This is a genomic window from Pseudomonas sp. TSO6 (assembly GCF_056098905.1).
Window position 1 is genome coordinate 113,122 of sequence record NZ_JBLZWV010000015.1, and the last position, 40,378, is coordinate 153,499.

Consider the following 40,378-nt stretch of genomic DNA (forward strand, 5'->3'; position numbering starts at 1 on the left):
GCTCAGGGCCTCCTGTAGTGCCGTGATCACTGCCCGTGAGGTCACGGTTGCGCCGGCCAGTTGGTCAAAGTCGCCTTGGTCCCGCTTCAGCGCCCAGTGGTCGCCCAACTGGCGGTTGGCAAACTGCCCCAGCCAGTGCACCTGCGGGTCTCCCAGGCGTGCGCCCAACCCCGGGCTTTCCTGTTGCTCAACCACTTGGCTACCGATCAGCCGGCCGTCTGCGGCGATGGCGATGCTCAGCACGATCGGCCCGGCATAACCTTGGGCCTGGGTGATCAGGATGATTGCAGTGGGCTCGCCGGCTCGGGTGGCCCGGTAAGCTGCCAGGATCCGGGTGTTTGGCCGCTGGGCGGCGGGCCTTGGCAGGGGGGTGTCCAGTGGCTGGTTGTCGTAACTGCCTTCAGGCAGCACTGCCAGCCGCTGGCGACTTTGCAGTTGCTGCTCGGCGCTGGCAATGGCAGTACCGGTCCAATGTCGCCATGTCAGCGTGGCAGACACAGCCAGTGCCCCGGTCAGCAGCAGCAGGCCTGCGTCACGCGCCAGGCGGTTCATCGGGTGGCCTGCTGGCGCTGCAGGGCCAGGCGCTCGAGGCTCGGTGCCATGAGGTTCATCAGCAAGATGGCGAATGCCGTGCCATCCGGGTAGCTGCCCCAGGTGCGAATCAGGTAGATCAGCAGCCCGGCTCCCAGGCCGAAGCACAACCTGGCCCACTCATTCTTGGGGCCGGAGACGGGCTCGGTGGCAATAAAGAACGCCGCCAGCATGGTGGACCCGGAGAACAGGTGCAGCAAGGGTGAGCCGTTGGAATCCGACCCCGAACCGTTCCAGCCCAACAGGCTGAACACGAATAGCCCTGCCAGCAGGCCCGCAGGCGCATGCCAGCTGATCACCTTGCGCTGCAGCAGGAACAGGCCGCCAAGCAGGAACGCCAGGTTGGCCCATTCGCTGCCCCTGCCGCCAATACTGCCGAAGCCCGGATGACTGGCGAACAGCTCGTCAATGGTCAGGCTGCGATTGTGGCGCAGGCCGTCGAGCAGCGTAGGCCGAGCCCAGGCATCAATGTGCTGACCACCTGTAAACACCTGCTGCAGGCTTTCCAGCAGGCCAGGTGCAGGCCCTGGCCAATGGTTCATCTGCAACGGGAAGCTCAGCAATACGAAGGCATAACCGACCATGGCCGGGTTGAACAGGTTGCGCCCGACACCGCCAAACGCTTGCTTGCCGATGCCGATGGCAACGCTGGTGGCGACCACAGGTAACCACCAAGGGGCGAGGGTGGGTAGGGCGCACGCCAGCAAGACGGCTGTCACCAGTGCGCTGCCATCGCTCAGCGCCGGCTTCGGCGGTTGCCCGCGCATTGCCAGCAGCAGGGTTTCGCACAGTATGGCGGCACTGGCGCAGAGCAACAGGTTCACCAGCAAACCCCAGCCGTGCAGCCACAGCAGTGTCAGCAGGCCAGGTATGCAGGCCAGCAAGACCAGGCCCATGCTGGTGCGTAGTCGCGGGTCGGGGCTGGTGTTCATTGTGCAAACAACCCATTGAAACCGGAAAATGCCATGGCCATTACCCCGGCACCGATCAATTCGATAGGCAGGCCGCGCAGCACGCCGGGGATATCGGCATGGGCACTGCGCTGGCGCAGGTCAGTGAACAAGACCAGCGCCAGCCAGAAGCCACCACCGGCCAGCAAGGCTTGCAGCAGAGTGGCGGGCCACGTGCTGTCGTCGCTGGCCTGCTGTAGCGCCAGCCCAAGCGCTACGGCATTGCTCAAGAGCAGGGCTGGCAACCCCGTCACGGGCCAGGTCGGGCGCCATTTGGCCAGCAGCCATGGCACACCCCAGGCAAGCAATGCCAGCCAGGGCAATAGCACGAACAGGGCAAGGTCGTGGATGTGCAACGGGGCAAGCACCCCTCGCATCAGCAACTGGGCACCGATAACGCCCAGTGCAATGCACAGCGCGCAGGCCAGGCCGTGCACATGCAAGTGCAGCCTGGGGGCTGCCGGTTGTAGCAGGCACAGGTGATTGACCAGCGCGGCGCTGATCAGGACCAGGATGTAGTCGCTCATGAGATGACGATAGCCGGGAATCAGGGGGATTGTCCGGCAAGCAAGGCGCAGAAGGAACTGCCCCGGCACGAGGGCCGGGGCAGGGGCGTTACTTGATGCGCTGGCCTGGCTTGGCGCCGCTGTCCGGGCTCAGCAGGTAGATTTCTTCACCGCCAGGGCCGGCGGCCATGACCATGCCCTCGGACACGCCAAAGCGCATCTTCCGTGGCTTGAGGTTGGCAACCATCATGGTCAGGCGGCCTTCCAGCTTGGACGGGTCGGGGTAAGCCGACTTGATGCCGGAGAACACGTTGCGGCGCTCGTCACCGATATCCAGGGTCAGTTGCAGCAGCTTGTCGGCGCCCGCTACGGCTTCGGCCTTGACGATCAGTGCCACGCGCAGGTCAACGGCAGCAAAGGTGTCGAACTCGATTTCTGCCGAAAGCGGGTCCTTGGTCAGCTCGCCATTGCCGGTCGGGGCCTTGGCTTCGGCGGCCAGGAGGTCTTCCTTGCTGGCTGCGACCATGGCTTCGACCTTGGCCGGTTCGATGCGGCTCATCAGTGCCTTGAACGGGTTCAGCTGGTGGTTTTCCAGGCGCGACAGGTGGTCGTTCCAGGCCAGCGGGGCAACGTTGAGGAAGGCCTCGGCGTCGGCGGCCAGCACGGGCAGCACGGGCTTGAGGAAGATCACCAGCTGACGGAACAGGTTGATGCCCTGGGCGCAGATGGCCTGCACTTCATCCTGCTTGCCTTCCTGCTTGGCCAGCGACCACGGTGCCTTGTCGGCGATCCAGGCGTTGGCGCGGTCGGCCAGCGCCATGATCTCGCGCATGGCGCGGCCGAAGTCGCGGCCTTCGTAGGCTTCGGCAATCGACGGGGCAGCGGCCAGGAAGGCCTCGGTCAGCTCCGGTGCGGCATCGCCGGCCACCATCACGCCTTCATTGCCTTTGTGGATGAACCCGGCGCAGCGGCTGGCGATGTTGACTACCTTGCCCACCAGGTCGGAGTTCACTTTCTGCACGAAGTCTTCCAGGTTCAGGTCCAGATCGTCGACGCCACGGCCCAGCTTGGCCGCGTAGTAGTAACGCAGGTATTCTGGCTGCAGGTGGTCAAGGTAGGTGCGGGCCTTGATGAAGGTGCCGCGCGACTTGGACATCTTGGCGCCGTTGACGGTCAGGTAGCCGTGCACGTTGACCGCAGTCGGCTTGCGGAAGCCGGCGCCTTCGAGCATGGCGGGCCAGAACAGGGCGTGGAAGTTGACGATGTCCTTGCCGATGAAGTGGTACAGCTCGGCCTTGGAGTCTTCCTTCCAGAAGGCGTCGAAGTCCAGCTCTGGGCGGCGTGCGCACAGGTTCTTGAAGCTGGCCATGTAGCCGATTGGCGCGTCCAGCCACACGTAGAAATACTTGCCCGGTTCGCCCGGGATCTCGAAGCCGAAGTACGGAGCGTCACGGGAGATATCCCACTCCTGCAGGCCGGAATCCAGCCATTCGGCCAGCTTGTTGGCCACCGCGTCCTGCAGCGTGCCGCTGCGGGTCCACTGCTGCAGCATGGCCTGGAAATCGGGCAGTTTGAAGAAGAAGTGCTGCGAATCACGCAGTACCGGGGTGGCACCTGAAATCGCCGACTTGGGGTTCTTCAGCTCGGTAGGCGCGTAGGTGGCGCCGCATTTTTCGCAGTTGTCGCCGTACTGGTCTTCGGCCGAGCACTTGGGGCAGGTACCCTTGATGAAGCGGTCGGCCAGGAACATGCCCTTTTCCGGGTCGAAATACTGGGTCACCGAACGGGTGGCGATGTGCCCGGCTTCACGCAGGCGCGTGTAGATCATGCTCGACAGTTCGCGGTTTTCTTCGCTGTGGGTGGAGTGGAAGTTGTCGAACTCCACCAGGAAGTCGGCGAAGTCGCCGCTGTGCTCGGCCTGGACGTTGGCGATCAGCTGTTCCGGCGTGATGCCTTCCTTTTCGGCACGCAGCATGATGGCCGAGCCGTGGGCGTCGTCGGCGCAGACGTAGATGCACTGGTTGCCGCGCATTTTCTGGAAGCGGACCCACATGTCTGTCTGGATGTACTCGAGCATATGGCCAAGATGGATGGATCCATTGGCATAGGGCAGGGCGCTGGTGACGAGAATCTGACGTGGCTCGGACATGGTGGCTCGGCTACTTATCTGGCTACGGGGTAAAAATGAGGATGATCGGCCACTATAAAGGGCTGGCGAAGATATTTCACCCCGCATGCGCATCTGCTGACGATTGACGGGTTAGGATAGGCGCCTGTTCTACATCAAGTTTGCCAATGGGAGTCTCCATGAGTGCCGTCACCCGTGCCGCCGTCGAAGGCGTGCTTCGCCAGTACACCGACCCCTACCTGAACCAGGACCCGGTCAGCGCCGGTTGTGTGCGCGCCATTGATATCCAGGGCGGGCAGGTCAGCGTGCAATTGCAGTTGGGGTATGCCGCCGGGCTGTTCAAGAGCGGCTGGGCCCAGGTGCTGCAGACCGCCATCGGCAACCTCGAGGGCGTCAGCAGCGCCCAGGTGTCGATCGATTGCCAGGTGGCCGCGCACAAGGCCCAGGCCCAGGTACCGGCCATGGCCAACGTCAAGAACATCATCGCCGTGGCCTCGGGCAAGGGTGGGGTGGGCAAGTCGACCACCGCGGCCAACCTGGCCTTGGCCCTGGCCCGCGAAGGCGCGCGCGTGGGTATTCTCGATGCCGACATCTACGGCCCAAGCCAGGGCGTGATGTTCGGTATTGCTGAAGGCACCCGCCCACAGATCCGTGACCAGAAGTGGTTTGTGCCGATCAAGGCCCATGGTGTGGAAGTCATGTCCATGGCGTTCCTCACCGACGACAACACGCCGATGGTCTGGCGTGGCCCGATGGTTTCCGGTGCGCTGCTGCAACTGGTGACCCAAACCGCCTGGGACGACCTGGATTACCTGGTGATCGACATGCCGCCGGGCACCGGCGATATCCAGCTGACTCTGGCGCAGAAAGTGCCGGTGGCCGGCTCTGTGATCGTCACCACCCCGCAGGACCTGGCGTTGCTGGATGCCAAGAAGGGCGTGGAGATGTTCCGCAAGGTCAACATCCCGGTGCTCGGCGTGGTCGAGAACATGGCCGTGCATATCTGTTCGAACTGTGGCCATGCCGAGCACCTGTTCGGCGAAGGCGGTGGTGAGAAGCTGGCGAGCCAGTATGGCGTCGACCTGCTGGCCTCGTTGCCGCTGTCGATGCTGATCCGCGAGCAGGCCGACAGCGGCAAGCCCACGGCGATTGCCGAGCCGGAAAGCCAGATTGCCATGGTCTATCAGGAACTGGCCCGCCAGGTGGGTGCACGGATCGTACTGCAGGAAGCAGCGGCACCGGCGATGCCGAGCATTACCATCAGCGAAGACTGATCTGTGAGACCGAGTCGCCTTCTTCGCGGGTAAACCCGCTCCAACAGGTATGGCGCAGCCTTCAAATGCCGCGCGGACCTGTGGGAGCGGGTTTACCCGCGAAGAAGGCGACTCGGTCTTTCAGTCAGGCATAAAAAAACCCGCCAGAAGGCGGGTTTTTTTGAAAGCTAGGAAGCTAAATCGCTTAGGCGATTTGAACTTCTTCAGCCTGCATGCCTTTCTGGCCGCGGGTAGCGACGAAAGTAACAGCCTGGCCTTCTTTCAGGGTTTTGAAGCCGTCAGCTTGGATGGCTTTGAAGTGCACGAACAGGTCGTCGCCCGACTGAGGGGTGATGAAGCCGTAGCCTTTTTCATCGTTGAACCACTTAACGGTACCGTTTTGACGGTTGGACATTTTTCTGTCTCCTTGGACAATTTAAGAACGGTCAGGAAAAACCCTGCCCGGGACTGAGCGCAAAGAGAGCAGAAAATTCAGCGATGGGCCGATCAGGATCGTGCATCAAACTAGAGATTCTCGGTGTCACGTGCAGCACAGTGGCGTCACCTTACCCCACTTTCCGCAACCTGCCAATGGTCTGAAGGTGCTTTAGGCAAATTCGGATCGACGGTGGCTGCAGCCTCCGCTTGGCGCGGGATGCGGCATAGAACTTTAACCTGGGCGCCGGGACCGGTAAGATGCGGATCACGATTTTTACCACGCAACTCTTCAGGACACCCCCGCCATGAGCATCAAATCGGACAAGTGGATTCGCCGCATGGCGCAGGAACACGGCATGATCGAACCGTTCGTCGAGCGCCAGGTGCGCGGCGAACAGGACAGCCGGGTCATTTCCTTCGGTGTCTCCAGCTACGGCTACGACGTGCGTTGCGCCGACGAATTCAAGGTTTTCACCAACATCAACTCGGCCACCGTCGACCCCAAGAACTTCGATGCCGGCAGCTTCGTCGATATCAAAAGCGACGTGTGCATCATCCCGCCGAACTCCTTCGCCCTGGCCCGCACCGTCGAGTACTTCCGCATTCCGCGTGACGTGCTGACCATCTGCCTGGGCAAGAGCACCTATGCCCGTTGCGGCATCATCGTCAATGTCACCCCGCTCGAGCCCGAGTGGGAAGGCCATGTGACGCTGGAGTTCTCTAACACCACCACGCTGCCGGCAAAAATTTACGCCAACGAAGGCGTGGCGCAGATGCTGTTCCTGCAGTCTGACGAAGAGTGCGAAGTGTCCTACAAGGACCGTGGCGGCAAATACCAGGGCCAGCGCGGCGTTACCCTGCCACGTACCTGAGCCGACAAACGCGGGGAATTCCCCGTGCCTTTGGCACTCCAACGCAGTAATGCCGGTGCGCATGATGTGCATCGGCCTTCGTCAGGAGCCGCCAATGAAACTCCATCCCGCAATCAGTGCCAAGCTGGCAGGCCTGCAGCCTAACCACATCGGGTTGTTGCCCTGGTCACTGCTGGCGCACCCGCTGCCGATGCAGGCGGGGGGCGTGCCCCATCAGCCTGATCCCGATACGCCACAGCCACCGGAACCGGGTGAAACGCAACCCATGGAGCCGGGTGAGCCGACGTTGCCGGACGAGCCGCCGCCAGCGCCTGTAGCCTGAGCACCGTTACAGCGCCCAGACCCGCCCTGCGCCGGCCAGGTATATCCGGCCGGTTGCGCCGGGTGCGATTGTCCAGCCGCCGGTGAATTCTCCGAATGCCGGTAGCAGGCTGACGCCTTCATCGATCAGGAAACATGGCAATCGCACGCGCTGGCGGGCCTTCCCGCGCAGGACGAATGCCGGGTGTACATGGCCTGCCAGCACCGGGTGCATCGTGTGGGGCCGGGGCTCGTGCTGTAGCGCAAACGGCTCCAGTATCCAGGGTTCATCCTTTACTTCAATGCGCAGCGAAGCGGGTGGATCGCCAGCGTTGCGATCATGGTTGCCGCGTATCAGCACGATATGCAGGTGCTCATGCCGCTCCCGCCACACCTGAAGCCTGGCCAGCGTTGCGGGGGCGCGGGCGGTGCGCGCATGGAGAAAGTCGCCCAGGACGATGAGTTGCTCGCAGTCGTGTGCTGCCAGCAGGGCGTCTAGCCGGGCGAGGGTGGCTGCGGTGGTGCCGCGCGGTACTGGTTGATGCAGGGCGCGATAGCTGGCGGCCTTGCCGATGTGCAGGTCGGCAACCAGCAAGGCCCGGCGAGCAGGCCAGTAGATGGCCTTGTCGGCAAGCAGCCAAAGCGTCTGACCGCAGTGCTCGATAGGCTGATGGGTCATTCTGGCCCGCCTGCCGCGCGTTCAAGTTCAGCGACCATCCGCGCAATGCGGTCCGCCAGTTTTTCGGTGCTCAGGGTCTCGCGCATGCCCTCCACCAGCAAGGCAAACGCCAACGGCCCTGGCCGTTTCAACATACGCAAATCCAGTTGCAGGCCGTTCATTTTCAGCAAATGCCGATGCAGCCGTTCGATTTCCAGCTCCTCGCTCAGCACCTCATCCCGCGCCTGACCCAGCAGCAGATTCCCGGCGTCATGCTTGCGGAAAACCTCGTAGAACAGCCCACTGGACGCCTGGATCTGTCGGGTGCTTTTCTGCGCCGCCGGGTACCCGCCAAACACCAGTCCGGCTATCTGGGCGATCTCACGAAAGCGCCGCAACGCCATTTCTCCCGCATTCAGGCTGGCCAGCACATCTTCCAGCAGTTGCCCGGTTGCAAGCGCCGGAGGTAAGTGCGCCGCCCAGTCCACGTTACCGGGGCTGAGCAGTTCGAACCCGTAATCGTTGACAGCAATGGACACCGACAGCGGCTGCACGTGGCTTACCCGCCAGGCGATCAGGTTGGCCAGGCCCAGGTTGGCCATGCGCCCGGCAAACGGGTACAGGAACAAGTGCCAGCCCTGGCGGGATTTGAACGTCTCGGCCAGCAGTGTGCCGGTGGTGGGCAACGCCGACCATTGGGCCTGTAGCGCCAGCAGCGGGCGCACCGCACGCATCTCAGGGCCGTCGAAGCGTTCATGGGCTGCGGCATCGAGCTGTTCGATCAACGCGTCGGCCAGTTCGCTTGACAGCGGCATGCGCCCGCCATTCCAGCGTGCCACCGCAGCCTTGCGCGCAGTGCTGCGACGCACATAGGCCGTCATGTTTTCCACGCGCACCAGTTCCAGCACGCGCCCGGCAAATACCAGCGTATCGCCGGGCCTCAGGCGGGAAATGAATGCCTCTTCAACACTGCCCAATGTCTTGCCCCCGCCGCCCTTGGACCAATATTTAAGTTGCAGGTTGGCATCGCTGACGATGGTGCCGATGCTCATGCGATGGCGCCGCGCCAGGCGTTCGCTGGCGACCCGGTAAATGCCATCGGCCTGGCGTTCGACGCGCTGGTAGTCCGGGTAGGCGCTGAGTGAGCCGCCGCCGTGGCAGACGAAGTCCAGGGCCCATTGCCACTGGCTGTCGCGCAATGCGGCGAACGCCCAGGTGCTGCGCACTTCGGCCAGTAGCTGTTCGGCGTCAAAGCCACTGCCCAGGGCCATGCTGACCAAATGCTGCACCAGCACGTCCATGCACAGCCGTGGCGAGACGCGCGCTTCGATGTGCCCGGCCGCAAGTGCCTGGCGCGCCGCTGCGGCTTCCACCAGTTCAAGGCTGTGAGTGGGCACCAGGGTTATCCGCGAACGCCGCCCCGGTGCATGGCCGGAGCGGCCAGCCCGCTGCATCAGGCGGGCAATGCCCTTGGCCGAGCCGATTTGCAGCACCCGCTCCACCGGCAGGAAGTCCACGCCCAGGTCCAGGCTGGACGTACAGACCACTGCCTTCAGGCTGCCTTGCTTGAGGCTGCGCTCGACCCAGTCTCGGGTTTCCCGGGCCAGCGAGGCATGGTGCAAGGCAATCAGCCCGGCCCAGTCGGGGCGGGCTTCAAGCAGGGCCTGGTACCAGAGTTCGGCCTGGGCGCGCGTGTTGGTAAACACCAGGCAACTGGCACTGGTGTCGATCTCATGACTGACCTGTTCGAGCATCTTCAGGCCCATGTGCCCGGCCCAGGGGAAGCGTTCGATCGCCGCCGGCAGCAGGGTATCGACCTGTAGCGCCTTGTCCTGGCGGCCCTGTACCAGCAGGCCGCCTTGGGGCAGCAATACGTCCAGCGCGTGTTGCAGGTTGCCAAGCGTGGCAGAGAGGCCCCAGGTGGGCAGCGCGGGGTGCCACTGGCGCAGGTGGGCCAGTGCCAGTTGCAGTTGTACACCGCGCTTGTTGCCCAGCAGTTCGTGCCATTCATCCACCACCACCAGGCGCAGCGTGGCGAAATCTTCGCGGGCCTGTGCCCGGGTCAGCAGCAAGGTCAGGCTTTCGGGGGTGGTGACCAGCACGCTGGGCAGGCGCCGTGCTTGCCGAGCGCGTTCGGCGCTGCCGGTGTCGCCGCTGCGCACGCCTACGCGCCAGGGCAGTTCAAGCTCATCGAGCGGCGTTTGCAAGGCGCGCGCAGTGTCGGCGGCCAAGGCCCGCATGGGCGTGACCCACACCACCTGCAAGGGCACAGGTTGGCTGCCTTGGGGCTGGGGCTTGAAAGCGCGAAGCGCGGCGAGCCACACGGCGTAGGTTTTGCCGGCGCCGGTGCTGGCGTGCAGCAGGCCAGACTCACCACGCTCGACAGCTGCCCACACGCGTCGCTGGAAAGCGAACGGCTTCCACCCTCGTTTGGCGAACCAGGCATTGGCAAGGTCGGTGGCGGCGGGCATGAGGCAGTGGTCCGTCGAAGGGTGTGCTTCTACAGACCATCCGCCAGGGGCAATGGTTTTACCGAATCAGTTGCCCAGCAGATAGCCGCTGCGGCACACCTGCTCGCCGGCCACATGGGCGATGACCATGCCAGCCGTTGCCATGCGCCGCACGCTGCGGGCGTACAACAGGCCCGGCTGGCTGTTACGCACTGCGGTCACCCGGTCGCTGAGCGGGTCGATGATTTCTGCGATCAACTGGCCGGCTTCCAGGTGCTGCCCGGGTTTGGCGTGATACACCAGCAAGCCGCCGAGTGGCGTCGACACCGGCTCCACAGCGGCCAGCGGCGTGGCGGGGTGGAGCAAGGCCGGCAAGGAGGGGCTGGCGCCTTCGATTACACCCGCGTGGGTCAGGAAGTTGATTATCGCCTGGCAATCCTTGCTGGCCAGGTCATGGCAGACATCCGCCTGGCCGCGCAACTCGACGGTCACCGAGCAGCAGCCCAGCGGAATCGGGAAGCGCTTGCCGAAGCGTTGCTGCAACTGCCACCAGACCAGGCTGAAGCATTCGTCGAACGACTGCCCGCCCGAGTCGGTGGCCAGCAGGCTGGCCTGGGCACCCAGGTAGCGGGCCAGCGGCTCGATCTGCGGCCAGGCGTCTGGTGTGGTGTACAGGTGCTCGACCGCCTCGAAATCGCAGTGCAGGTCCAGCACCATGTCGGCGTCGCAGGCCAGCCGCTGCAGGATCAGGCGCTGGGCCTGCAGGGGTGTGCGGGCCGGGTGTGCATCCAGCCCACGGCGCAGGTATTCGCGGATAAGTGCGATGTTGTGGGCCGGGTCCTGGGTCAGGTGTTCTTCGATCTGGTCGCCGATGCTGTCCGACAGGTCGACGAAATTGCGGTTGAAGTTCTCGCCGCTTTGCAGTTCGAAGCGCCCCAGTGGCGCATCCAGCAGCACTTGCTCCAGGCCGACCGGGTTGGCCACCGGTACCAGGATGATTTCACGTTGCAGGCGGCCTTGTTGTTCAAGTTCCGCCAGGCGGCGTTTGAGGTGCCAGGCCACCAGCATGCCCGGTAGCTCGTCGGCGTGCAGCGAGGCCTGTATATAAACCTTGCCACCACCGCGGGGGCCGAAGTGAAAGCTGTGCAGTTGGCGGGTAATGCCCGGAACGGGTGAGAGCAGGTCGTGTGTTGAATGGTGCATGGTGGTCCTGGATGCGTGGCGAATACGGTCTGCGACACGGGTCGGCACAAAGATAGAAGCATAGTTTTTGGCCTTGCGCCTCCCTCGCTTTCGCTCCAGTCACCGCGCAGGCTTCTTCGCGGGCAAGCCCGCTCCTACAGGTACTGTGCAGGATCCGGGTCTGGCGCGGTAACCTGTGGAAGCGGGCATGCCCGCGAAGAGGCCCTCCGGGGGCCGAAACTGCCTCAGGCCAGCAATGCCTGCAGGGTCGCCAGGTCATCCGCCTCTTCCACCGGTTTGTCCAGCCGCCAGCGCAGCATGCGCGGAAAGCGCACGGCGATGCCGCTTTTATGGCGCTTCGATAATGCGATGCCTTCGAAGCCCAGTTCGAACACCAGTGTCGGGGTCACGCTGCGCACCGGGCCGAAGGTTTCCACCGTGGTCCTGCGGATGATGGCGTCGACCTTGCGCATTTCTTCGTCACTGAGCCCGGAGTAGGCCTTGGCAAAGGGCACCAGTGCGCGCCCCGGGGTGCCGGCCGGTGCGTCCCACACGGCGAAGGTGTAGTCGCTGTACAGGCTGGCCCGCCGGCCGTGGCCGCGCTGGGCGTATATCAGCACGGCATCGACGCTGAACGGGTCGATCTTCCACTTCCACCAGGTGCCCATGTCCTTGGTGCGCCCAACGCCGTACAAGGCTTCACGTTGCTTGAGCATCAGGCCCTCGACACCCAGGCTGCGTGATTGCTCGCGCTGGCGGGCGAGGTCGGCCCAGTCCGGGCCTTCGAGCACCGGCGACAGCAGCACCGGGGCCAGCGGGTGGTCTTCCACCAACCGTTCCAGTTGCCGACGGCGCTCGTGCTGCGGCCGATTGCGCCAGTCCTCGCCTTGCCACTCCAGCAGGTCGTAGGCTTGCAGTACCACCGGGGCATCGCTCAGCAATTTTTTGCCCAGCGTCTTGCGCCCGATGCGCTGCTGTAACAGGGCAAAAGGCTGTACGGCCAGTTCTGCGGGGGTAGCGCCTGGCTTCCATACCAGGATTTCACCATCCAGCACCACGCCATCGGGTAACGTCTGCGCCAGGCTGTGCAGCTCGGGGAAGCGTTCGGTAACCAGCTCCTCACCACGCGACCAGACCCACAGTTGGCCCTCGCGCTTGACCACCTGGGCGCGAATGCCGTCCCATTTCCACTCGATCTGCCATGCGTTCGGCGGCCCGAGCAGTGTGTCGAACTGTTCGGTTGGCGCTTGCAGCGGGTGCGCCAGGAAGAACGGGTAGGGCTGGCCGCCGCGCTGGCGGTGTTCATCGGCCGACTCGGCGGCGATCAGCATCTGGTAGCTGGCCGCCGTGGGGCGATGGCTGATATCGGTGTAGCCGACCATCCGCTGGGCGACGCGTTTGGCGTCAAGCCCGGCCAGTTGTGCCAGGGCGCGGGTGACCAGCAACTTGGACACACCCACGCGAAAACTGCCCGTGATCAGCTTCAGGCACAGCATCAGGCTGGGGCGGTCCAGCTGCGCCCACAGCGGCTGCAGGCGCTGCTGAACCTCTTCAGGCGATAGCCCGCGCAGAGGCAGCAAATGCTGTTCTACCCAGGTGGCAAGGCCTTCATCGCTGCCATGGGCGTGTACGGGCACCAACAGCGAAATGGTTTCGGCCAGGTCACCCACCGCCTGGTAGCTTTCTTCAAAGAGCCAGTCCGGCAACCCGGCCTGTGCCGTTGCCTGTTCGCGCAACACGCGCGTGGGCACCAGCTGGCGCGGGCGCCCGCCGGCCAGAAAGTACACGGCCCAGGCCGCATCCTCGGCGGGGGCCGTGGCGAAATAATCGCGCAGCGCCTCAAGCTTGGCGTTGCTGGAGGTGGTCGCATCCAGGCGCAGGTACAACGTGGCGAAGGCTTTCATGGTGTGGGTTCGGTAGGGGCAACGTCGTCCTCGTCGCCGTATTCGGTGGCGAAGGCGCGGGCATCAAGGCCTTTTTCGTTGAGGTAGCGCACCAGCACGTTGACCGAGCCGTGGGTGACCATCACCCGGTCGGCGCCGGTCTGGCCGATTGCCCACAGCAGGCCAGGCCAGTCGGCATGGTCAGAGAGCACGAAGCCGCGGTCCACGCCGCGCCGCCGGCGGGTGCCGCGCAACAGCATCCAGCCGCTGGCGAAGGCGTCGCTGTACTCGCCGAAGCGGCGCATCCAGCTGCTGCCACCGGCCGAGGGTGGTGCCAGGACCAGCGCCTGGCGCAGCAAAGGGTCGTTGCGCGGGATATCGCCGGCATAGTGGGTCTGCGGCAGGTGTATACCGGCGTCCCGGTACACCCGGTTGAGCGGCTCGACGGCGCCATGCACGAGGATCGGGCCGATGTTGGGGTCCAGCCCATGCAGAATGCGCTGGGCCTTGCCGAAGGCATAGCAGAACAGCACGCTGGCCTTGCCCTGTTCGCTGTTGGCCCGCCACCACGCGTTGATGTCGGCAAAAATCTCGCCCTGGCTGGGCCAGCGGTAGATCGGCAGGCCGAAGGTCGATTCGGTGATGAAGGTGTGGCACGGCACCGGTTCGAAGGGGGTACAGGTGCCATCGGGCTCAACTTTGTAGTCACCAGAGGCGACCCAGACTTGGCCTTGATGCTCCAGGCGCACCTGCGCCGAGCCCAGCACATGCCCGGCCGGGTGCAGGCTCAGGGTCACGCCATAGTGTACCAGGCGCTCGCCGTAGGGCAGGGTCTGCAAGTTGATGTCTTGGCCCAGGCGGCTACGCAGGATGCCGGCGCCGGGGCTGGCGGTCAGATAATGGCCATTGCCGGTGCGTGCATGGTCACCGTGGCCATGGGTGATCACGGCGCGGTCCACGGGCCGCCAAGGGTCTATGTAGAAATCACCGGGCGGGCAGTAGAGGCCTTCTGGGCGGGCGATGACGAGGTCCATGGCAATCCCGGAATCTGAGGGCTTGCCAGTTCTGAACCTCATCGGGCCGGTAAAGTTCGAGTGACACTCAGCGGCCATCGCACCCAGGGGGCGATGGCCGGATTTAGTCAGTCACTGTTCAGCGCAGAGACATTTTCCAGCCGGATGCCATGGCCTCGTCAACGCTGATCTTTTCTGCGTAGGCAATATTCTTGATGAACCCGCCGTGCACCAGCCTGGGGGATGTATGGAAGTAGTCCCAGCGGGTGGTGCCATCTTCACTTTGCAGTTCCTGCATATTGACGGGCACTTCAAAGGTGACCGGCGAGTTGACCGCCGCTTCGGAAATTTCAACGTCGATCATGCCGTAGCTAGCATGCTCATTGCCGGCCCACAGCTGCAATTCAATGGTGCTGCCATCTGGAATTTCTTGCGTTGCTGGCCAGGATACTTCGATCTTCAGGGTTGCAGCGGTCATTACGAACATCCTCTAAATGAAGTGAAGCCGCGTGTGCTGATACAGCGCACGCGGTATAGAGGAGGTTAAAGACCTGGATCGGGGATAAGGAGTTGGAAGCTCGACCCCTAGCGGGCTGGTACTAGTGTCAGCCGCTGGTTGCCAAACGCCCGCCCGAAGTTCTGCGGCTGTAGCGGCAGGCTCATGAAGCGCCCTTTGAACCAGGCATCCAGCCCGTCACTGTAATGCACGCTGGCCGGGTTGCCGGACTGCCCGCTGCTGGTCAGCACCTGCAAAGGCTCGGCCTGGCCAAAGTCGACGATCATCCGCGCCGAGGCCGGCAGACGGGTGTCGAAGTCGCTGCCCCAGGCGTACGGCGTGAGGGCCAGGGTCGTGAAGTCGCCGCCAGCGGCCAGCGGCGAACGGCTGGTGGCATCGCCCAGGCCATGATAAGCCGGTGCCGGCCAGCGGTACTGGTGCAGCTTGCCCCACTGCCAGGCGCGGCGGTCGGCACCCAGTTGCGCGGTGCCGGCATCCACCGCGCCAGCCAGGCTGCGGGCGAGGATGGTGGGTTTGTCTTCTTTCTGCGGGGTGCTGCGGTCATCCCAGAACGGGCTGTCGTCGCGGCCCAGCAGGTGATCGGCCTGCGCCGAGAATGACAACCGGGCATTGCTGACGAACGCCTGCCACGCCGGGCCGGACTCCGGGCCAAGGTCGTCGAGGAACGTTTGCCGTGCAACTTCCTGGAGGAACAGCTCGTACAGCGCTGCATCAGCCGACACCGGGCTCAGACGGCCGTCGAAAGCCTTGAGCCGGGCCAGCGCGTCTTTGGCCTTGTCGCGCTGTGCGGCGGGCAGGGTATCGATCGCCTGTTTCAGTGGCTGGGCCATGCCAGGGGCATCGAACATCTGCTTGAGCTTGGCGGCCAGCAGGGTCACCTGGTCGTTCTGCAGGGCAATCAGGCTGCGGCTGTCGTGGCGGCCATTGCCGGCCAGCTGGGCCAGGCGTTCAGCGCGTTCCGGGTAGTACCAGGTGCTGGACAGCTGCATGCCATAGCCACGTGGGAGGCTGCGCTGGTTGGCGTGGCCGATCCAGCCGGCGGGTGGGTCCTGGTCGTAGGGGTGCAGCATCGGGTCGGCATAGCCATCCCAGTCATAGCGCCCGTCCCAGCCCGGCGAGGGCAGCAGCCCCTGGCCTTCGCGGCGGTTGGGGTAACGGCCGCTGACCTGCCAGCCGATATGGTCGGGCTCGGCGAAGACGAAGTTGAGGGCGGCGGCGGTCACTTCACGGGTGCTGTCGAAGGCGCGCTCCACATTCTTGGCCCGGGTCAGGTCAAACAGTGCATCCAGGCTGCGGTCGGCCTTGAACTGCGGCAGGTTCAGCGCCAGGCCCAGGCTGGCGTTATCAGGTTGGGCCAGCAAGGTGCCGTGGCGGGTGTCGTACATCACCTCGCGCAGCGGGCGCTGGCCGCGGACGAAGAAGGTTTCGCTACGGGCGCGGGCCGGCAGCCATTTGCCATCGGCGAGGTAGGTCAGCTGGCTGCCCTGGCGGCGCAGTTGCTCCAGGTACAGGTCCTGGTTGTCGGCCATCACGGCGCTGCTGCTCCAGGCCAGTTTGCCGTTGTAGCCAGCCAGCACGATCGGCAGGCCGGGCAACGACAGGCCAGCAACCTGGTACTTGCCCGTGTGGATTTGTACCGGGCTCAGGGCCCAGGCGGCGCGGCTGTCGCTGGCCAGCAGGCTCTTGCCACTGCGGCTGCGCTGCGGGCCCAGCGCCAGGTTGGCCGAGCCCGGGCTGCCGAGCAGGTCAAGGTCGGCCAGTTTCTGGCTGGCGGCCGCCAGCGCTGGCAGGCCCGGCAACTGGCTGGCCAGGTTCAGGCCCTTGAGCTTGTCCACTTCCGTTTCGGCCAACGGCTCATCCGGTGCTCCGGGCAGCAACCAGGCCAGCTTGTCGCTGCCGGCTTTCTGCGCCAAGGTCAGGGCGCTCAGTTCTTCCTGCAGGTTCACCGACTGGCTGAACGCGTACAGGCAGAAGATCAGCGCCGAGTCTTCGGGCTTCCAGTACTCGGGGCGATAGCCGCTGTTGGCCAGGTCGGCCGGCAGCTTGTCGCGGTAGCGGAACAGGTAGGCGTTGACCCCGCGTGCATACACTTCGAAGAAGCGCTTGAGCCGTGGCGATGCGTCGGCGTATTGCTGGGCGGCGTTCTGCTTCAGGTTGGCAGCGCGCATCAGGCGGTCGATGTCCAGCGCGTCGCTGCCGGCCAGTTCGGCCAGGCGGCCCTGGGCGAGCAGGCGCATGGCGACCATCTGTTCGATACGGTCGCCCGCGTGCACGTAGCCCAGGCTGAACAGCGCATCATGGAAGCTGCTGCTTTCGATCAATGGCGCGCCCATGGCGTTGCGGCGGATCGAGACGTTCTGCGCCAGGCCTTTGAGCGGCTGCACGCCGCTGGTCGGTGGCACGCTGTCCTGGTGGCCGCCCGTCTGGCAGCCGGCCAGCCCGAGCATGCCGAGCAGCGTGGCGGCGGTTGCAAACCGCAGGCGGAAGGGAGGAAAGGCGGGGGCGGCCATGACAAGGGCTCCTGCAAGGCGAGGCGGGTTTCGAAAGGCGCTAAGGTAGTAAGCGCGCAGGCGCCATGCAAGGTCCTGTGTCGGTTTATTTGCCTGCGCGGGCTCAAACGTTGAAGTGGTCTGCCAACGTGTCGGAAAAATGCGTGCAATTGATACGCGCATAGCGTCGGTAGTCACGGGTGACCGCGAATGCAGAGCCGGGCATCAGCAGAATCTTGTGCTGCTCCAGTTTGCGCACCAGAGGTTGCAGGTCGGGCAGGTCCGGGTGGTAGACCCAGAGGAACATGCCCCCTTGCGGCGCGATCTCGAACTGCCAGCCGCGCTCGAGCAACAAGCGTTGGGTCTGGACTTGCTGCCGGATCAGGCGCTGCTGCACATCCTTCATGTGCCTGGCGTAGGTGCCGTCCGACAATATGGTGTTGACGAAGCGCTCGCAAAACGCAGGCACGGCCACGCAGGTCAGCAGTTTCAGGCGGGTCAGCGGTTCTATCAGGTCTTGCGAGCAGGCGATGAAGCCCACGCGCAACGAGGCGGACAGGCATTTGGAAAAACTGCCGATGTAGATGACCCGGTCAAGGTTGTCCAGCTCGGCGAAGGTCTGGCGCACGGCAGGGCTGAAGTCGCCATACACATCATCCTCGACCACGTAGAACTCGTGCTCCACCGCCAGGCGTAGCACGCTGAAGGCGTTGTGCGGGCTGATGTTGCTGCCGGTCGGGTTGTGGAAGGTGCTGTTGCAGAAGAACGCTCTGACCTTGTGGATGGCCAGGTAGCGCCGCATTTCCTCCACATCCGGCCCGTCCTGGGTCCGCCGGATACCGACGACGTGCCCACCCGCCAGCTGGATCAGCTTGATCAGGTTGCCGTTGCCCGGCTCGTCGACGAACACGTGGTCGCCTGGCTTGATCAGCAACCTGGCAACCAGGTCCAGGCCTTGCGTGGCGCCCAGGGTGGTCAGCAACTGGTTGGGGCGGGCTTCGACACGGGTCAGCCGTTTCATGTGCACGCACAGCTGTTTGCGCATGGGTAGGTAACCCTGGATGTCGCCGTACTCTGCCAGCGAGCTTTGCTCCAGCCGCGCCGTGCGGCGAATCGCCTTGGCCAGCAGCTCGGTGTCGCGCCACGCCGGCGGCAGCCAGCCGCTGCCCAGTTTGGTGTAGTGCTGGCCGCCCTGCAGCAGCCGGAACAGCGGATCGCCGGCCATGCACTCGGGCTCGTGGATCACGCTGGTCGGCCGGCTGCGGTTGGCGACGAAGTAGCCGCGGCCGGGCGAGGCCGTCAACACACCTTCGCTGACCAGCTGGGCATAGGCCGATACCACGTCGTGGTAACTGAAATCGACGGCGGCCGTGAGTTTGCGAATGGAGGGCATGCGTTGCCCTGGCGACCACTCGCCTGCATCCAGGCGCTGTTTCAACAGGTGATGAAGGCTGGAGGGGTTCATGGCAGGTCCGAAACCGTTAGAAAAAAAAGCCTAACAGTTAACGGAAATGCTTGTCGACTGTTCGTTTGCAAATGGCCAGTACCTGCCACTATCCCCTTGTCGGAACTTTCGGCTGCCAGCAAAGGCGGCACTTTTAGCGTCTGTGCAGAGCAGACAACTGGATATCAAGCCCATGCATACTATGGACATGCAATCAGCCGTCATTGCCAGGCTCCCTTTGCCTGACGAACTGGCGTCATTCAAAGTAGTCAAGAATCTTGTGACCTCGGCGTTATTGGAATGCTGTTCAATCGACGAGTTCGAAGCGCTGAAAGAAACACTGATTATTGAAAGTGTTTCCGAACAGGCCCATGCCGACTTGCAGGCCTTTGCCCAAAAAGATCCAGCGGCTGGCCGCGACCTGGTATTTATTGCAAGGAGTTACACCTCTTATTCTGCGGTTTTGCATTATCGGCTTGCCCACTGGGTCTACTGCAATACGGCTTCTACCTACGGTGCCGGCGGCCAGTGCCTGGCCGCCATGATCTCCAGGCGCGGAAAAATGCTCTCGGGGGCGGAGATTCATTTCCGCAGCCGTATCGGTGCGCGCTTCATCATCGATCACGGCATGGGCACCGTCATTGGTGAAACATCGACCATTGGTGACGATTGCTACGTGCTGGGCGGCGTCACCCTGGGCGCCCGGGGTATCAGTGACAACCCTTCGAGCCCCAGGCACCCGACCTTGGGCAACCGGGTACAGATCGGCGCGTTCGCCAGTGTGCTGGGTGCTATCCACGTCGGCGACGGCGCCTTCATCGGGCCGGGCTGCATCATTACCAAAGACGTCCCTGCCGCTGCCCGTGTGCAGGTAAAAACATCACTGCAGGTGGTACTGGAACCATGAACGCTCTGAACTATGAAGTTTTGCGTAATACCGAGAAGCTGTATTACAAGGACCAGTACCTGGCGGGCGCCAATACGCAAGTAACGCGGGTGCACAGTGACGGTATCGAGTTGCAAAGTACCGTGGCCTATCCGGAAGGTGGCGGCCAGGAGGCTGATTTCGGCACGATTGAACTACCGATCGGTACCGTGCGATTTATCTGGGTTAAAAAACTCTACGGTAGCCCTATTCGCCTGGAAGGTTTCAAAGGAGGAAAACTGGGCGGCATCATTATTCACAGCCTGCACCCTGATGACTTGCACCTGCTGGATGAAGTCACCGTTGGCATGCCGGCCCGGGTCACTATAGATATTGACCGACGCGAACGGTTGACGCTGTCTCACAGTGCCAGTCACTTCCTGTATGCCGCCGCCATCAGCCTGCGTGAAGAACTGAAACAGTGGACCATCGGCTGCCATATCAAGGAAGACTCGGCGCGTTTCGACTTTCTGGTCGAAGACGCATTCACTGCCGAAGACGTGGTGGAGATAGAACGGCGTGCCAATGAGCTGATCGCCTGCGATGCGCCCATCGAACACCACGCCGTGCAGGGCCTGGAAGACGCGCGCCTGTGGACCTACAACGGCATCGAAATCCCGTGTGGCGGCACACACCTTGAGTCGCCTCGGCGGATCGGGCGCGTGTCCGTGCGCCGCAAACGCCTGGGCAAAGGCAAAGAGCGGCTGATCTGCGTGTTCCCCGATGCCGAAATCGATGTGTCCACCTATCACGAGCCTGCGCTATGAACAGCACACTCCCGCGGCGTACCTACCTGTACTTCACCGCACAGTCGATCAACCTGACGACCGCTGTCATGTCCGTGACCATGGCCGCCATCGTCGGAGCCGCATTGGCGCCGGCTGCTGCGTGGTCCACCGTGCCCTACGGGTTCCAGTTTCTCTGCCTGATGCTGGCAACGTACCCGGTCTCCAGGTTGATGAGCCGTATCGGTCGCAAGAAAGCCTTCATGCTGGGGTCGATCCCCTTGGCGGCTTCTGGTGTCAGCGGTTATCTGGCCGTGGAATACCAGCACTTCCAGCTGCTGGTACTGAGCCATTCAGCGTTGGGCGTTTATATCGCCTTCGCCAACTTCAACCGCTTCGCGGCCACTGACAACCTGGCCCAGAGCCTCAAGCCCAAAGCCCTTTCACTGGTGGTGGCGGGGGGCGTGATTGCAGCCGTGGTGGGGCCGACTCTGACCGAGTGGCTAAGGGACGTGGGTGGGTACCCGCTATTTTCGCTGTGCTATGCCTCGTTTGTTGGCCTTGCGCTGATGTCGCTGTTGATTGCCGTTTGCCTGCCCGACGATGCCGGCATCGCCAAAGCCAGTCAGCACGCGGAAAAATCGGCCACTGCCCGCGAACCGTTCAGCCCGTCGGTGAAAGTTGCCATGGCGGTTGCGGCGCTGAGCTACGGGATCATGAACCTGCTCATGATTCAGGCATCGATGCACATGAAACACATGCATGAGGACTTCTCTGATGTCCGCCTGGCCATCCAGTGGCATGTGGTTGCCATGTTTGCACCGTCATTCTTCACCGGCGCAATCATCCAGAAGCTGGGCATCAAGACCACCATCTGTGCCGGGCTGGCACTGTTGATCGGTTGCTCGGCGCTGAATATCTGGTCGCACAGCTACGCCATGATGACCCTGGCGCTGATTGCCCTCGGGCTGGGCTGGAACCTGACGTATGTCGGCGGCGGCGCATTGCTGGCCCAGTCGCTGCAAAACAGCCCGGCAGCGATGCAGATGCAGGGCAAGAACGACCTCGCCATTGCCATTTTGGCAACCGTCGGTGCGTTCAGCCCTTCGCTGTTGCTGAGTACGGTTGGCTGGGATGGCACCAATGCCATCTGCATGGCCCTTTGCATCGGTTTGCTCTTCGCCACTGTCGGCCTGCTGCAGAACAAGGCCTGTCTGCACACTTCAATGGAAGGTAGCCGCAAATGAGCGAGCTCATCAGCGTCAGCGAACGCATCTACACCAAACTGGAAATGAACAACCCAGGCGGCAGCCACAAATACCGGGCAGCCCGGCACATTGTCGAGCATGCCCTGCGCAACGGCGACATCATCCCGGGTGTGACCACGGTCATTGAAAAAACCGGCGGCAGTTTCGGTTTCGGCTTGCTGGCGGCCTGCCACAAGTATCAGGTTGCCGTGGAACTGGCAGTAGGGCTTGGCTTCAGCCAGACCAAACGGGATTTGCTGGAGTGTTTTGGTGCCAGGCTGATCGGCAAAGAGATGCTGGTGGCCGGCGCCACGCCCAAGGATGTCGTCATGCATCACCTGGAGAACCAGGCCGCACTGGGCAAGTCCTATTTCTACACCGATCAATTCAACAACCCGGTGGGCATTGAAGCCCATCGTTACCAGACGGCCAGTGAGCTTGCCGTGCAATTGACCAACGTCGGGGCCGGGCGGGAAATCCTGTTTGTCGGCTGCGCCGGCACTGGCGCAAGCTTCACAGGCATTACCTTGGGGCTGAAGGACCACGGTTTTGACGTTTCGACGGTGTTGGTCGACCCCAGCGGTTGTGATTCAAGGGCGGGCGTGTTCACGGACCATCGCTTTGAAGGCATGGCGGTGGGTGTTTGCCCACCCTTCATGGACTGGTCGCTGGTGGACGAACGGGCTCAGGTGCAGCACGCCGAAATGCTGGCTGCACAGCGCTGGTTCTACATGCAAAGTGGCATTTTCGTGGGGAATACCGCCGCAGCCTGCCTCGCTGTTGCCCAGCGCATGGCACAGCACCCGCGGTATGCCGCGACCACCCTGGTCACCATCGCCTATGACGCGGGGCTCTGGTACCAGGACTTGCTAGGGGCGACCCGGCGAAAGGCCGCGTAGCAGATTTTGAATCGAGCCAGTCGATCAGGCGCCGTGGCACTTCTTGAACTTTTTCTCGCTACCGCAAGGGCAAGGGTCGTTACGGCCAACGTCCTTCAGGGCGTTGCGTACCGGCTCCTGGTGGCCGTGGTTGCAGTGCGGGCCGTGTACATGGCCATGATCGTGGTGGTGGTCATGATCATGCTCGTGGTTGCAGTCAGGGCCATGAACGTGGGGTTGTTGGGACATTGCAGGGTTACTCCGGGATGTGATCGCCGGGGATTATCTCACCACTGCGCGATAAGTGCAGGTTCCGATGGATGACCAACCCGGTCGCTAGTTCGCCCTGCAAGGTGTAATGCAGCGGCTGCCTGCTTTTGAGCAGCTTGGCCAGTGGCTTGAGGTGCTGCCACAGGTTGGTGCGCGCGGTGATCTTGAAGGTGCGCCGGGCGTGCCCGCCCACGCTGCGCCAGACACTGGCTTCGTCCTGCACCAGCAGCAGGTCGTTGAGGCGTATTGCATACGACAGGTTGCGGATGAACAGGCGGCTGTCATTGGGGTTGTCGACCCGTAGGTGCAGCACGAACTCCTGCTCCAGCAACCTGGCCTTGACCGTTTCGACCTCGACCAGGTGCACTTCGGGTTCGCGCCAGTCGTCACCCCCCCAACTGGCACAGCCCGCCAGCAACGCCAGGCATGCCATCAGTGTGCAGGGCAGCAGCAGACGGGCGCGGGCCATCATGCTCAGCTACCCACGTAACTGGCGCAGCATTTCTTGAATTTCTGCCCGCTGGCGCAGGGGCAGGGGTCGTTGCGCCCGGCCTTCAGCCCAACCGTAGGGTCGATGAAGTACCAGCGCCCGGCATGCTGGACGAACGCCGAACGTTCACGGTGCTGGTGATCGCCATCCTGGTCGTGCCAGCGCGCGGTGAAGGTGACAAACCCGTGCTCCGGCTGGCCGCCCAGCACTTCGGCGCCTTCCACCTCCAGGCCCAGCCAGGTGCTCTGGGCGCTCCAGGCCGCCATGGCGGCCTGGTCCAGTTCGGCTTGCTGGGCCGGCAGGGTGGTGGCCACCAGGTAGTCGACCAGGCCCAGCACGTAAGCGCTGTAGCGTGAGCGCATCAGCGCCTGGGCATCCGGTGCCGGGGTACCGGCATGGTAATGCCCGCAGCAGGCGTCGAGCAGGTTGCCACTGCCACAAGGGCAGACCGAGACACTCATCATCACCACCAGTACTTGCCGAAGTTTTCAGGGTTGGCCCAGAACCTGGCGTTGAGCCAGTCCGGGACCTGCTTGTAGTCATGTAGATCATAGGTGAACAGGCTCAATACCTGCTGGTCACGGCAAAATTTCTCGCTGGCCGACAGCGCCAGGGCAAAGAAGTCGGTGTCTTGCCAGCCGCAGGCGGCCAGGTCGGCCAGCACCGCTACCCGGCTGGCATTGAGGTTGCGAATGCCGCCGAGCAGTTCCAGGCCGGTGCGCTTGGGCAGGTGTTCCAGGCAGTCCACCAGCACCGCCAGATCAAAGCGTTGGGCCGCCAGTTCGGCCGGCAGCGGGCCCGGGGCAGCCGTGGCGATCGTCACCTGGGGGTGCGCCTGGGCGAAGGCGTCCAGCGCCGGGAAGCGCGTGCCGACCAGTAGCAGGCGTTGCGGGGTGAAGCGTTCGAGCAGGGCCGCCAGGGCTTGCTGCGGCGTGCGTTGGGAAAAACCGTCGGTCATTGCCAATCCTCGTTCAAGTCGTCCAAGACTAGCGGGCCGCGGCGTGTGGGCAAAGAGGCATGTGACCACGTCGTGGCTTATTGCTGGCAGGGTTGGAAAGCGCGGTCTTTACTCCCAGAGATCGGCCTTATGCCGATTCCCCCTAGGAGAAGCAATGAAATGAGCATAGTACGCACAGCGTTACCCCTGGTACTGCTCACCAGTGTGTTGACTGGTTGTGCAGGTTTGCAAAAAACCGACTGGCCGAAATGTGCCGCCGTCGGGGGTGTAGGCGGCGCCGCTTTGGGCGCTATTGAAAGTTCCAGCTGGGCTGGCTGGGGTGCGTTGCTGGGCGGTGGCCTGGCGGCGGGCTATTGCTGGGCCCATGGCGATGGCGACGAGGATGGCGACGGCGTGCCGGATAGCCGTGACAAGTGCCCGGGCACCCCGCGTGGTGTGCAGGTCGATGCCAACGGGTGCCCGCCTGAGCCGGTAGCGGTGGTGGAAGAAGTGGTGGTGCAGAAGGAAGAAGTCATCGTCATCCGCGATGTGCACTTCGAGTTTGATTCCGCGCGCCTGACCGCCAGTGACAAAGAGCGCCTCAATACCATTTCCACGCGTCTGAAGCAGGAAGCGCCATCCGCTCGCCTGAGCGTCAGCGGCCATACCGACAGCGTTGGCTCCGACAGCTACAACCAGAAACTGTCCGAGCGCCGCGCCCATTCGGTGACCGATTACCTGGTCGAGAGCGGTGTACCGCGCAGCAGCTTCGTTTCGGTGGTCGGTGCCGGTGAAACCCAACCGGTAGCTGACAATGCCACGGCCGACGGGCGTGCCATGAACCGCCGTACCGAAATCAAGATCCAGCGCTAAGGCGGCATGCGCCCGTGCCTTGGGCAGTGGCACGGGCGCGTCTTCATGCCGGTCAGCCGTTTGTGGCCAATGACACAGGAGCATTCAGCATGAGTGTGACGTCGAAGGCGGCGCTGCCGTTGTTGGTGGCTGCCAGCCTGCTCGCGGGCTGCGCTACCCACAGCGATGGTAGCGCACCGCTCAACCAAAGGACCTGGCCCATCTGCAGCCTGCTGGGCGGCCTGGCTGGTGGTGACCTGGGCGCTATTGAAAGTTCTACCTGGGCCGCAGCTGGCGGCGCTCTGGGCGCCATCGCCGGGGGGTTGATCTGTTACGCCCAGGATGGTGACGAAGATGGCGACGGTATTTTCGACCGCCGCGATCATTGCCCCGATACCCCCGCCAACACCGCAGTCGACCACATGGGGTGCCCCCTGAAGGTATACCCGGCAGCGCCGCCTGCCACTGCACCTGAGCCCTCGCCAGAGGTGATCATCCTCGATGACAACGGCGCGGTGATGTTTGCTTTCGATTCCGCCGACCTGACCCCGGCGGCGCAGCAACGCCTGCAAGGCCTGGTGGCAAAACTCGACTCGCCGACGATAGCCAAGGTGAGTGTGATCGGGCACACCGACAACGTGGGTTCCGATAGCTACAACCAGGCGCTTTCCGAGCGCCGTGCCAGCAGCGTTGCGGAGTACCTGATCAGTCAGGGCCTGGAGCCTGGCAAGGTCACCAGCCAGGGCCGCGGAGAAAGCCAGCCGATCACCGATAACGAAAGCGAGGAGGGCCGCGCGCGCAACCGACGGGTGGAGCTGCACCTCAACTGAGCGGTGCTGGCGCCTGACTTGACATTGCAGTTAATGTGGGTCGCACGGCCCGCTCGAACGGGCCGCCTCGACATAACAACATTCAATAGGGGGCGGGGTATGAAGTTCATCCTGGGCCTGGGCAAGGTCTTGACGGTCGCTTTCTGGGGTGTGGTGTTGTTCAATCAGTTGATGCCACAACCTGTGCCTTTCAATCTGTTGATCAATGCCGCTGGCATCGTCCTGTTCGGCTTGCACCTGCTCGAGGTGCTGTTCTTCAATGGCAGCCTGCGTGGGCGCAGCCACCGCTGGTTCGACCGTTTGCAGATCCTGCTGACAGGTATCTTCCATGTCATGTCCATTCCCCGTGCGCAGGAGGCGCCCCGAAATGCGTAATCTGATGTTGCTGGCCATGTTGGCCGCTCCCTTGGCCCAGGCTGAAAGCCTGGAGGTCGCCGCCAATTCCATGCTGCGCCTGCCCGACAAGTCGGCCAGCGTGCACTTCACGCACCTGCGTGTCGCGGATGCGGCAACCCTGCTGCTGCCTGCCTCGCTTGCGCAATTGACGGTCGACCAGCTGGAACTGGGGCGTGATGCGCGCATCGCCATCGCACCCTCCGATAGCCCCTTGGTGATCGAGGCGCGTAGCGCGAAGTTGGGTGAGGGCAGTGAATTCAGTGCCCCCGGGGCGGCGGGTAGTTATCAGCGGGCAGCTCGCCCGGGCCGCAGCCTAGACCTGAAACTGGCTGAAGTGGATGCCGAGCGGGTGGCGATCGATGCCCGTGGTGGCGCGGGCGCGCCCGGTTATGTGGGGCTTGATGGTGGCAACGGCCAGGCAGGTGGCTGCACCTGGGGCCAGGCCAGCCGTGGGGCCAATGGCGATAACGGCGGCAACGGGCATGATGGCGCGCCGGGAGGGCGCATTCGCCTGAGCGTGCCGCAGGGCTTCCCGCAAGAGCGCGTTGTCGTGCGCCTGGATGGTGGCGCCCCAGGCAAGCCCGGGGCGGCGGGCAAGGCGGGTAAAGGGGGGGCTAGCAAAGGTTGCCTAGTGTACAGCACCGATGCTGGCGCCAATGGCCGGCCTGGGCAGCCTGGGCAGCCCGGCCTGGCAGGCGCCGCAGGTGAGCTGATTCTGCAGCACCTCTGAACACTGTGGGCGGCATCCTTTGTGGGAGCGGCCTTGTGTCGCGATTGGGCCGCGAAGCGGCCCCAGGGTTTCAGTACTGATACGCAAATCGGGGGGGCTGTTTCGCAGCCCAATCGCGACACAAGGCCGCTCCCACAGGTATCGCGCAAGTTTTCAGATAATAAGCAAGGTCATTGCCCTGCCAGCCTCCGAGAGCTGTCAGATCATCAGGCGCGAACTGGCCACAGCGACCACTGCCAGGCCCAGCAGCAGGTTGATCCCCACCATCCGCCGAATCCGCCCCAGCACCGCCGCACCCGTCGCCCAGTCCTCGGCCTGCACCGCCGTCTTCAGCTCCGGCAGCAGCAACGCCTGGATGCGCATGAACAAGGCAAACATGGCGATGCCGCCACCGATCATTACCTGCACGTACTTCGGTGCAGTCTCGAAGCCGCTGAAACGCATGTGCAACATGCCGATACCACTTATCGCCAAAATCGCCACCGCCAGCCAGACCCAGCCGAAGAAGCGTCGGAAAACTTCCACCCACAGCCGCAGCCGCGCAGGCCCTTCAAGGGCTGCAACCGTTGCCGGGCGCAGTACCAGCCAGGCGAAGAACATGCCGCCCACCCATACCAGGGCGGCCAGAACATGCAGTGTGTAGGGCAGGGCAAAGGCGAGCATCCGGATCTCCATGCGGCATAAAGGGCAATAGCGGGGTATGATAGCCGCCCATGCGAAACACTGAAAATATATCCAGCCCTACGGGCGCCTGCAGACCATGATCAGCAACGAACTCAAAGCCACCATCCAGGGCGCCTACTCGCGTTTTCTCGAAGCCAAGAGCCTCAAGCCTCGCTATGGCCAGCGCCTGATGATCGCCGAAGTGGCCAAGGTGCTTGGCGACATTGCCTGCGACGATGAGGGCCGCCGTGCCGGCGAGCCTGCCGTGGTTGCCGTGGAGGCGGGCACCGGTACCGGCAAGACGGTGGCCTACAGCCTGGCCGCCATCCCGGCCGCCAAGGCCGCTGGCAAACGCCTGGTGATCGCCACCGCTACCGTGGCCCTGCAAGAGCAGATCGTCTTCAAGGACCTGCCCGACCTGATGCGCAACAGCGGGCTCAACTTCAGCTTCGCCCTGGCCAAAGGCCGTGGCCGCTACCTGTGCCTGTCCAAGCTCGACATCCTCCTGCAGGAGGGCCACGCCCAGTCGGCCACTGCCCAGTTGTTCGAGGAAGAGGGCTTTCGCATCGAGGTCGACGAGCGCAGCCAAAAGCTGTTCAACAGCATGATCGAGAAGCTTGCCGGCAACCGCTGGGACGGTGACCGTGACAGCTGGTCGGAAGCTCTGGAAGACCAGGACTGGGCCCGCCTGACCACCGACCATAGCCAGTGCACCGGCCGCCACTGCCCGAATTTCCAGCAGTGCGTGTTCTACAAGGCCCGTGAAGGCATGGGCAAGGTAGACGTGATCGTTACCAACCACGACATGGTGCTGGCCGACCTGGCCCTGGGCGGGGGTGCAGTGTTGCCCGACCCGCGCGACACCATGTACGTATTCGACGAAGGCCACCACCTGCCAGACAAGGCCATCGGCCACTTCGCTCATTATTCGCGCCTGCGCTCCACCGCAGACTGGCTGGAACAGACCGCCAAGAACCTGACCAAGCTGCTGGCCCAGCACCCGCTGCCCGGCGACCTGGGCAAGTACATCGAGCAGGTGCCAGAGCTGGCGCGGGAAGTGCGTACCCAGCAGCAGTTCATGTTCACCCTCTGCGAGCAGGTCGCCGACTTCCGCCCCAGTGAAGACACCGAGGGCCGCGAACGCCCGCGCTATCGGTTCGAAGGCGGCGTCGTGCCGGAACAGATGCGCGAAGTGGGCATCGAGCTGAAGAAGGGTTTTGCCCGCCTCAACGACCTGTTCACCCGCCTGGCCGACCTGCTCAAGGAAGGCATGGACGGCGAGGTGAATATTGGCATCGCCAGCCACCAGGCCGAGGAGTGGTACCCGTTGTTCGGCAGCCTGGTCACCCGTGCCCAGGGCAACTGGGAATTGTGGACGGCCTTTACCGCCGAAGACCCGGAAGACAGCCCGCCCATGGCTCGCTGGCTGACGCTGGCCGAGAGCGGTGCGATGTTCGACATCGAAGTCAACGCCAGCCCGATCCTCGCCGCCGAGATGCTTCGCCGCAGCCTGTGGAGCGTTGCACACGGTGCGCTGGTGACGTCGGCGACGTTGACTGCGCTGGGCAAGTTCGACCGCTTCCGCATGCGCTCCGGTTTACCGCGTGATGCGATGACCTGTGTGGTGCCCAGCCCGTTCGTGCACGGCGACGCTGGCCTGTTGCGGGTGCCCGACCTCAAGGCCGACCCACGCGACGCGGCGGCACACACCGCGGCAATCATCCGCGAGCTGCCGAACATCGTCGAAGATGCCCGTGGCGCGCTGGTGCTGTTCTCCTCGCGCAAGCAGATGCAGGATGTGTTCGATGGCCTGGACCGTGACTGGCGCAAGCTGGTCCTGATCCAGGGCAACCTGTCCAAGCAGGAAACCCTCAACAAGCACAAGGCGCGGGTCGACGATGGCCAGCACAGCGTGCTGTTCGGCCTGGCAAGCTTTGCCGAGGGTGTCGACCTGCCTGGCGCCTATTGCGAGCATGTGGTGATTGCCAAGATTCCATTTGCCGTGCCCGATGACCCGGTCGAAGCCGCACTGGCGGAGTGGATCGAAGCCCGCGGCGGTAACCCGTTCATGGAAATTGCCGTACCCGACGCCTCGCTGAAGCTGATCCAGGCCTGCGGGCGCCTGCTGCGTACCGAGCAGGATCGCGGTGTCATCACCTTGCTTGACCGGCGCCTGGTCACCCAGCGCTACGGCAAGGCTATTCTCAATGCGCTGCCGCCGTTCCGGCGGGAGATTTCCTGACCGCCGGAGCACTTGCTCCGGCGCGTTGTCCATTACTCAGTCTTGGCCCCGTAAGGGGCCTGAAGGAGAGCCCCAGCCTTATGGTCCGCCTCACCCTGCCCGCCGTTTTCGCCCTGTTGTTCAGCTCGCCCTTGCTGGCCGGGCAGCAGACGCTGTTCAGCTTCGTGCGCCCGGCCTCGGTGGTCAATGTGGTGACCGAGGATGCCGGCATGCCGCAGTACAACGCGGAGCAAACGGCCGAGGGCGAGGTGTTGCGGCGTGTGGTGTTCAACCCGGTCGAGCGGCCCACCCTGCGGCTGAGCCCGCAAGGCGGGGCGTGGGATTGGTCCGCCGGGCAGTTCCTCACGTTGCGCATGCAAAGCGCAATGGACTGGGCGCTGACGGTGGATGTGACTGTGCAAGGCAGCGATGGCCGCACCTTGACCAGCCGCGTTGACCTGCCGGCGGGCCCCGCGCAAACCGTGATGGTGCCGCTGACGGCCAGCTCGCCGCTGAGCCAGGGCATGCGCGCCGGCCCACCCATGCCGTGGAATCATGGTGGCCAGCGCTTGCTGCTGACCAGCAGCGCGGGCGCGGTAGACCTCAAGCAGGTGGCCTCGGTCAGCCTGAGCATCCCCAGCCCCAAGGTGGCGCAGAACCTGCTGATCGAGCGGGTGGGCATTCAGGATGACGACCAGGCCTACAAGGCGGCCTATACGGATCTGATCGATGCCTATGGCCAGTCCACGCGCGGCAATTGGCCCGAGAAGGTTGCCAATGACGAGCAGCTCAAGGCCGCCGATACGCGTGAACAGCAGCAGCTCAAGGGCTGGCTGACTGAACGCGGCAAGCAGCAACTCGATGGCTACGGCGGGCTGCTGGCAGGGCCGGCCTTCGAGGCCAAGGGCTTCTTTCGCACCGAAAAGCGTGATGGCCGCTGGTACCTGGTAACGCCGGAGGGGCACCCGTTCTATTCCCTGGGGGTGAATGCCGTCGCCGCAGACGGCGGGCGTACTTACGTCGCCGGCCGTGAAGGCATGTTCAAGGCGTTGCCGGGCGAGGCCGATGCACTGGCCGCATTCTACGGCGAGGGCAACAACGACGATGGCAATGCCTCGTCGCAAGGGCGCCACTTCAAGCAAGGGCGCTGGTTCGATTTTTATGCCGCCAACGTGCAGCGTACCTACGGCAAACCCTGCCCGCCTGCCGCAGAAGGGCAGCCCGCCAACTGCCCGCCACTGGTCCTGGACGCTGCCCGCTGGCAAACGCATGCGCTGGACCGTTTGCAGGCCTGGGGCTTCAACACGGTCGGCAACTGGAGCGAGCCCGCCCTGGGCCTGGCCAAGCGCATGCCCTACACCCTGCCGCTGTCGATCGTGGGTGATTACGCCAGCATCAGCACCGGCATGGACTGGTGGGGCAGCATGCCCGACCCGTTCGACCCGCGTTTCGCCATGGCCACTGAGCGCGCCGTGGCCATTGCCGCCCGTGATCACCGTGACGACCCTTGGCTGATCGGCTACTTCGCCGACAACGAGCTGGCGTGGGCTGCCCCAGGCAGCGACCCTAAAGCCCGGTATGGCCTGGCCTACGGCACTTTGCGCCTGACCACCGATGTACCGGCCAAGCGCGCCTTCCTCAAGCAGTTGCGTGACAAGTACCGCAACCAGCAAGGGCTGTCCAAGGCCTGGGGCATCGAACTGACCGCCTGGGAGCTCATGGAAGACCCGGGCTTCGAGGCGCCGTTGCCCGACCCGCAACACCCGGAAATCGAGCGCGACTACCAGCACTTCCAGCAGGTGTTCGCCGAGACTTACTTCAAGACCATTGCCGATTCATTGAAGTGGCATGCCCCCAATCACCTGCTGCTCGGTGGCCGCTACGCGGTGAGCACGCCGGAGGCGGTCAAGGCCTGTGCCGAGTTCTGCGATGTGCTCAGCTTCAACTTCTATACCCTCAAGCCGCAGGACGGCTACGACTTCGCCATTCTGGCCGAGCTGGACAAGCCGGTGCTGGTGTCCGAGTTCCAGTTCGGTTCGCGTGATCGCGGCCCGTTCTGGCCGGGGCCGCTGGAGTTGGCGCGGGAAGAAGACCGCGGCCCGGCTTACGGCAACTTCCTCAAGGCGGCCCTGGCGCAACCGATGATCGTCGGCGCGCACTGGTTCCAGTACCTTGACCAGCCAGCCAGCGGTCGCCTGCTTGACGGCGAAAACGGCCACCTCGGACTGGTGGCGATCACCGATGTGCCATACCCGGGGTTTGTCGACGCCGTGCGTAAGAGCAACCTGCAGGTGATGGACCAATTGCGCACACAGTTGGAAAAACCGGCTCCCTGAGCACAAGCTACCGTTCGTCGCGACCATTTGGCCCAAGCCAGTTTGCAAAACACCCAACTACTGAAACAATGCACACCTTTTTTGGACATGGTCGTACGGAGTACAGCGGGTGCAGATCCAGGGTCACTATGAGCTGAAGTTCGAAGCCGTGCGCGAAGCCTTTGCCGCGCTGTTCGAAGATTCCCAGGAGCGTGGCGCTGCGCTGTGCATCCAGGTCGGTGGCGAAACCGTCGTCGACCTGTGGGCCGGCAGTGCCGACAAGGATGGCCAGCAGGCCTGGCACAGCGATACCATCGCCAACCTGTTCTCCTGCACCAAGACCTTTACCGCCGTCACCGCCCTGCAACTGGTGGGCGAGGGCAAATTGGCCCTCGATGCCCCTGTGGCCAACTACTGGCCCGAGTTTGCCCAGGCCGGTAAACAGTCGATCACCTTGCGCCAGCTGCTCAGCCACCGCGCCGGCTTGCCGGCCATCCGTGAGCTGCTGCCCGCTGAAGCCCTGTACGACTGGCATGCCATGGTCAATGCCCTGGCGGCTGAAACACCATGGTGGGCACCCGGTAGCGAACACGGTTATGCCGCCATCACCTACGGCTGGCTGATCGGCGAGCTGATTCGCCGCGCCGATGGCCGTGGCCCTGGCGACTCGATCGTGGCCCGCACCGCCCGCCCGCTGGGGTTGGACTTCCATGTTGGCCTGGCAGACGAGGAGTTCTACCGCGTGGCGCACATCGCCCGTGGCAAAGGCAACCCCGGGGATGCCGCCGCGCAGCGCTTGCTGCAGGTGACCATGCGCGAACCCGAGGCGCTGTCGACCCGTGCTTTCACCAACCCGCCGGCGATCCTGACCAGCACCAACAAGCCGGAATGGCGGCGCATGCAACAGCCAGCGGCCAATGGCCATGGCAATGCCCGCAGCCTGGCGGGCTTCTATGCCGGTTTGCTGGACGGCAGCCTGCTCGAATCTGAACTGCTGGATGAGCTCACCCGCGAGCACAGCCTCGGCCAGGACCGCACCTTGCTCACCCAGACCCGCTTTGGCCTGGGTTGCATGCTCGACCAGCCCGATGTGGCCAATGCCACCTTTGGCCTCGGCGCCCGCGCCTTCGGCCACCCAGGTGCTGGTGGCTCGGTCGGTTTTGCCGACCCGGAGCACGACGTGGCCTTCGGTTTCGTGGTCAATACACTTGGTCCCTACGTGCTCATGGATCCACGAGCCCAGAAACTGGTCCGTGTTCTTGCCAGTTGCCTTTGATCGGGTAATGCGGGTATTGCCCCGCCCCTTTGACTATCCTCAATGCCAACGCCTCATGTGCGTTGGCAAAATCTCTTTCTAATTCATGGTGTATCGCTGATGTCTTCACATAAAACCTTAGCACTCGCCCTGTGCCTGACCGCCGTTACCGGCTGCGCCAGTCATTCTCCGGACGGCTCCAAGGAAGGTGGCTCCAGCTGGTGGCCTTTCGGTTCCGATAAGGTCGCCGAGCAGGAAGTGAAGGCAGCCGTCACCGAAAAAGTAGCCAAGGCCGATGCCAAGTCCGAAAGCGCCAGCCGCTGGTGGTGGCCGTTCGGCGGCGATGACAAGCAAGCCAAAGGGCCGGTCGTGCCGAAGATCGACCAGAAGGCCACCCAGGCCTGGCTGGACGAGTATGAGCCCAAGCTGCGCGAAGCCATCAAGGACAGCAAGCTGGAGCTGGAGCGCCGCGACAATGTGCTGGCGGTCACCCTGCCGGTGGACAGCTCGTACAACCCTGATCGCCCGAACATGCTGCTGCCAATGACCCTCGGCCCGATCACCCGTGTGGCCAAGACCGTCGAAGGCGACCCCAAGACTGCCGTGCTGGTACTGGGCCATGCCGACAGCAGCGGCGTTGCCGCTGCCAACCAGAAGCTCAGCCTGGAACGCGCCGCTTCGGTATCGGCCATCTTCCGCCTTAGCGGCCTGCAGCGTGACCGCCTGACGCTCAAGGGCATGGGCTCGGTGATGCCACGTGCCGCCAACGACAGCATCGAGGGCCGTGCCCTGAACCGCCGCGTGGAAATGCTGCTGACCCCGCAGAACACCATGGTCGCACTGTTGGCCAAGTACCAGCAGGCCGCCCCGGCACCTGTCCCGGCCTCGATGGTTGCGGTGCAGGATGCCAAGGCACCTGCAGCCAAGGCCGTCGACAGCAAGCCAGCAGCCAAGAAGCCAGCAGCCAAGAAGCCTGCGGCGAAGAAACCTGTTGCCAAGGCCAAGGCCCCTGCCAAGACCACGGCCAAGAAAACAGCTGCGCCGGCCAAGGCAGCCGCCAAGCCTGCCGCCAAGAAAGCTACCGCTGACAAGAAAGTAGCTGCCAACAGCCCTGCGAAGACCAACTGATCGTCAAGGAAACGCAGCAATGACCCAATCCCTGGCCGATATGCGCCGCGACTACACCCGTGATGGCCTGGCCGAAGCCCAGGCCCCGGGGGAGCCGTTCGCTTTGTTCCACCAGTGGTTTGCCGATGCGGTGAAGACCGAGCAGGTACCGGTGGAAGCCAATGCCATGACCCTGGCGACTGTGGACGGCGAAGGCCGCCCACATTGCCGCGTACTGTTGTTGAAGGGGCTCGATGAGCAGGGCTTTACCTTCTTCACCAACTACGAGAGCGCCAAGGGCCAGCAACTGCAGGCCAACCCTTTTGCGGCCATGACCTTCTTCTGGCCGGCGCTGGAGCGCCAGGTGCGCATCGAAGGGCGGGTGGAAAAGGTCACGGCCAAGGAGTCGGACGACTACTACCAGGTGCGCCCGCTGGGCAGCCGCCTGGGCGCCTGGGCTTCGCCGCAGAGCCGGGTGATTGCCGGTCGTGAAGAGCTGGAGGGCCTGGTCAAGGCCACCGAAGCGCGCTTCTCCGACACCCAGCCGCACTGCCCGGAGCACTGGGGTGGTTATCGCCTGTTGCCTGAGCGCATCGAGTTCTGGCAGGGGCGGGCGAGCCGCCTGCATGACCGGTTGAACTACCGGCTGGTGGATGGGCAATGGCTGCGGGAGCGGCTGGCACCCTGAGAATTTGGGGCCGCAAAGCGGCCCCAGTGATCCACCAGACTACCCCGGATACCCCGCCGCCTCGCGCTCCAACCACCCCGCCAGTTGCTTGCGCCCCACCTTCTCCTGCCGCGCCTGCGCCAATTTTTCCAGCATGAACGTGCGCTTTTCAGGGTCAGCCCCCGCCAGCGACAACGCCAGGTCACGGTCCATCCAGCGGCGCATGCGTACATACAGCCACCAATGGAAATACAGCCCGGCAACGGTGGTGACCACGACGATGAAGTAATCCATGGCTATCCTTGGTCTCAATTGAAGAGCCTCTGGCACAACCGCACAGGCTGTACCCCGGCTGAATGAAAACAATTTTATTACGTTTGTACCGTGACAGCCGTCAACGTGCAGCGTCTAATGAGCACCTGACTTATGGAGACTTTACCCATGCGTAAATCCGCTTTGCTGGTGGCGACCTTTACCACCATGTCGCTGCTGCTGGGGGGCTGTGCCTCGAGCCTGACCGGTGACAGCTACTCCCGTGATGAAGCCCGCCGCGTGCAAACCGTGCGCATGGGCACCATCGAATCCCTGCGCCCGGTCAAGATCGAAGGTACCAAGACCCCGATCGGCGGTGGCGCTGGCGCCATCGTTGGTGGCGTAGCCGGCAGTGCTGTAGGCGGTGGCCGTGGCAGCATTGTTGCAGCCGTGATCGGTGCCGTGGCCGGTGGCCTGGCCGGTTCCGCTGCAGAAGAAGGCCTGACCCGCACCCAAGGCGTCGAAATCACCGTGCGTGAGGACGATGGCAGCATGCGTGCCTACGTGCAGGCCGTGCAGGAGAACGAAATCTTCCGCGTTGGCGACCGCGTGCGCATCATGACTGTTGATGGCACCAGCCGCGTTTCGCACTGACCGTCGCGCAGTAAAACAAAACCCCGACATGGCTGCTGCCAGTCGGGGTTTTTTCATGGTTCAGCCACGTCAACCAACACGGGTTTTGCGGCTGGCCATGGCGATGACGGCGTAGCCGATCACTGCGGCGAAGAACGAGCCGGTAAGAATACCCATGCGGTCCATGCCGGCGTAATCGCTGCTACCCGGAGCGAAGGCGAGCGAGCCAACGAACAGGCTCATGGTGAAGCCGATGCCGCAGAGTATCGCTACCCCCAGTATTTGCCCCCAGCCGGCACCCTCAGGCAGCGCGGCCAGGCGCAGCTTGACCGCCAGCCAGGACAGGCCGAAAACGCCCACGGTCTTGCCCAGCAGCAGGCCAACCGCAATGCCCATCGGCACCGGGTGGGTGAAGCTGTCTACGCTCATGCCTGCCAGCGAGACGCCGGCATTGGCGAAGGCAAAAATCGGCAAAATGGCATAAGCGACCCAAGGATGCAGGGCATGCTCAAGGGACAGCAGTGGCGAAGTCTCGGCGTTGCGGGTACGCAGCGGGATGCACAAGGCCAAGGCGACACCGGCCAGCGTGGCATGTACGCCACTCTTGAGTACGCAGACCCACAGGATCAGGCCAACGATCATGTACGGCCCAAGCTTGACCACGCCAAGCCGGTTCATCGCTACCAGCGCCACCAGGCAGGCCGCAGCCAGTAGCAGCGACACGCTCGACAGGGTCCCGGAGTAGAACAGGGCGATGACGATGATCGCGCCCAGGTCGTCGATGATCGCCAAAGTCATCAGGAACAGCTTCAGCGATACCGGTACGCGTTTGCCCAGCAGGGCCAGCACGCCAAGGGCGAAGGCGATGTCGGTGGCAGTGGGGATCGCCCAGCCGGCCACGGCCGCCGGGTTGTCGCGGTTGATGAACCAGTAGATCAGTGCAGGCACCACCATGCCGCCCACAGCAGCAGTGGCAGGCAGGATCACCTGGGCAGGTTTGGACAGGTGGCCGTCGACCACCTCGCGCTTGACCTCAAGGCCGATGAGCAGGAAGAACAGGGCCATGAGGCCGTCATTGATCCACAGCAACAAAGGCTTGGCGATATTCAGCGCGCCGACCTGGACGGCGACGGGCACATCGAGCAGCCCGCTGTACAGGTAGGACAGTGGCGAGTTGTTGATGATCAGTGCCATAACGGCGGCGGCGATCAGCAGCAGGCCGCTGGCGGCTTCAAGCTGGAAGAAACGGGTAAACAGGCTACGCACGGGCTATAGGCTCTCCATGAGCAGTTTACGAATGGAACGGGCGTACACCCTAGCCTGTGACGATATGCTTTAAAACAAAAACTATATTCGTTTTTATTATATGGTGTTGCCGGCTAGGCTGAGTGAAGCCTAGATGCAGATGGGAGGAAAGGGGGGAGGGAAAGTCTGATGTTTGGGTCGGATATTTCTGATCCCTGTCAGGGCCTCTTCCCGGGCTCGCCCGCTCCCACAGGTACTGCACAGTTTTCAAATACTGTGCAGTACCTGTGGGAGCGGGTTCATCGAGGCGTCGAACCGCCGCGAAAGGGCCCCTGCAGGCGATACAAAATTACAGGCCGAGCATGTCCCGCGCTACCGCCTCGGCGATACGGATACCGTCCACGCCCGCCGACAGAATCCCGCCCGCGTAGCCGGCGCCTTCACCTGCCGGGAACAGGCCTTTCAGGTTCAGGCTCTGGTAGTCCTCACCGCGGGTAATGCGCAGTGGCGACGAGGTCCGCGTCTCGATCCCGGTCAACACCGCATCATGCAGGTTGTAGCCCTTGATCTGCCGGTCGAACGCTGGCAGTGCTTCACGGATTGCCTCAATGGCAAAGTCCGGCAGGCTCGGCGCCAGGTCACCCAGGGTCACGCCTGGCTTGTAGGACGGCTCGACACTGCCCAGCGCGGTCGACGGCCGGCCTGCGACAAAGTCACCCACCAGCTGCGCCGGGGCCTGGTAGTTGCTGCCCCCCATTTCATAAGCGAGGGTTTCCAGGCGTTCCTGCAGTTCGATACCGGCCAGCGGGCCGTCCGGGTAGTCGCGCTCGGGGTCAATGCCGACGACGATGCCAGAGTTGGCGTTGCGCTCGTTACGCGAGTACTGGCTCATACCGTTGGTGACGACCCGGCCTGGCTCGCTGGTGGCCGCGACCACGGTGCCACCCGGGCACATGCAGAAGCTGTATACCGAGCGGCCGTTCTTGGCGTGGTACACCAGCTTGTAGTCGGCGGCGCCGAGTTTCGGGTGGCCGGCGTACTTGCCTAGGCGCGCTTTGTCGATCAGCGTTTGCGGGTGCTCGATACGGAAGCCGACCGAGAACGGCTTGGCTTCCATATACACACCCTTGGCATGCAGCATGCGGAAGGTGTCGCGGGCGCTGTGGCCAAGGGCCAGGACCACATGGCGCGAGTGCAGCTGTTCGCCACTCTCCAGCACCACGCCGGTCAGCTGGCCGTCTTCGACCAGCAGGTCGGTGACCTTTTCCTGGAAGCGTACTTCTGCGCCGAGGGCGATCATGTCCTGGCGCATCTGCTCGACCATGCCGGTGAGGCGGAAAGTGCCGATGTGCGGTTTGTTGATGTACAGGATCTCGTCCGGCGCACCGGCCTTGACGAACTCTTCCAGCACTTTGCGGCCGTGGTGCTGCGGGTCCTTGATCTGGCTGTACAGCTTGCCGTCAGAGAAAGTACCGGCGCCGCCTTCGCCGAACTGTACATTGGACTCTGGGTTGAGCACGCTTTTGCGCCACAGGCCCCAGGTGTCCTTGGTGCGCTGGCGCACTTCCTTGCCACGTTCGAGGATGATCGGCTTGAAGCCCATCTGCGCCAACAGCAGGCCGGCGAAGATGCCGCACGGGCCGAAACCGACCACGATCGGGCGTTCCTGCACGTCGGCCGGGGCGTGGCCGACATACTTGTAGGTCACGTCCGGTGCCGGGCCGATGTTGTGATCGTCGGCGAACTTGTCGAGCAGTTCGGCTTCGTTGCTGGCTTCGAGGTCGATGGTGTAGATGAACAGCAACTCGCTGTTCTTCTTGCGCGCATCGTAGCTGCGCTTGAACAGGTTGAAGCTGAGCAGTTGCTCGTCGCGGATGCCCAGGCGCTGGACGATGGCTTCACGCAGCGCTTCGTCGGGATGGTCCAGGGGCAGCTTGAGTTCGGTGATTCGTAGCATGGCAGGGTCCAGTATCCCGGCCATGGGCGGCCGGCGGCTTTACACAAACCGCCAAGTATAAGCTGTTAGCCGCCCCGACTGGCAGGATAAAAGCACCCGGCGATCAGTTGTCGCGCGCGCCGCCGTAGTAGCCGCAGCCCTGCAGGGTCTTGCCGTCGATGCGCAGCTCGGCACGCAGGTGGTGGATGGCGCCCGTGGCGCTGTCTACGCAGCGCTGCGGCGCGACCCACAGTTCCACGTGCTGGCCGTTGGCTTCGCTGGTAAGGGTCAGGCCGCCGCCGGGTACTTCCTCTTCCAGAAACGGCAGGGGCAAAGGCTGCTGGCCCACGCGACTGAGCACCATGCCCTTGCCGCTGGCCTTGATGTCCCACTCGGGTTCATGACCATTGGCGCGCAGGGTCAGCTGCTTGAAGTTGGGGTCTTCGCAGGCGCGCGTGGAGGGTTCCAGGCGGTACAGGCGGCGCACTTCCAGCTGGCCGTCGTTGTTGGCCTGCTTGCTGCCGGTGAGGCGGCCACGGACGTCGGCGAACAGTTTGTCGTTGGCGTCTTTGGCGAGGTTGGCGGCCTCCTGCAGGATGCCGGTGGCGCCGACGTCGTTGATCACGAACGTGCGGTTTTCGCTGCACGGCTTGAACAGCAGCTGGCCACCGGCGGCACGCAGTTCGCCCTGCATGCGCGTGGTGCCGATATTCGGGTCGCTTGGCGCGTCAGCCATGAGCTGGCAGCCGGCGAACAGGGGCAGCAGGGCGGTGAGCAGCAGGGTGGGGGTGAGGCGCATCGGGCGAACTCCGGGAATCTTTGGCAAAGAGCTGGCCACGTTACTCAGGCCGGCGGTGGATCTCAAGTTAATGGTTACCAGTGCCGGCCTCTTCGCGGGCTCGCCCGCCCCCACGGGTACCGTGGGTTTCTGTGGGAGCGTGCAAGCCCGCGAAGAGGCCGACACTGCAGATACATTTCTGGCAGGCATGAAAAAGGGCCCGAACAGACTGTGTGAAAACCTAGCAATCTGCCCGGCCCTTTAAGAGAATGCTCCGTATCGAAAGATACGGAGCATTTTTCGTTATGGCCTACATACAAGGAGAGTCCCGCAGTCAGACCAGCCTTTTCCC

Annotated in this window: 39 protein-coding genes (1 of these 39 cut by a window edge); 17 read left to right on the top strand and 22 right to left on the bottom strand. The window is 63.5% G+C overall.

The genetic code is table 11. The features are described 5' to 3' along the window. The 4 genes from ACN6NG_RS04875 to metG all read right to left on the bottom strand — a co-directional run. A protein-coding gene (locus tag ACN6NG_RS04875; RefSeq protein WP_474313107.1) for an RnfABCDGE type electron transport complex subunit G crosses the window boundary here: on the bottom strand, positions 1 to 552 show its 5' portion. 51 nt of this gene lie to the left of the window's left edge; only the first 552 of its 603 coding nucleotides appear in the window; the start codon lies at positions 550 to 552; the stop codon falls past the left edge of the window. Beyond that, a complete protein-coding gene (locus ACN6NG_RS04880; protein ID WP_063422202.1) occupies positions 549 to 1,523 on the bottom strand; it encodes an RnfABCDGE type electron transport complex subunit D in 975 nt (324 codons plus the stop codon). The genes ACN6NG_RS04875 and ACN6NG_RS04880 overlap by 4 nt, the downstream gene beginning before the upstream one ends. Next, a complete protein-coding gene (locus ACN6NG_RS04885; protein WP_353456286.1) occupies positions 1,520 to 2,068 on the bottom strand; it encodes an Rnf-Nqr domain containing protein in 549 nt (182 codons plus the stop codon). The genes ACN6NG_RS04880 and ACN6NG_RS04885 overlap by 4 nt, the downstream gene beginning before the upstream one ends. Before the next feature lie 88 nt (positions 2,069 to 2,156). Further along, positions 2,157 to 4,196 (bottom strand): methionine--tRNA ligase, encoded by a 2,040-nt coding sequence (gene metG / locus ACN6NG_RS04890; protein ID WP_063422200.1) that lies wholly within the window; start codon positions 4,194 to 4,196, stop codon positions 2,157 to 2,159. A 158-nt stretch (positions 4,197 to 4,354) separates the two neighbouring features. Here metG and apbC point away from each other — a divergent pair, with 158 nt between their 5' ends. After that, complete coding sequence (gene apbC, locus ACN6NG_RS04895) at positions 4,355 to 5,449, top strand: iron-sulfur cluster carrier protein ApbC (RefSeq protein WP_016498225.1); 1,095 nt, start codon at positions 4,355 to 4,357, stop codon at positions 5,447 to 5,449. Positions 5,450 to 5,633: 184 nt separating this feature from the next. Here the strand turns inward: apbC and ACN6NG_RS04900 are convergent, their stop codons facing one another. Continuing rightward, the gene (locus tag ACN6NG_RS04900; protein WP_012273869.1) at positions 5,634 to 5,843 is read right to left on the bottom strand and encodes a cold-shock protein; all 210 of its coding nucleotides are present in this window, start codon (positions 5,841 to 5,843) and stop codon (positions 5,634 to 5,636) included. A gap of 328 nt (positions 5,844 to 6,171) precedes the next feature. On the opposite strand from ACN6NG_RS04900, the gene dcd reads away from it, so the two are divergent. Together dcd and ACN6NG_RS04910 are read left to right on the top strand one after the other, a co-directional pair. Continuing rightward, positions 6,172 to 6,738 carry a dCTP deaminase gene (dcd, locus tag ACN6NG_RS04905; protein ID WP_003258001.1) on the top strand — a complete coding sequence of 189 codons (567 nt, stop codon included), beginning with the start codon at positions 6,172 to 6,174 and terminating at the stop codon, positions 6,736 to 6,738. Between the two features lie 94 nt (positions 6,739 to 6,832). After that, complete coding sequence (locus tag ACN6NG_RS04910) at positions 6,833 to 7,060, top strand: hypothetical protein (RefSeq protein WP_016498226.1); 228 nt, start codon at positions 6,833 to 6,835, stop codon at positions 7,058 to 7,060. Positions 7,061 to 7,066: 6 nt separating this feature from the next. On the opposite strand, the gene pdeM is transcribed toward ACN6NG_RS04910, so the two are convergent. The 8 genes from pdeM to ACN6NG_RS04950 all read right to left on the bottom strand — a co-directional run bounded on the left by pdeM (position 7,067) and on the right by ACN6NG_RS04950 (position 18,695). Then, complete coding sequence (gene pdeM / locus ACN6NG_RS04915; protein ID WP_063422199.1) at positions 7,067 to 7,717, bottom strand: ligase-associated DNA damage response endonuclease PdeM; 651 nt, start codon at positions 7,715 to 7,717, stop codon at positions 7,067 to 7,069. After that, positions 7,714 to 10,167 carry a ligase-associated DNA damage response DEXH box helicase gene (locus ACN6NG_RS04920; protein ID WP_063422198.1) on the bottom strand — a complete coding sequence of 818 codons (2,454 nt, stop codon included), beginning with the start codon at positions 10,165 to 10,167 and terminating at the stop codon, positions 7,714 to 7,716. Before ACN6NG_RS04920 ends, pdeM begins: the two co-directional genes overlap by 4 nt. A gap of 66 nt (positions 10,168 to 10,233) precedes the next feature. Further along, positions 10,234 to 11,349, bottom strand: a complete 1,116-nt coding sequence (locus ACN6NG_RS04925; RefSeq protein ID WP_016498229.1) for a succinylglutamate desuccinylase/aspartoacylase family protein — start codon at positions 11,347 to 11,349, stop codon at positions 10,234 to 10,236. Positions 11,350 to 11,573: 224 nt separating this feature from the next. Next, positions 11,574 to 13,232, bottom strand: a complete 1,659-nt coding sequence (locus tag ACN6NG_RS04930; RefSeq protein ID WP_063422197.1) for an ATP-dependent DNA ligase — start codon at positions 13,230 to 13,232, stop codon at positions 11,574 to 11,576. Next, positions 13,229 to 14,245 carry a ligase-associated DNA damage response exonuclease gene (locus ACN6NG_RS04935; protein WP_474313110.1) on the bottom strand — a complete coding sequence of 339 codons (1,017 nt, stop codon included), beginning with the start codon at positions 14,243 to 14,245 and terminating at the stop codon, positions 13,229 to 13,231. The genes ACN6NG_RS04930 and ACN6NG_RS04935 overlap by 4 nt, the downstream gene beginning before the upstream one ends. A 118-nt stretch (positions 14,246 to 14,363) precedes the next feature. Beyond that, on the bottom strand, positions 14,364 to 14,702 hold the full coding sequence (locus ACN6NG_RS04940; protein WP_353456282.1) for a hypothetical protein: 339 nt from the start codon (positions 14,700 to 14,702) through the stop codon (positions 14,364 to 14,366). Positions 14,703 to 14,809: 107 nt separating this feature from the next. Then, positions 14,810 to 17,251 (bottom strand): penicillin acylase family protein, encoded by a 2,442-nt coding sequence (locus ACN6NG_RS04945; RefSeq protein ID WP_353456281.1) that lies wholly within the window; start codon positions 17,249 to 17,251, stop codon positions 14,810 to 14,812. A gap of 103 nt (positions 17,252 to 17,354) precedes the next feature. Further along, positions 17,355 to 18,695: an aminotransferase-like domain-containing protein gene (locus tag ACN6NG_RS04950; RefSeq protein WP_063422193.1), complete on the bottom strand. Its 1,341-nt coding sequence runs from the start codon at positions 18,693 to 18,695 to the stop codon at positions 17,355 to 17,357. A gap of 172 nt (positions 18,696 to 18,867) precedes the next feature. On the opposite strand from ACN6NG_RS04950, the gene ACN6NG_RS04955 reads away from it, so the two are divergent. Genes ACN6NG_RS04955 through ACN6NG_RS04970 form a run of 4 tightly spaced genes read left to right on the top strand, consistent with a single transcriptional unit; the run spans position 18,868 to position 22,470 of the window. Next, complete coding sequence (locus ACN6NG_RS04955; RefSeq protein ID WP_353456280.1) at positions 18,868 to 19,581, top strand: serine O-acetyltransferase; 714 nt, start codon at positions 18,868 to 18,870, stop codon at positions 19,579 to 19,581. Further along, positions 19,578 to 20,366, top strand: coding sequence for an alanyl-tRNA editing protein (locus ACN6NG_RS04960; RefSeq protein WP_063422192.1), 789 nt, complete (start codon positions 19,578 to 19,580; stop codon positions 20,364 to 20,366). The genes ACN6NG_RS04955 and ACN6NG_RS04960 overlap by 4 nt, the downstream gene beginning before the upstream one ends. Continuing rightward, entirely contained in the window at positions 20,363 to 21,571 is a 1,209-nt protein-coding gene (locus tag ACN6NG_RS04965; RefSeq protein WP_353456279.1) for an MFS transporter, read from the top strand. The genes ACN6NG_RS04960 and ACN6NG_RS04965 overlap by 4 nt, the downstream gene beginning before the upstream one ends. Next, positions 21,568 to 22,470 carry a pyridoxal-phosphate dependent enzyme gene (locus ACN6NG_RS04970; RefSeq protein WP_063422190.1) on the top strand — a complete coding sequence of 301 codons (903 nt, stop codon included), beginning with the start codon at positions 21,568 to 21,570 and terminating at the stop codon, positions 22,468 to 22,470. The genes ACN6NG_RS04965 and ACN6NG_RS04970 overlap by 4 nt, the downstream gene beginning before the upstream one ends. Positions 22,471 to 22,494: 24 nt before the next feature. On the opposite strand, the gene ACN6NG_RS04975 is transcribed toward ACN6NG_RS04970, so the two are convergent. From ACN6NG_RS04975 to ACN6NG_RS04990, 4 genes are read right to left on the bottom strand one after another with little or no spacing between them, the layout of a single operon-like run. Next, positions 22,495 to 22,698 carry an SEC-C metal-binding domain-containing protein gene (locus ACN6NG_RS04975; protein ID WP_063422189.1) on the bottom strand — a complete coding sequence of 68 codons (204 nt, stop codon included), beginning with the start codon at positions 22,696 to 22,698 and terminating at the stop codon, positions 22,495 to 22,497. 7 nt (positions 22,699 to 22,705) lie between these two features. Next, complete coding sequence (locus ACN6NG_RS04980; protein ID WP_474313113.1) at positions 22,706 to 23,191, bottom strand: LEA/WHy family protein; 486 nt, start codon at positions 23,189 to 23,191, stop codon at positions 22,706 to 22,708. A gap of 2 nt (positions 23,192 to 23,193) precedes the next feature. Further along, positions 23,194 to 23,670: a YchJ family protein gene (locus ACN6NG_RS04985; RefSeq protein WP_063422187.1), complete on the bottom strand. Its 477-nt coding sequence runs from the start codon at positions 23,668 to 23,670 to the stop codon at positions 23,194 to 23,196. Positions 23,671 to 23,672: 2 nt separating this feature from the next. Then, entirely contained in the window at positions 23,673 to 24,167 is a 495-nt protein-coding gene (locus ACN6NG_RS04990; RefSeq protein ID WP_012273855.1) for a DUF6231 family protein, read from the bottom strand. Positions 24,168 to 24,326: 159 nt separating this feature from the next. On the opposite strand from ACN6NG_RS04990, the gene ACN6NG_RS04995 reads away from it, so the two are divergent. The 4 genes from ACN6NG_RS04995 (at position 24,327) to ACN6NG_RS05010 (ending at position 26,954) form a co-directional block, all read left to right on the top strand. Next, positions 24,327 to 25,019, top strand: coding sequence for a PA1041 family peptidoglycan-binding anchor lipoprotein (locus ACN6NG_RS04995; protein ID WP_063422179.1), 693 nt, complete (start codon positions 24,327 to 24,329; stop codon positions 25,017 to 25,019). Positions 25,020 to 25,108: 89 nt separating this feature from the next. Further along, a complete protein-coding gene (locus ACN6NG_RS05000; RefSeq protein WP_474313116.1) occupies positions 25,109 to 25,828 on the top strand; it encodes a PA1041 family peptidoglycan-binding anchor lipoprotein in 720 nt (239 codons plus the stop codon). A 99-nt stretch (positions 25,829 to 25,927) separates the two neighbouring features. Further along, positions 25,928 to 26,203, top strand: a complete 276-nt coding sequence (locus ACN6NG_RS05005) for a DUF1145 domain-containing protein (protein WP_043197545.1) — start codon at positions 25,928 to 25,930, stop codon at positions 26,201 to 26,203. Continuing rightward, positions 26,196 to 26,954: a hypothetical protein gene (locus ACN6NG_RS05010; protein WP_063422177.1), complete on the top strand. Its 759-nt coding sequence runs from the start codon at positions 26,196 to 26,198 to the stop codon at positions 26,952 to 26,954. The genes ACN6NG_RS05005 and ACN6NG_RS05010 overlap by 8 nt, the downstream gene beginning before the upstream one ends. 198 nt (positions 26,955 to 27,152) lie before the next feature. Here the strand turns inward: ACN6NG_RS05010 and ACN6NG_RS05015 are convergent, their stop codons facing one another. After that, on the bottom strand, positions 27,153 to 27,617 hold the full coding sequence (locus ACN6NG_RS05015; RefSeq protein WP_059395481.1) for a CopD family protein: 465 nt from the start codon (positions 27,615 to 27,617) through the stop codon (positions 27,153 to 27,155). A gap of 97 nt (positions 27,618 to 27,714) precedes the next feature. Here ACN6NG_RS05015 and dinG point away from each other — a divergent pair, with 97 nt between their 5' ends. From dinG to pdxH, 5 genes are all read left to right on the top strand, one after another. After that, positions 27,715 to 29,859 (top strand): ATP-dependent DNA helicase DinG, encoded by a 2,145-nt coding sequence (gene dinG / locus ACN6NG_RS05020; protein WP_043197540.1) that lies wholly within the window; start codon positions 27,715 to 27,717, stop codon positions 29,857 to 29,859. Positions 29,860 to 29,939: 80 nt separating this feature from the next. Further along, complete coding sequence (locus ACN6NG_RS05025) at positions 29,940 to 32,174, top strand: beta-galactosidase (protein ID WP_063422176.1); 2,235 nt, start codon at positions 29,940 to 29,942, stop codon at positions 32,172 to 32,174. Between the two features lie 109 nt (positions 32,175 to 32,283). Next, positions 32,284 to 33,429 carry a serine hydrolase domain-containing protein gene (locus ACN6NG_RS05030; protein WP_063422175.1) on the top strand — a complete coding sequence of 382 codons (1,146 nt, stop codon included), beginning with the start codon at positions 32,284 to 32,286 and terminating at the stop codon, positions 33,427 to 33,429. Positions 33,430 to 33,528: 99 nt separating this feature from the next. Continuing rightward, on the top strand, positions 33,529 to 34,536 hold the full coding sequence (locus ACN6NG_RS05035; RefSeq protein WP_474313117.1) for an OmpA family protein: 1,008 nt from the start codon (positions 33,529 to 33,531) through the stop codon (positions 34,534 to 34,536). A 19-nt stretch (positions 34,537 to 34,555) separates the two neighbouring features. After that, positions 34,556 to 35,203: a pyridoxamine 5'-phosphate oxidase gene (gene pdxH / locus ACN6NG_RS05040; protein WP_016488732.1), complete on the top strand. Its 648-nt coding sequence runs from the start codon at positions 34,556 to 34,558 to the stop codon at positions 35,201 to 35,203. A gap of 39 nt (positions 35,204 to 35,242) precedes the next feature. Here the strand turns inward: pdxH and ACN6NG_RS05045 are convergent, their stop codons facing one another. Continuing rightward, positions 35,243 to 35,476, bottom strand: coding sequence for a hypothetical protein (locus ACN6NG_RS05045; protein ID WP_063422173.1), 234 nt, complete (start codon positions 35,474 to 35,476; stop codon positions 35,243 to 35,245). 147 nt (positions 35,477 to 35,623) lie between these two features. Here ACN6NG_RS05045 and ACN6NG_RS05050 point away from each other — a divergent pair, with 147 nt between their 5' ends. Further along, positions 35,624 to 36,088, top strand: coding sequence for an outer membrane lipoprotein (locus tag ACN6NG_RS05050; RefSeq protein WP_009684613.1), 465 nt, complete (start codon positions 35,624 to 35,626; stop codon positions 36,086 to 36,088). 69 nt (positions 36,089 to 36,157) lie between these two features. Here the strand turns inward: ACN6NG_RS05050 and nhaA are convergent, their stop codons facing one another. From nhaA to ACN6NG_RS05065, 3 genes are all read right to left on the bottom strand, one after another. Next, a complete protein-coding gene (gene nhaA, locus ACN6NG_RS05055) occupies positions 36,158 to 37,333 on the bottom strand; it encodes a Na+/H+ antiporter NhaA (protein ID WP_197899081.1) in 1,176 nt (391 codons plus the stop codon). Positions 37,334 to 37,661: 328 nt separating this feature from the next. Then, entirely contained in the window at positions 37,662 to 39,269 is a 1,608-nt protein-coding gene (locus ACN6NG_RS05060; protein WP_197899392.1) for an NAD(P)/FAD-dependent oxidoreductase, read from the bottom strand. A 103-nt stretch (positions 39,270 to 39,372) separates the two neighbouring features. Next, a complete protein-coding gene (locus tag ACN6NG_RS05065; RefSeq protein WP_063422170.1) occupies positions 39,373 to 40,047 on the bottom strand; it encodes a COG3650 family protein in 675 nt (224 codons plus the stop codon). Between the last annotated feature and the right edge of the window lie 331 nt (positions 40,048 to 40,378).

What these genes read in the sequence shown, in the direction of transcription:
- ACN6NG_RS04990 (WP_012273855.1), bottom strand. Translation starts at nt 24,167, where the DNA reads ATGACCGACGGTTTTTCCCAACGCACGCCGCAGCAAGCCCTGGCGGCC.
- ACN6NG_RS05000 (WP_474313116.1), top strand. Translation starts at nt 25,109, where the DNA reads ATGAGTGTGACGTCGAAGGCGGCGCTGCCGTTGTTGGTGGCTGCCAGC.
- ACN6NG_RS04965 (WP_353456279.1), top strand. Translation starts at nt 20,363, where the DNA reads ATGAACAGCACACTCCCGCGGCGTACCTACCTGTACTTCACCGCACAG.
- ACN6NG_RS04940 (WP_353456282.1), bottom strand. Translation starts at nt 14,702, where the DNA reads ATGACCGCTGCAACCCTGAAGATCGAAGTATCCTGGCCAGCAACGCAA.
- metG (WP_063422200.1), bottom strand. Translation starts at nt 4,196, where the DNA reads ATGTCCGAGCCACGTCAGATTCTCGTCACCAGCGCCCTGCCCTATGCC.
- ACN6NG_RS05060 (WP_197899392.1), bottom strand. Translation starts at nt 39,269, where the DNA reads ATGCTACGAATCACCGAACTCAAGCTGCCCCTGGACCATCCCGACGAA.
- ACN6NG_RS04900 (WP_012273869.1), bottom strand. Translation starts at nt 5,843, where the DNA reads ATGTCCAACCGTCAAAACGGTACCGTTAAGTGGTTCAACGATGAAAAA.
- ACN6NG_RS05015 (WP_059395481.1), bottom strand. Translation starts at nt 27,617, where the DNA reads ATGCTCGCCTTTGCCCTGCCCTACACACTGCATGTTCTGGCCGCCCTG.
- dinG (WP_043197540.1), top strand. Translation starts at nt 27,715, where the DNA reads ATGATCAGCAACGAACTCAAAGCCACCATCCAGGGCGCCTACTCGCGT.
- ACN6NG_RS04930 (WP_063422197.1), bottom strand. Translation starts at nt 13,232, where the DNA reads ATGAAAGCCTTCGCCACGTTGTACCTGCGCCTGGATGCGACCACCTCC.
- ACN6NG_RS04960 (WP_063422192.1), top strand. Translation starts at nt 19,578, where the DNA reads ATGAACGCTCTGAACTATGAAGTTTTGCGTAATACCGAGAAGCTGTAT.
- ACN6NG_RS05035 (WP_474313117.1), top strand. Translation starts at nt 33,529, where the DNA reads ATGTCTTCACATAAAACCTTAGCACTCGCCCTGTGCCTGACCGCCGTT.
- ACN6NG_RS04880 (WP_063422202.1), bottom strand. Translation starts at nt 1,523, where the DNA reads ATGAACACCAGCCCCGACCCGCGACTACGCACCAGCATGGGCCTGGTC.
- ACN6NG_RS04955 (WP_353456280.1), top strand. Translation starts at nt 18,868, where the DNA reads ATGCATACTATGGACATGCAATCAGCCGTCATTGCCAGGCTCCCTTTG.
- ACN6NG_RS04970 (WP_063422190.1), top strand. Translation starts at nt 21,568, where the DNA reads ATGAGCGAGCTCATCAGCGTCAGCGAACGCATCTACACCAAACTGGAA.
- ACN6NG_RS04980 (WP_474313113.1), bottom strand. Translation starts at nt 23,191, where the DNA reads ATGATGGCCCGCGCCCGTCTGCTGCTGCCCTGCACACTGATGGCATGC.
- ACN6NG_RS04945 (WP_353456281.1), bottom strand. Translation starts at nt 17,251, where the DNA reads ATGGCCGCCCCCGCCTTTCCTCCCTTCCGCCTGCGGTTTGCAACCGCC.
- pdxH (WP_016488732.1), top strand. Translation starts at nt 34,556, where the DNA reads ATGACCCAATCCCTGGCCGATATGCGCCGCGACTACACCCGTGATGGC.
- ACN6NG_RS05050 (WP_009684613.1), top strand. Translation starts at nt 35,624, where the DNA reads ATGCGTAAATCCGCTTTGCTGGTGGCGACCTTTACCACCATGTCGCTG.
- ACN6NG_RS04920 (WP_063422198.1), bottom strand. Translation starts at nt 10,167, where the DNA reads ATGCCCGCCGCCACCGACCTTGCCAATGCCTGGTTCGCCAAACGAGGG.
- ACN6NG_RS05010 (WP_063422177.1), top strand. Translation starts at nt 26,196, where the DNA reads ATGCGTAATCTGATGTTGCTGGCCATGTTGGCCGCTCCCTTGGCCCAG.
- ACN6NG_RS04950 (WP_063422193.1), bottom strand. Translation starts at nt 18,695, where the DNA reads ATGAACCCCTCCAGCCTTCATCACCTGTTGAAACAGCGCCTGGATGCA.
- ACN6NG_RS05005 (WP_043197545.1), top strand. Translation starts at nt 25,928, where the DNA reads ATGAAGTTCATCCTGGGCCTGGGCAAGGTCTTGACGGTCGCTTTCTGG.
- ACN6NG_RS04995 (WP_063422179.1), top strand. Translation starts at nt 24,327, where the DNA reads ATGAGCATAGTACGCACAGCGTTACCCCTGGTACTGCTCACCAGTGTG.
- ACN6NG_RS04910 (WP_016498226.1), top strand. Translation starts at nt 6,833, where the DNA reads ATGAAACTCCATCCCGCAATCAGTGCCAAGCTGGCAGGCCTGCAGCCT.
- ACN6NG_RS04985 (WP_063422187.1), bottom strand. Translation starts at nt 23,670, where the DNA reads ATGAGTGTCTCGGTCTGCCCTTGTGGCAGTGGCAACCTGCTCGACGCC.
- dcd (WP_003258001.1), top strand. Translation starts at nt 6,172, where the DNA reads ATGAGCATCAAATCGGACAAGTGGATTCGCCGCATGGCGCAGGAACAC.
- ACN6NG_RS04935 (WP_474313110.1), bottom strand. Translation starts at nt 14,245, where the DNA reads ATGGACCTCGTCATCGCCCGCCCAGAAGGCCTCTACTGCCCGCCCGGT.
- ACN6NG_RS04925 (WP_016498229.1), bottom strand. Translation starts at nt 11,349, where the DNA reads ATGCACCATTCAACACACGACCTGCTCTCACCCGTTCCGGGCATTACC.
- ACN6NG_RS05025 (WP_063422176.1), top strand. Translation starts at nt 29,940, where the DNA reads ATGGTCCGCCTCACCCTGCCCGCCGTTTTCGCCCTGTTGTTCAGCTCG.
- ACN6NG_RS05065 (WP_063422170.1), bottom strand. Translation starts at nt 40,047, where the DNA reads ATGCGCCTCACCCCCACCCTGCTGCTCACCGCCCTGCTGCCCCTGTTC.
- pdeM (WP_063422199.1), bottom strand. Translation starts at nt 7,717, where the DNA reads ATGACCCATCAGCCTATCGAGCACTGCGGTCAGACGCTTTGGCTGCTT.
- ACN6NG_RS04885 (WP_353456286.1), bottom strand. Translation starts at nt 2,068, where the DNA reads ATGAGCGACTACATCCTGGTCCTGATCAGCGCCGCGCTGGTCAATCAC.
- ACN6NG_RS05045 (WP_063422173.1), bottom strand. Translation starts at nt 35,476, where the DNA reads ATGGATTACTTCATCGTCGTGGTCACCACCGTTGCCGGGCTGTATTTC.
- ACN6NG_RS04975 (WP_063422189.1), bottom strand. Translation starts at nt 22,698, where the DNA reads ATGTCCCAACAACCCCACGTTCATGGCCCTGACTGCAACCACGAGCAT.
- apbC (WP_016498225.1), top strand. Translation starts at nt 4,355, where the DNA reads ATGAGTGCCGTCACCCGTGCCGCCGTCGAAGGCGTGCTTCGCCAGTAC.